Source organism: Curtobacterium sp. MCSS17_006 (genome assembly GCF_003234215.1).
GTDB classification, from domain to species: Bacteria; Actinomycetota; Actinomycetes; order Actinomycetales; family Microbacteriaceae; genus Curtobacterium; species Curtobacterium flaccumfaciens.
This window is the reverse complement of the sequence record NZ_QKSO01000010.1, coordinates 112,813-161,935: the sequence shown is the minus strand read 5'-3', so window position 1 is coordinate 161,935 and position 49,123 is coordinate 112,813. Positions and strand designations below refer to the sequence as shown.

Here is a 49,123-nt window from a genome sequence, read left to right as displayed (position 1 = left end):
GTCGAGGCTACGCCCGCTCCGCGGTGGACGGGAGGCCCGACCCGCGTCGCGTCACTCGCCGTCGGTCCGCCAGGTGGGCGCGAGGGCGCGCAGCCGGAACGTCTCCCGAGGCCGACGCGCACGACGCCGGCACGTCCTGGTCGTACGAGGGAGCAGGTGCCCCGCAGCACTGGGGTGCTCTCACCGACGAGTACGGCACGTGCGGCACCGGCGAACAGCAGTCCCCGATCGACCTCCCGGCAGCCCGCGGAGGCGCCGATCTCGACCTCGTTGGCTCGGGCGCTGTCCGGGGTCTGACGGCGGACAACGGGCACACCGTGCAGTTCACCGCCGGTGACGGTGCCTCGACGACCATCGCCGGCACGGACCTCGACCTGGTGCAGATGCACTTCCACGCGGGGTCGGAGCACACCGTCGAGGGCGACCCGGCCGACGCGGAGTTCCACTTCGTGCACGCTGACGACCGCGGAGCCCTGACCGTCATCGGTGTCCTCGCCGAGCGGGGCGCGCACAACCCCGCCTACGAGAGCTACCTCGCCGGTGCGACGGCAGGGGCGGGTCGCGAGAGCACCGTGGACATCGAGTCGATGCTGCCCGCATCGCGGTCGTTCGCTACCTACGAGGGGTCACTCACCACCCCACCCTGCACCGAGGGGGTGCGGTGGATCGTGCTCGAGGACCCGATCGAGCTCGGCGCCGACCAGCTCGCCGACCTCGAGGCGGCGCACGTCGAGAACGCGCGTCCGGTCCAGCAGCTCGGTGACCGGACCGTCCGTCACGCGCTCTGACGTCAGTCGGCTCTGACGTCAGCGGGCTCCGACGGTCAGGCGTGCCGGGCCGACCGGCGGCGGGACCCCTCGGCGCGGTCGTGCCGCCGGAGCCGCTCGGCCAGTCCGAGCCGGACGGCCGGCCACTCCGACGCGATCACCGAGAACACCACGGTGTCGCGCAGCGTGCCGTCGCGGCCGATCGCGTGGTTCCGGAGCACGCCGTCCTGCTTGGCGCCGAGGCCCGCGATGGCCGCCCGGGACTGCAGGTTGTGCCAGTGGGTGCGGAACTCGACCGCGATGCACTGCCAGGCCTCGAACGCGTGCGACAGCATGAGCAGCTTCGACTCGGTGTTGATCCCCGAGCGCTGCGCGGACCGGGCCAGGAACGTGCTGCCGATCTCGACGTGACGGTTGCCCGGGTCGATGTTCATGAAGGTCGTCGCACCCACGACCCGGCCGGTCGGGCGGTCCCGCACGGCGAAGGGCACCATGCGTCCGGCCTCGTGCTCGGCGAGCCGCCGGTCGATCTCGGCCTCGACCTGTGCCGGGGCGGGTACGGAGGTGTACCAGGTGCGCCACAGATCGCCGTCCGCGACCGCCGCCCGCAGGTCTTCCGCGTGCTCCTGCCCGAGGGGCTCGAGCGTCACACGGTCGCCGGTCAGGGTGGGCACGGGGGCGATCTCCATGACCATGCATCCTAGGGTCGCCGACCCTGGTGGAACCCGGTCGGACAGCGACCCTGTGGAGAGGGACAGCATCGCCCGGGCGGCTATCGTGACGGACGTGGCAGAACGCACCCAGGAGAAGTACCAGGTCCGGTTCGCGTGGGGTCCCGGAGGTGCGGCACGGATCGCCCACGGCACCCACCTGCTCGTCTGGGTCGACGCCCTGCCGCCGACCCCCGACGCCGCAGCACAGCGGCGCGCGCTGCGGAACGTGACGGCCCATCTGCCGCAGGGTCCGGAGGTCGTGCTCGGCCACCTCGGCAACGCGGCGGCGGTCGCGGAACGGGTGACGGGCCTCCAGGCCGCACGCGGTGACCGGTGCGTCGTCGCGATCGTGGCCGCCGGGCTGCACCACACCGCAGCCCTCGACGACGCGGCCGAGGCGGCGGGGGAGTCCGTCGACGTCGCCGACGCACCCGACTTCGCCGTCGAGGACCTGCTCGCCGCCGGAGCCGTCGTCGACGCGCTCACCGAGGTCGGCATCGACCACACCTCACCCGAAGCCGCTGCGGCCTGCGCGGCGTACACGGGGCTGCGCCGTGCCGTGCGGCACCTGGTCAGCGCGTCCGAGGGCGCTGCCGTCCTGAGCCGCGACGACGTGCACGCGGCGCTCGCCGCGGGGCCGGACCTGCCCGTCCTGCGGGAATCGGGGGAGCGCGCGTAGCGTTCGCCCCGTCACGGAACCAGCGAGCGAAGGAGCAACGCCATGAAGGCAGTCGTCGGCGACACGGTGATCGCGGAGGCCCCCGAAGAGGACCTCATCAAGATCGAGGGCAACTGGTACTTCCCGCCGTCGAGCGTGAAGACCGAGCTCTTCAGCGAGAGCCCCACCCAGTACCACTGCCCGTGGAAGGGCGACACCCAGTACTTCACGGTGAACGTCGACGGACAGGCGCTGCAGGACCGCGCGTGGTCGTACCCGACGCCGATCCCGTCGTCGTTCGACCGCGTCGGCAAGGACTACTCGGGCTACGTCGCGTTCTGGAAGGACGTCCAGGTCGTCGAGTGACGACCGCCCGTCACCCTGATCGGCTGGGACTCAGCCGGTCAGGGTGAGCACGACCAGCGCGACGTTGAGCGCCACGATGACCGCCGCGATCACCCACGCCACCACGCGGGTGGGCGCGGCGTTCACGTCGGTCCCCATCACGCTCCGTCGCGAGGTGTAGACCACCAGGGGCACGATCGCGAAGGCGATCCCGAAGCTCAGCACCACCTGGCTGACGACGAGCAGCATCGTCGCGTCGATGTTCAGCGCGAGCAGCACGATCGCGGGCACCAGGGTGATCGCGCGCCGGGCCACGAGCGGGATCCGCACGTGCAGCAGGCCCTTCATGATCTCCGCGCCGGCCATGCAGCCCACCGAGGTCGAGGCCAGGCCGGACGCGAGCAGGCCCACGGCGAAGAGCACCCCGACGACCGGGCCGACGTTCTCGGCGATGGCGCGCTGCGCACCGGGGATGGAGTCGGTGCCCTCGACGCCCGGCAGGGTGGCCGCGGCGAGGACGAGCATCGCGATGTTCACCCCGCCCGCGACGATCAGCGCGAGGCCGACGTCCCACCGGGTCGCGACGAGCACTCGGCGACGCTCCGGCCCGGCGGGGACGTCCCCGTGGCGGTCCCGGGCGAGCGCCGAGTGCAGGTACACCGCGTGCGGCATCACGGTCGCGCCGAGCATCGAGGCCGCCAGCAGCACCGACCCGGAGCCCTCGAACCGCGGCACGAGCCCGGCGACCAGGTCGGCCGGTGTGACCCGGGCGAACAGCAGCCCGGCACAGAAGCCCACCGTCAGGATCGCGAGCATCGCCGTCACCACGGTCTCGAACAGGCGCGTGCCCCGGCGGCTGTGCAGGGTCAGCAGGAGCATCGAGACGAGCCCGGTGATGATCCCGCCGACCACGAGCGGCAAGCCGAAGAGCAGGTAGAGCGCCAGCGCGCCGCCGATGACCTCGGCGATGTCGGTCGCGGCGGCGACGATCTCGGCCTGACCCCAGAACAGCAGGCGCGGGGTGCGCCGCATCCGCAGGCCGAGGTGCTCGGGCAGCGACTTGCCCGTCACCACCCCGAGCTTGGCGGACAGGTACTGCACCACCACGGCGCTGGCGTTCGCGGCCACGAGCACCCAGAGCAGCAGGTACCCGTACTCGGCGCCGGCGGTCAGGTTGGCGGCGACGTTGCCCGGGTCGACGTACGCGATGGCCGCGACGAACGCCGGTCCGAGCAGGGAGAGCCCGGCTGCGCGGCGACGCGGGGCACCGGATGGGTGCTCGTCGAGCCGGGGGCTGGCAGTGTCGGTCATGCACCGATCCTGCCAGAGAATTCGGCCCACCGAATCTTCTTCTTCGTCTTGTCGTGGTGCTCGCCGGTTGCCACTCGTGCGTGCGTGTTTCGGGTGGTCGCGATCGGTCGGCTGGGACGCCGCCAGCCGACGGTTGGTGACCGCTCGGCGGAGGTGGGCGGGGTGTCCTGACCGCTCGCGGAAGGCGGACGGGAGGCCCGTGGCGGCGCCGCCCCGCGCCTCCCGGCCGGTGGCTGGTCGCGACTCGTCGCTTGCGTTGTGTCGGGTGGTCACGACCCGTCGGCTGGGAGGCCGCCAGCCGACGGTTGGTGACCGCTCGGCGGAGGTGGGCGGGGTGTCGTGGCCGCTCGCGGAGGGCCGACGTACGGCCCGTCGGCGCGGCCACGGACAGTGGTCACCCCGTGCTCAGCTCGTGGTCACTCCGCGGCGCGGCGGGCGCGGTGCGCCCGGACCTTCGCCCGGTTGCCGCACCGTTGCATCGAGCACCAGCGTCGGGTCCCACCGCGCGACGAGTCGTAGAACACCAGGCCGCAGTCCTCGGCCGAGCACCGGCTCAGCCGGGTCGGCCGGCCGTCGGCCTCGACGTCGTCGAAGCCGACCTCGGTGAAGAGCGCGACGGCGTCGCGCGCGACGCTCGACAGGGCCTGCGCCAGGCGGACCCGGTTGGCTCCGGCACGGCGTCGGCCACCCGGGAGGCTCGGGGGCACGTCCGGCAGGGCGGCGAACAGGTTGACGGTGTCGATGTCGTCGGGCGCGGGGCGCGTGCGGCCGGCGCCGGCACGCAGGCCCGCCGCCACGGCGGTGCGTTCCGCGGCGGTGCTCGTCGGCGCGGGGGCGGCGGCCACGGCGAGTCGGGCGATCGCGGCACGCAGGGCCCGGGCGTCCTGCAGCTCGCGGGCGCTGGCACCGACGTCGATCGGCTCGGTGTGCTCGCTGAGCCACTCGTCCAGGTCGGCCGGGCTCGCGAGCAGCTCCCCGAGCTGCGACCGCGGTCGGCGTCCGGTGGGGTCGTCGGCGAAGCCACCCGTGTGCGCGAAGTCGAGCGCGATCCGTCCGGCGTCGAAGAACCAGGAGGAACCGGCGTCCGTGCGGATGTGCTGCCCCGTGTGCATCCGCCCAGGCTAACGGGTTACCGGCGCGCCTCCGTGCGTCGGGACCCTCATGCGGTAGTCGATGCCATCGTGGCCGCGTCGTCGTCCGCGGTTCGGCGCCGCCAGGTGATGACGTTCCGGGCATCGAACCGCCGGGAACAACGGGCGCAGGCCAGGGGACGGGTGGGCGTGCGGTACCGGAAGTGCTCGTGCCCCGCGGGGCAGGTGCCGATCCAGGGGGCGAGCTCGCTGGCGATCGGCCCGTCGTGCAGCCGGGAGCCGGTGTACCCGATCCCCGCAGCCGTGCGCTTCCACTTCGGTCCGTGTGCCGCCCGGGCGCCGGCGAGTGCGTGCGCGACCTCGTGCAGCAGGACCTGCTCGACGTCGTCGTCGGAGAAACGTGTGGCCAGGTGCCGGCTCACCGTGATCCGCTTCCGTGCGAAGTCGCACTGGCCGGCACGGGTCTTGGCGTGGTCGAACCCGAACGCCCAGGTCCCGGCGCCGAGGTGTTCGGCGATGAGCGCTTCGGCACGGAGCCGGACGGTCTCGAGCGCGGTCACTGCTCGGCGCGCGGGTCGGCCTGGCCCTTCTTCGCTGCCCGGGCCGCGATCCGGCCCCAGATGTCGTCGGCCTCGGTCCGTGCGGCGTCGGGCGCACCGAGCACGCGGCGGCGGATCGGCGGGACCTGCTTCACCGGCTCGGCGACGCGGGTGGTGGGTTCCTCGTCCTCGGCACGGCGGGCGGCGACCTCGCGGGCGGTCCGTGGCTTGTCGGACGGTTCCGCCGGGTTCGTGATCGAGGCCCGCATGGCGGCCTCGACCGCGGTGCGCAACGCGTCGGTGCGCTCGGACGGCGCGCCGGCCTGTCGGAAGGCCTGGTACGCCCGCGACAGTGCTGCGCGGGCCTCGTCGAAGCGGTCGTTCTCGAACAGCGACCAGCCCTCGATCTCGGCTGCGGCGCCCTCGAGTTCGGGCCACTCCTCGGTGGCGGCGGTGTCGCGGGCCATGGCGGCCTCGGTGGCGGCGCGGTCGTGCCGCCCGAGGTCGTGCAGCACGTGCGCACGACGGATCCGCGCGGCGACCTTGTCCTGGCGCTCCCCGGTGAACATCGCGAGGCGGAACACCTCTTCCGCGATGACGAGCGACTCGTCCAGTCGACCGAGCAGGCGGAGGAGTTCGGCCCGTTCGGCGAGGGCGTCGGTGCTGCGGCTCTGACCGAGGTCACGGAGCCGCTGGTGCACGGCGTCGACGTCGACCGCGGGTCGCAGGCTGATGGGCGCGAAGGTGCTGCCCGGGCTGACTCCGGCCGTCACGGGAGCCGCGTGGCGCGGTTCGCGGGAACGGTCGGACAGGTCGGGCTGCTGGCGGTCGTCGGGCGGGAGGGACATCGGTTCGAGGGTAGCCGCGGTCTCCCGGGAGCGGTCGGTGCGACGCGCTCAGGTTGCGCGGGTGCGGCCGGGACGACGAACGGCCCGCCGTGCCGGAGCACGACGGGCCGTTCCGAGTGGTCGATCAGGAGTTGGCGGCCACCGCGGCGGCAGCTGCCACGCCGACGTAGGTGACCAGCGTCGCGATCGTGGCCACGACGGCCAGGATGATCGCGAAGATGCCCCAGCCGCGACCACGCTTGGTCACGGCGGCGATGATGCCCTGCACGAGCGCCCAGAGCCCGAGGATCGCGGCGACGCCGGCGATCACCGCACCGACACCGATCTGCGAGATGACGGCCGGGTCGTTCATGAGCTGACGCTGCAGCTCCTGCTGGTCCGGGGTGGCACCGCTGCTCGGTACGAGGTTGTTGATCGCGTCGCTGTTGGCGAGCGCCGACCCCATCACGTACCCGCCGATGACGCCGATGACGAGCGCGGCGAGTCCGAGGAAGAACGCCACGACACCGAGGGTCTTCTTCTTGGGCTTCGGCTCGTCGTGGCTCTGCCAGGCCGGGGCACCGGCGTGCGCGGGCGCGGCGGCGTACGGCTGCTGGTCGTGGTGCTGGTCATGGCGCTGCTGGTCGTTCCAGCTCGGCGTGCTCGACGGCTGGCCGTACTGCTGCTCGCCGTTCGGCTGGCCGTACTGCTGACCCTGCCCGGACTGCTGCCCGTACTGCTGCTGCTGGCCCTGCCGGTACTGCTCGCCGTACTGCGGGGTCGAGGTCGGCGCCGGGTCCACCCGCTCGCCGTACCGCGGGGCCTCGGCGTCGGGCTGCTGCTGCGGGGCGTCGCCCCAGCGCGGCGCCTGGCCGTCGCCCGTCCGGTCCTGGTCGTTCCGGTCGTCGTTCGTCATCAGGGTTCCCATCGCTCGGTCGCGCACCTGCGCGGTCGTTCAGACCATCCTGACAGCCGGACCCGCCGAGTGTCCGAAGTCCGTCCCCGGGGGTGCCGTGCGGGCATCAGCCCCCGAACACGCTCCGGTTCGGCTCCGGCGACGCGACCGCCGTCTGGTCGGTGACGATCGGCGCCCCGGCGATGAACGCCTTGAGCTCCGCACCGTGCACGACCTTCGCCGGCATCGGGTCGGACGAGTACCGCCTCGGCATGTCCGCCACCGGCAGGTCGGTCGGCGACCCGAGCAGCACGATGTTCCCGAACCGCCGGCCCTTGAGCATGCCGGTGTCCGCGACCGCGGCGACCGACGGCAGCACCGACTGCAGCGTCGACGCCTGCCCGCGGGCGAAGGCCAACCCGGCGCCGTCGGCCACGTTCACCGCGACGATGCCCGTCGGCGACAGGAACGCGGCGACCTCGCGGTAGAACTCGACGCTCGTCACGTGGGCGGGGATCTGCGAACCACCGAAGACGTCCACCACCGCCAAGTCCACGGTGCCGCGGAGTCCGGCGGGCAGCTTGCCGAGGACCTCCCGGGCGTCGCCGTACCGCACCCGGATCGAGGCGCCGCGGGGGAACGGCAGGGCCTCGCGCACGTGCTCGACCAGGTCGCGCTCGAGCTCGATCACCTGCTGCCGCGAACCCGGACGGGTCACCGCGACGTAGCGGGGGAGGGTGAGGGCGCCGGCGCCCAGGTGCAGTGCCGTGATCGGGCCGTCCGGCAGCAGGTCGATCGCGTGCCCGATCCGCCGGATGTACTCGAACGCCAGGTGGGTCGGGTCCTCGAGGTCCACGTGCGACTGCGGGGTGCCGTCCACCACCAGGGTGAAGGACCCCGGTCGGTGCCGGTCCGGCTCCACCACCGAGTACCCCGCACCGATCCGGAACCCGTCGAACGCATCAGCCATGCCGTCAATGGAACACCACCGCGATCACCACCCGCGTCCCCACCCCTGGTTGGTGTGCCCGCGGAGCGCCCGGAACGAGGCTGATGTCACCGGTCGGAACACTCCGCCGGACCACCTCGAAAGGCACACCATGTCGGTCCAGCTCCTCGCGAACGTGCTCATCGGCCTCGCCCTCGTCGGCCTCCTGGCGTACCGGCAGGCGACCTGGCGGTCCCTCGACCCGGCGCGCATCTGGCGGGGACCGCTCGTGATGGCGATCGTCGGCGTGGTCGTCCTCGCACAGACCACGGCGACCGTCACCACCACCGACGTCGTGTTCCTCGGCCTCGAGGCCCTGCTCACCGTCGGCGTCGGCCTCGCGATGGGGGCCATGACGCGGTTCCGCACCGTCACGACGCCGGACGACAAGGGCCGCACGCTGCAGTCCCGCACCGGGTGGCTCGGCGCCGCGCTCTGGATCGTCCTGATCGCCGCCCGCATCGGACTCGACGTCCTCGGCGGCCACCTCGGCGCGCACCTGCTCACCTCGACCGGCACGATCCTGCTCGTGCTCGCCCTGAACCGTGCAGCCCGTGCCCTGGTCGTCGACCAGCGCATCCCCGGCGGCGGCGACCGGTCGGAGGCCGCCCGCCGCGGCATGATGGTCCGGTGAGCCTGCCCACCGACCCGGACCCGACCGACCCCGCCGGGGTCCGGTCCCGCTCGGTGCTCTCCTGGGGACTCAACGCCGTCGGGATCGCCGTGGTCGCCTTCTGGTTCGTCCGGAACGGCCTCCTGCTCCACCACCCCGCGTGGGTCTGGGTCCTCGGGGCCGTGGCGCTCGCCGCCTGGGCCGTCCGCGAAGGGGCACGCACGCCCCGGGTGCTCGTCGTCGCCGCCGGCGTGATGATCGCCGCCGGATCCCTCGCCGTTGTGCCGACCGACTCGCTCCTGGTGGTCCCGGTGATCGTCGGGCTCGTCATCCTCGGAGCAGACCTGCGTCTGCCGGTCTGGACGGCCGTGGTCGCCGCGCTCGCCGCCGTCGTGGTGGTGGCCGTCACCGCGACGCTCGAGCAGACGTCGGTGCAGTTCGTCCTCGGCGTGAGCGGCGGGCTGCTGCTCGGCGTGCTCGTCGGCTTCAGCCGTCGGCAGGTCCGGATCACGACGGCGCAGGCCCGCGAGACCGAGCGGCAGCAGCAGCGCGCACGGCTCCTCGCCGACCGGTCGCGGGCGTCCCGGGACATCCACGACGTCCTCGCCCACTCGCTCGGCGGTCTGGTCCTGCAGCTCGACGCGGTCGAGGCCCTGCTCGAGGCCGGCCGCGTCGACGAGGCCACCCGCCGAGCCGGCGAGGCACGCGCGCTGGCCGCGGACGGCCTGGCCGAGGCTCGGCGCGCGGTGCACGCGCTCCGCGACGAACCGCAGCCCGGCCAGCCGGAGCCGACCCGTGCCTCCAGTCCGTCCGCCGACCACACGTCGGGCCTGACGGCCCTGCTCGACGCGCACCGATCGTTCGGCGGCGAGGTCGTCGTGCAGGGAGACGCGACCCTCGCCGTCCTCGACGACGCCCACCGTGCCGCCGTGGTCCAGGTCGTCCGGGAGGCCCTCAGCAACGCCCGCAGGCACGCTCCCGGCCGCCCCGTGTCCCTGTCCGTGATCCGGGACGGCGACGCCGTGGACGTCGTCGTGGCCAACCCGCTGCCGAGCGGCGGGCAGGGGGTGCTCGGGATGCGCGAGCGGTTCGCGGAACTCGGCAGCGAGGCCACGGTGGAGGCCGAGCGTTCCGACGACGAGTTCGTCGTCGCCATGCACCTGCCCGTCGACGGCACGCGTGACGCGAACACTGCGGACGCTGCGGTCGCCGCCGAGGACGACCGCTCGTGACCATTCGGGTGCTCGTGGTCGACGACCAGGCCATCGTCCGCGACGGCCTGGTGACGGTGCTGTCGCTCGTGCCCGACGTGCAGGTCGTCGGGCAGGCTGCCGACGGTGCCGAGGCGATCGCCGCCGTCGACCGGCACGTGCCCGACGTCGTCCTGATGGACCTGCGGATGCCGGGTGTCGACGGGCCGACCGCCACCGCGCGGATCGTCGCCGAGCACCCCGGGGTCGCGGTCCTGGTGCTGACGACCTACGCCGACGACGACTCCATCACCACCGCGCTGCGAGCGGGGGCCCGCGGCTACCTGACGAAGGACGCCGGGCGCGCGGAGATCGCGACCGCGGTGCGTGCGGTGGCCGCCGGGCAGTCGACCTTCGACGCGACCGTGGGGGCGCGGCTGGTGGCGCGCCTCGCCGGTGGTGCCGGTGCAGGCAACGGTGTCGCTGCTGGTTCCGCGGCGCCTGCGCCTGCGTCGCCCGATCCCGATCCCGGTCCGTCGCTCGGTGCGCGGTTCCCGGAGCTCACCCCGCGCGAAGTGGACGTCCTCGAGCGGATCGCGGACGGCCGGACGAATCCGCAGATCGCCGCCGAGCTGTTCCTGACGGTGCCCACCGTGAAGTCGTACGTGAACCAGGTGTTCGCGAAGCTCGGGGTCCGGACCCGCGCCGAGGCCGTCGCCCGCGTCCTGCGCTGACCGTCCGCACCCCGTCGTCCCCGGGCGACGCACTGCGGACACGTGAATGCGTACACATGGACGACCAGCGGACGCCAAGACTCGTTGCGTACCGTTGACGCCTGTCGTCACGACGCCAGAGCGTCGATGCGTGTGTGCCCCACACACCACGCGTCCGCCCGGACACCGTGACCACGACGTGCCCGCGAGCGCCCCCACCGCTCGAGCGTGCGCGCCGTCGGCGTGCTGCTGCGCGCCACCCCTCCGGTCACCCGCGCGCGCTGGCCGTCGAACGCACCGCACCCGATGACGAGTGCACCACTGCTGATCCGCCGCAGGAGACCTCCGTCATGACCGCCGACACCATGAGCGTGCCCACCGCACGCCTCACCACCCCGGACACCCACCGGTCCGGGACCCGACCCACCCGGGTGATCCGGGCCTCCCGGCCGTCCCGTGCCGCCCATCCGTCCCGCGCCGCCCTGCCGTTCCACGCCGACCGCGAGACGGCACCGACCTGGATGCGGGTCGTCGGCACGGCGCTGCTCCTCGGCGGTGCCGGGCTGTCCGCCGCCGTGCTCGGCTGGCCCGGGGACGCGCCGGAGGTCGCCCTGCTGGTGCCGGCCCTGCTCGCCGTCGCCCTCGGGTCGCTGCTCCTGCTCGCCCGGGCCGGGTTCACCGTCACCGAGCGGCACGTGACCCTGCACTTCCGTCCGCTCCCGCCGCGGCGCATCCCGCGCCGGCGGATCACCGACGTCCGCTTGGTCGAGGCGGACGCGGCCACCTACGGCGGTGTCGGCCTGCGGATCCGTCGCGGCGAGCGTGCGCTCATCCTGACGCCGGGACTCGGGATCGAGCTCACGGACGACCGGGGCCGGGTCACGTTCGTCCGCACGCGCCACCCGGAGGACGCGTTCCGTGCGCTGGCCGGACTGCCGGGCGGGCCGGGAGGCGCGGATCGCGTCGAGCGCGAGCGGCTGGGTTGATCAGAGCCCGGCTGAGCAGGGGAATGGAAGCGGCGTGTGGCGGCTTATACACGCCACTGCCGAATCCGGTCAAGCCGGGACTGGACAGCGCGCCACGGAGCGAACTATGATGACAGTTCGCGCTCCCTGGCATCCGTGTCGTCATATTGCGGTCGACGCAGAGTTCTGAGACAGAAACTCATCTCGCCCTGGTGCAGCCGGACCCGTATATGGCGGCGGGTACCGCTCACGGAGATCATCCCACACGTGCACCGACGTTCCGCGTCAAGGCACGCGTCGGCGTGGTCGCAGGGCTTGCATCTCAGGGTTCGCCGAGCGATCAATCCACTCACCTACACACTGCTCGTCAGTGTCGGCCCGACGGGGCCTACCGGAGGTCACACCCTTGGCTGCTGCGCCCAACGCATCCACCAACCCCAAGAACGGTCGCAACCACTCGCGACTCTCGTTCGCCAAGATCACGGACACCCTCACGGTTCCTGATCTGCTCGCACTCCAGACGGAGAGCTTCGACTGGCTCGTCGGCAACGACGTCTGGAAGGCCCGCCTCGCCGAAGGGCAGGAGCAGGGTCGTACCGACCTCGCGCTGCACTCGGGGCTCGAGGAGATCTTCGAGGAGATCTCCCCGATCGAGGACCTCGGCGAGACCATGCAGCTCTCGTTCACCGCGCCGGAGCTCGAAGACCCGAAGTACTCGATCGACGACTGCAAGGAGCGCGGCAAGACCTACGCCGCTCCGCTGTACGTCAACGCCGAGTTCATGAACCACATGACGGGTGAGATCAAGACGCAGACGGTCTTCATGGGCGACTTCCCGCTCATGACCGAACGCGGCACGTTCATCATCAACGGCACCGAGCGCGTCGTCGTGTCGCAGCTCGTCCGTTCGCCCGGCGTGTACTTCGAGCGCCAGCAGGAGAAGACCTCCGACAAGGACATCTACTCGGCGCGGATCATCCCGTCGCGTGGTGCCTGGCTCGAGTTCGAGATCGACAAGCGCGACCAGGTGGGCGTGCGCATCGACCGCAAGCGCAAGCAGTCCGTGACCGTCTTCCTCAAGGCCCTCGGCCTGACGAGCGAAGAGATCATGGACGAGTTCCAGGGCTTCGCGTCGATCGAGTCGACCCTCGAGAAGGACGCCGTCCTCACGAAGGAAGAGGCGCTCAAGGACATCTACCGCAAGCTCCGTCCCGGCGAGCAGGTCGCTGCCGAGGCCGCGCGTGCGCTCCTCGACAACTTCTACTTCAACCCGAAGCGCTACGACCTGGCGAAGGTCGGCCGCTACAAGGTCAACCGCAAGCTCGGCATGGACGCCCCGCTGTCCGACTCGGTGCTCACCGTCAAGGACATCGTCGCGACGATCAAGTACCTGGTGTCGCTGCACGCTGAGCGCACCACGATCGACGGCGTCCGTGACGGCGAGCCGGTGCAGCTGCGCCTCGACGTGGACGACATCGACCACTTCGGCAACCGTCGCATCCGCGCCGTCGGCGAGCTCATCCAGAACCAGGTCCGCACGGGTCTGTCCCGCATGGAGCGCGTCGTCCGCGAGCGCATGACCACGCAGGACATCGAGGCGATCACGCCCCAGACGCTCATCAACGTGCGTCCGGTCGTCGCCGCGATCAAGGAGTTCTTCGGAACGTCCCAGCTGTCGCAGTTCATGGACCAGAACAACCCGCTCGCGGGCCTGACGCACAAGCGTCGTCTCTCGGCCCTCGGCCCGGGTGGTCTGTCCCGTGAGCGTGCCGGCGTCGAGGTCCGTGACGTCCACCCGTCGCACTACGGCCGCATGTGCCCGATCGAGACCCCGGAAGGCCCGAACATCGGCCTGATCGGTTCGCTCGCGTCCTTCGGTCGGATCAACTCCTTCGGCTTCATCGAGACCCCGTACCGTCGCGTCGTCGACGGCGAGGTCACGAAGACCATCGACTACCTCACCGCTTCGGAAGAGGACGAGTTCGTCGTCGCGCAGGCCAACGCCCCGCTGACGAACGACTTCCACTTCGCCGACGACAAGGTGCTCGTCCGCAAGAAGGGTGGCGAGGTCGAGCTCGTCGCCAAGGACGAGGTCGACTACATGGACGTCTCCCCGCGCCAGATGGTGTCGGTCGCGACGTCGCTCATCCCGTTCCTCGAGCACGACGACGCGAACCGCGCCCTGATGGGTGCGAACATGCAGCGTCAGGCCGTCCCGCTGCTCCGCTCCGAGTCGCCGCTCGTCGGCACCGGTATGGAGGGCTACACGGCCATCGACGCCGGCGACGTCGTCACCGCCGACAAGGCCGGTGTCGTCTCCGAGGTCTCGGCCGACGCCGTCACCCTGCAGCTCGACGAGGGCGGCACGCAGACCTACTACCTGCGCAAGTTCGACCGCTCCAACCAGGGCACGAGCTACAACCACCGCGTCATCGTCTCCGCAGGCGAGCGCGTGGAGCAGGGCGAGGTCATCGCCGACGGTCCCGCGACGGAGAACGGCGAGCTCGCGCTCGGCAAGAACCTCCTCGTCGCGTTCATGCCGTGGGAGGGCTACAACTACGAGGACGCGATGATCCTGTCGCAGAACCTCATCAAGGACGACACGCTCTCCTCGATCCACATCGAGGAGTACGAGGTCGACGCCCGCGACACCAAGCTCGGCAAGGAGGAGATCACCCGTGACCTCCCCAACGTCAGCCCGGACCTGCTGGCCGACCTCGACGAGCGCGGCATCATCCGCATCGGTGCCGAGGTCCGCCCCGGCGACATCCTCGTCGGCAAGGTCACGCCGAAGGGCGAGACCGAGCTGAGCGCCGAGGAGCGTCTGCTCCGTGCCATCTTCAACGAGAAGTCGCGCGAAGTCCGCGACACCTCGCTCAAGGTGCCCCACGGTGAAGAGGGCACGATCATCGGCGTCAAGGTGTTCGACTCGCAGGACGGTGACGACGAACTCGGCTCTGGTGTCAACCAGCGCGTGGTCGTCTACATCGCCCAGAAGCGCAAGATCACCGCGGGTGACAAGCTCGCCGGTCGTCACGGCAACAAGGGCGTCATCTCGACCATCCTCCCGGTCGAGGACATGCCGTTCCTCGCCGACGGCACCCCCGTCGACATCGTCCTCAACCCGCTCGGCGTCCCCGGCCGCATGAACTTCGGCCAGGTGCTCGAGATCCACCTCGGGTGGCTCGCCAAGCAGGGCTGGAACGTCGAGGGCATCCAGGAATGGGCCGAGAACCTGCCGGAGGCAGCGCACAGCGCCGAGCCCGGCACCAAGGTCGCCACCCCGGTGTTCGACGGTGCGTACGAGCGCGAGATCGAGGGCCTCCTCGACTCGACCCTCCCGAACCGCGACGGCGAGCGACTGATCGGCTCGTCCGGCAAGGCGCAGCTCTTCGACGGCCGCTCCGGCGAGCCGTTCCCGGAGCCCGTCTCGGTCGGCTACATGTACATCCTCAAGCTGCACCACCTGGTCGACGACAAGATCCACGCGCGTTCGACCGGTCCGTACTCGATGATCACGCAGCAGCCGCTGGGTGGTAAGGCGCAGTTCGGTGGACAGCGATTCGGTGAGATGGAGGTGTGGGCGCTCGAAGCGTACGGTGCCGCCTACGCCCTCCAGGAGCTCCTGACGATCAAGTCCGACGACATCCTCGGCCGCGTGAAGGTCTACGAGGCGATCGTCAAGGGCGAGAACATCCAGGAACCCGGCATCCCCGAGTCCTTCAAGGTCCTCATGAAGGAGATGCAGTCGCTCTGCCTGAACGTCGAGGTCCTCTCGGCCGACGGCCAGGCGGTCAGCCTGCGCGACAACGATGACGAGGTCTTCCGCGCTGCGGAGGAGCTGGGCATCAACATCTCCTCGCGGTTCGAGTCGTCCTCCGTCGACGACATCTGATCCCGCCCGTACATCGAAGCCTGAATCAGCAAGAGAGAAGAACATTGCTCGAAGCAACTTCCTTTGACGCCATTCGGATCGGCCTCGCGACCGCCGAGGACATCCGTCAGTGGTCGTACGGCGAGGTCAAGAAGCCGGAGACCATCAACTACCGCACCCTGAAGCCCGAGAAGGACGGTCTGTTCGGCGAGCAGATCTTCGGTCCTTCCCGCGACTGGGAGTGCGCCTGCGGCAAGTACAAGCGTGTCCGGTTCAAGGGCATCGTCTGCGAGCGCTGCGGCGTCGAGGTCACCAAGTCCTCGGTCCGTCGTGAGCGCATGGGCCACATCGAGCTCGCTGCCCCCGTCACGCACATCTGGTACTTCAAGGGCGTCCCGTCGCGCCTCGGGTACCTCCTCGACATGGCGCCGAAGGACCTCGAGAAGGTCATCTACTTCGCGGCGTACATGATCATCGACATCGATGAAGAGGGCCGTCACGCGGACATGCCGGGTCTCGAGAACGAGATGCGTCTCGAGATCAAGACCCTCGAGGGCCAGCGCGACTCGATCATCGCCGACCGCCTCAAGAAGCTCGAGGACGACCTCGCAGCCCTTGAGGAAGAGGGTGCGAAGGCCGACGTCAAGCGCCGCACCAAGGACACCGCCGAGAAGGAGATGTCCCAGGTCCGCAAGTCGTTCGACGAGGACATCACCCGTCTCGAGCGTGTGTGGGAGGACTTCCGCAACCTCAAGGTGGGCGACCTCAAGCCCGAGGACGCCGTCTTCCACGAGCTCCAGGACCGGTTCGGGATCTACTTCGACGCCTACATGGGCGCCGAGGCGATCAAGCTCCGGCTCGAGGCGTTCGACCTGGCCGCCGAGGCCGAGGCGCTGCGTCTGCAGATCGCCGAGGGCAAGGGCCAGAAGAAGATCCGCGCGATCAAGCGTCTGCGCGTCGTCAGCTCCTTCCTCGCCACCGGCAACTCGCCGGCCGCGATGGTGCTCGGCGTCGTGCCGGTCATCCCGCCGGAGCTGCGCCCGATGGTGCAGCTCGACGGTGGCCGTTTCGCCACGTCGGACCTCAACGACCTCTACCGTCGTGTGATCAACCGCAACAACCGTCTCCGCCGCCTGCTCGACCTCGGTGCCCCCGAGATCATCGTGAACAACGAGAAGCGCATGCTGCAGGAAGCCGTCGACGCGCTGTTCGACAACGGTCGTCGTGGACGTCCGGTCACGGGTACCGGCAACCGCGCCCTGAAGTCCCTGAGCGACATGCTCAAGGGCAAGCAGGGTCGTTTCCGCCAGAACCTGCTCGGCAAGCGCGTCGACTACTCGGGCCGTTCGGTCATCATCGTCGGCCCGCAGCTGAAGCTGCACCAGTGCGGTCTGCCCAAGCAGATGGCGCTCGAGCTCTTCAAGCCGTTCGTGATCAAGCGCCTGATCGACCTGTCGCACGCGCAGAACATCAAGTCGGCCAAGCGCATGGTCGAGCGTTCGCGTCCGCAGGTGTGGGACGTGCTCGAGGAGATCATCCGCGAGCGCCCCGTGCTGCTGAACCGTGCGCCGACGCTGCACCGTCTGGGCATCCAGGCGTTCGAGCCGCAGCTCGTCGAGGGCAAGGCCATCCAGCTCCACCCGCTCGTGTGTGCTGCGTTCAACGCGGACTTCGACGGCGACCAGATGGCCGTGCACCTCCCGCTGTCGGTCGAGGCCCAGGCCGAGGCCCGCATCCTGATGCTCGCCTCGAACAACATCCTGAAGCCGTCCGACGGCCGTCCGGTGACCCTGCCCGCACAGGACATGATCATCGGTCTGCACCACCTGACGACCGTCCGCGAGGGCGCCGTCGGTGAGGGCCGTGCGTTCTCCTCGGTCGCCGAGGCGATCCTGGCCAACGACCAGCACACGCTGCACCTCAACGCGATGGCGAAGATCCGCATGACGGGTGTCCACTTCGCCGAGGGTGAAGCTCCCGAGGGCTACGAGCAGGGCGACACCGTGCTGCTCGAGACGACCCTGGGCCGTGCGCTCTTCAACGAGACCCTCCCGGCGAACTACCCGTTCGTCCAGAAGGTCACCGACAAGGGTGTGCTGTCCGCGATCGTCAACGACCTCGCCGAGCGCTACTCCAAGACCGAGACGGCCGCTGCGCTGGACCGGATCAAGGACGCCGGCTTCTACTGGGGCACCCGCTCCGGTGTGACCGTCGCCCTGTCGGACGTCGTGACGCCTCCTCGCAAGAAGGAGATCATCGCGGGCTACGAGATCCAGGCCGCCAAGGTGCAGGGCGAGTTCGACAAGGGTCTGATCACCGACTCCGAGCGTCGCGCCGACCTGATCAAGATCTGGACCGAGGCCACGAACGAGATCGCGCAGGAGATGCGCGACAACTTCCCGGTCGACAACACCATCAACCGCATGGTGTCGTCCGGTGCTCGTGGTAACTGGCTCCAGGTCCGCAACATCGCCGGTATGCGTGGTCTGGTGAACAACCCGAAGGGCGAGATCATCGCCCGCCCGATCATCAACTCGTACCGCGAGGGCCTGACCGTGGCGGAGTACTTCATCGCCACCCACGGTGCTCGCAAGGGTCTTGCCGACACCGCGCTCCGTACCGCGGACTCCGGGTACCTCACCCGTCGTCTCGTGGACGTCTCGCAGGACGTCATCATCCGCGAGGACGACTGCGGCACGACGCGTGGCCTCGAGCTGCCGATCGCGACCGTGGACGCCGACGGCAAGCTCGTCCGCGACCCGCGCGTCGAGAACACCGTGTACTCCCGCACCCTGGCCACCGAGGCCGTGGACGCACAGGGCACGGTCGTGGCAGAGGCTCGCGAGGACGTCGGTGACGTGCTCCTCGAGAAGCTGCTGGCAGCCGGTGTCGAGAGCATCAAGGTGCGCTCGGTCCTGACCTGCGAGTCGGCCGTCGGTGTCTGCGCGAAGTGCTACGGCCGTTCGCTCGCCACCGGCAACCTGGTCGACATCGGTGAGGCAGTCGGCATCATCGCCGCGCAGTCCATCGGTGAGCCCGGTACCCAGCTGACGATGCGTACCTTCCACACGGGTGGTTCGGCCTCGGCCGACGACATCACCCAGGGTCTGCCGCGTGTCACGGAGCTCTTCGAGGCGCGTACCCCCAAGGGCGCGTCCCCGATCGCCGAGGCCCCCGGCCGCGTCGTGGTCGAGGACACGGACAAGGGTCGTCGGATCATCCTCACGCCGGACAACGGCGACGAGCCGTTCATCTACCCGGTGCTCAAGCGTGCGACGCTCCTCATCGAGGACAACCAGCACGTCGAGCTCGGCGAGCAGTTCATCGCCGGCACCGTCGACCCGAAGGAAGTCCTCCGGGTCAAGGGTGTCCGAGAGGTCCAGAAGCACCTGGTCAACGGTGTGCAGGACGTCTACGGCTCGCAGGGTGTGCCGATCCACGACAAGCACATCGAGGTCATCGTCCGCCAGATGCTCCGCAAGGTCACCGTCGTCGACCACGGCGACACCGACCTGCTGCCGGGTGAGCTCGTCGACCGGTCGCGCTACAACGCGCTGAACCGTGCGGCGCTGCAGGAGGGTCGCAAGACCGCCTCGGCTCGCCAGGAGGTCATGGGCATCACGAAGGCGTCCCTCGCGACCGAGTCGTGGCTGTCCGCCGCTTCCTTCCAGGAGACCACCCGCGTGCTCACGCAGGCGGCCATGGAGGGCAAGCAGGACCACCTCGTCGGCCTCAAGGAGAACGTCATCATCGGTAAGCTCATCCCCGCCGGGACGGGCCTCAGCCGGTACCGTGACGTGGACGTGAACGCGACCGAAGAGGCGAAGGCGGAGCGGTACCCCAACCGCATCTTCGCTGACGACTCGTCGTTCTCGGACGCCGACCTGAGCTTCGTCGACTTCGACAGCTTCTCGTCGGACGACTTCACGCCGGGCACGTACAACTGAGCCTGATGTGATCCCACGAAGGCCCCGTCTCCGCAAGGAGGCGGGGCCTTCGTCGTGTCGTCACCACGTGACGGCCTGGAGGCGCGGTGCGGGGCCGCCACGGGCCTCCCGTCCGCCGTGGGGTCGCGGCTAGAGCGCGCGGCCCGCGCCGTTGTCGCGGCCGGAACCGCGTCCGGTCTCGTCGACCAGCGAGAACAGGCTCAGCACGTTGCCGTCGGGGTCGCGGACGTCGAACCAGTCGACCGCCCCGTCGACGCACTCGACGGGGCCGATGTCGATGCCGAGCGCGCCGATGCGTGCGTGCTGCGCGGCGACGTCGTCGACGCCGAAGCGGACGCTGACCGGGTTCTCCTCGGCCTGTTCGTCGACGTAGAGCTGGATCCAGATGCCGCCGACCTCGTACTCGGCGACGCCGTCCTCGGGCTCGAGGTCCGGCTCGGTGCGCTCGAAGACCGCGCCGTACCAGAGGCAGGACGCCTCGATGTCGCTGACGGGCAACCCCACGGTCACGCTCGTGATGTCCATGTCTCATCATGTGCCCGGGTGGGGGCGCGCGTCGAGAGGGATTCCGCGGCGCCGCGCTGTCCGGCCCGTGTCGGACGGCGGCCTCGTTCCTCCACACCCCCGTGCGACGCCGACGTTCTCCACGGACTGCTCGCCATGGCTCCGGGAGCAGTGCGGGGTCCGGGAGGCTGGCGGACATGCACCCTCCGACGACCACCGCGAACCGGCCGAAGCGTCCCCCGGACCGGGGCCGAACCGGTCGTGGACCCCAGTTCTGGGTGCAGCCGGACCCCCTCCGCCCCCTCTTTCTGGGACTGCGGTCGGCGAGGGCCCCAGAAGTAGCGTGGTCGGGCGCCACATCCCTGGTGGCGCATCACCCGACGACGTCTCGCCGTGCGCGAGTCCAAGGAGGCACGGGACTCATGGCGACCCTGTCCGAGATCCTCATCCTGAACGGCGCCCTGCCCATCGAGCACCTCGATGCGATGACGGGTGACGAGGACCTCGACGAGCGCGCCATCCGCGGCCTGGTCGACCAGGGCGTCGTGAGCGAGGCCCAGTTCATCACCGCCCGGGCCGCGTCGAACAACTCACGCACCGTCCCGCTGAGCGACTACCCCGTCGACGGCACCGCGGTGTCGATCCTGCCGGCGGCCCTGTGCCGGCGCCACGGTGTGCTCGGCGTCGGGTTCGAGGGCGACCTGCTCATCCTCGCGATGGTGAACCCCACGAACGTGCTCGCCATCGACGACGCCCGGACGGCATCCGGTCGCGCGATCAAGCCGCTGCAGGTCGAGGAGCGTGACCTCGTCGCTGCGCTCGACCGGTACCTGCGCGCCGACGACGAGCTCAACGACCTGACGTCGTCGCTCGAAGAAGAAGCGTCGACGACCTCGAAGGCGCAGGTCGACATCGCCGACGGCGCCCTCGACGACGTCCCGATCGTCCGGTTCGTGAACCTGCTCGTGTCGCAGGCCATCCAGGACCACGCGTCCGACATCCACATCGAGCCCGGCGAGCACGAGGTCCGGATCCGGTACCGCATCGACGGCGTGCTGCACGAGATGGCGCCGGCGCCGAAGAACATCCAGAACGGCGTGATCAGCCGCCTGAAGATCATGAGCGACATCGACATCGCCGAGCGTCGCAAGCCGCAGGACGGCCGCATGTCCGTGCGGCACGGCGGCCGGCAGATCGACCTCCGCGTCGCGACGCTGCCCACCGTGTGGGGCGAGAAGGTCGTCATGCGGATCCTCGACAACACGAACACCTCGCTGACCCTCAAGGACCTCAACCTCCTCGAGCAGAACTTCCAGGCGTACCAGCGGTCCTACTCGAAGCCGTACGGCATGATCCTGGTCACCGGTCCCACCGGTTCGGGCAAGTCGACGACGCTGTACACCACCCTCAACGCCGTGGCGAAGCCCGAGATCAACGTCATCACGGTGGAGGACCCGGTCGAGTACCGGATGGCCGGCATCAACCAGGTGCAGGTCAACCCGAAGGCCGGCCTGACGTTCGCCTCCGCACTCCGCTCGATCCTCCGGTCCGACCCCGACGTCGTGCTCCTCGGTGAGATCCGCGACCACGAGACCGCGCAGATCGCGATCGAGGCGTCGCTGACCGGGCACCTCGTGCTCTCGACCCTGCACACCAACGACGCCCCGTCGGCCGTGACCCGTCTGACCGAGATGGACATCGAGCCGTTCCTGGTCGGGTCCGCCCTCGACTCCGTCGTCGCCCAGCGACTCGCACGCCGGCTGTGCGACCGGTGCAAGGCGCCCGCCGTGTACGAGATCGAGCAGCTCCGGGCGCTCGGGTTCCTGGCCCCCGGCGACGAGATGCCCGCGTTCTTCGCCCCGGTCGGCTGCGCCGTCTGCTCGAACACCGGCTACCGCGGCCGCATCGCCCTGCACGAGGTGATGACCGTGACCGAGGAGATCGAGCGGCTCGCCGTCGGTCGTGCCTCGAGCGCGGAGATCAGCCGCGTCGCCCAGCAGCAGGGCATGCTCACGCTCCGCCAGGACGGCTTCGAGAAGGTCAAGCTCGGCATGACGAGCGTCGACGAGATCCTGCGCGTCGTCGCGTGACCGGGGAACAGGACGAGCAGATGACCGACTCCGTGTACGACATCACCATGCCCGGCGACGAGCCCGTCGCCGGGTGGCACCCCGGCACCCCGGGCGCCGAGGTCGGCTCGCGCCGTGCCGCGCGTCTGGCCGCAGCCGCGGCCGCCTCGCCCGAGCAGGTCTACGACCTGACGGACGACTCGGCGGTGTGGCCCGCGCCCACCGGCACGGCCGTGGCGAGCCCGGTTGCCGGGCCCGTGGGTGGTCCGGTCGCTGCGCCCGTGGCGCAGTCCGCCACCGCTCCGGCGACGCCGCCTGCCGCGGTGCCGTCGTCGACGGCCACCTACGGGTACGCCGAGCCGGCGACCCAGCAGCTGCCGGCCATCGCCTACAGCGGCGCGCACCACGCCGCACCGCCGGTACCTGCTCCGGCACCCGCCGCGGCCTCGGCCGGTGACATCGACTTCGCCCGGCACGCACGCGAGGTCGCCGACCCCGACCTCATCACCGCACTCGCACAGGTCGTCTACCAGGGGGCCTCCGACCTGCACGTCACGGCCGACGCCCCGCCCACGGTCCGCGTCGACGGCTCGCTCCGGCCGGCCGTGCCCGGAGGCGCGTGGTCGCGTGGCAAGGTCATCGCGGCACTCAAGACGCTGCTGTCCGTCGAACAGGCCGGGCAGTTCGACCACGACCAGGAGCTCGACTTCGCGTACTCGCTGTCGCCGGAGTACCGCTTCCGTGTGAACTACTACCAGCAGCGCGGCAACTGGGGTGCGGCGTTCCGCATCATCCCCACCAGGATCAAGACGCTCAAGCAGCTCGGCATCCCCGCGCACGTCGGCGACTTCGCCGGCCTGCCCCGTGGCCTGGTCCTCGTCACCGGCCCGACCGGTTCGGGCAAGTCGACCACCCTCGCGGCGCTCATCGACCTGGTCAACGAGAGCCGTGCCGACCACATCGTCACGGTCGAGGACCCGATCGAGTTCATGCACGACCACAAGCGGTCGATCATCAACCAGCGCGAGGTCGGCGCCGACACCCACTCCTTCGCCTCGGCGCTCAAGCACGTGCTGCGGCAGGACCCCGACGTCATCCTGATCGGTGAGCTCCGCGACCTCGAGACCATCTCCGTCGCGCTCACCGCCGCCGAGACCGGTCACCTGGTGTTCGCCACCCTGCACACGCAGAGCGCCCCCGGCACGATCGACCGCGTCATCGACGTCTTCCCGCCGCACCAGCAGGGGCAGATCCGCACCCAGCTCGCGGCCACCCTGCAGGGCGTCGTCTGCCAGACCCTCGTGCCGAAGGCCAACGGCGTCGGCCGGGTCGTCGCCACCGAGATCATGACGATCACCCCGGCCATCGGCAACCTCATCCGCGAGGGCAAGACCTACCAGATCACCTCCGCCATGCAGGCCGGCCGTGACCTCGGCATGCACACCATGGACCAGGACCTCGCTGAGCTGGTCAACGTCGGCACGATCTCGCGCAAGGCCGCGATGGAGAAGGTGCACGACGAAGAGGGCTTCGACCGGCTCGTCCAGCGCGTCGAGTCCCCGTCCGACTCCTCGGCCGCCGCGATCGCCGCCAGCGGCATCGACTTCGGCGACAAGTTCTCCGGAGGCTACTGATGTCACTCGCGTTCGACTACCGTGGGCGTGACGGCGCCGGCAAGCTCGTCAAGGGTCGCCTCGACGCCGCGTCCGAGGGGGCCGTCGTCCAGCGTCTCCGGGGGATGGGCGTCTCACCGATCGCCATCACCGAGGCGAAGGCCGGCACCGGGCTCCAGACCGAGATCAAGATCCCCGGGTTCGAGAAGGGCGTCGGCCTCAAGGACCTCGCGATCATGTCGCGGCAGGCCTCGACGATGCTCACCTCGGGGCTCTCGCTCCTGCGGACCCTGACGATCCTGTCCGACCAGACCGAGAACAAGAAGCTCAAGGACATCCTCGGCAAGGTCCGCGACGACGTCGAGCGCGGCGTCTCCTTCTCCGACGCCGTCGCGAAGTACCCGGTCGACTTCCCGCCGATCATGATCAACATGATCCGTGCGGGGGAGACCGGCGGCTTCCTCGACCAGGCCATGGACTCCATCGCGACGAACTTCGAGAAGGAGCACAAGCTCCGCTCGACGATCAAGTCGGCGATGACCTACCCGGTGGTCGTGCTCGTGATGTCGCTGGTGGCGGTCGCCATCATGCTCATCTTCATCGTCCCGATCTTCCAGGACATGTTCTCGTCGCTCGGCGGCACGCTCCCGCTGCCGACGCAGATCCTCGTGACGCTGTCACACGCCATGCGGTACGTCGCGATCCCGCTCGCGATCGTCGTCGTGCTGGCGTGGCTCTGGTGGCGAGCGAACAAGAACACCGAACGCGTCCGAGCGTTCATCGATCCGATCACCCTGAAACTCCCGGTGTTCGGCCCGCTGCAGAAGAAGATCGTCATTGCTCGGTTCGCTCGCAACTTCTCGAACATGATCGGCGCCGGCGTTCCCATTCTGCAGGCATTGCGGATCGTCGGGGAAGTGTCGAACAACTTCGTCGTGAAGCGCGCGCTCGACAATGTCGCAGAGGCCGTGCGGAAAGGTGAATCAATCGCGGTGCCGCTCGCCGCACAATCGGTTTTCCCGGCAATGGTGACGCAGATGGTCGCGGTCGGTGAAGACGCCGGTTCCCTCGAGATCATGCTCGAGAAGATCGCGGTGTTCTACGACGCCGAAGTCGAGGCGACCACCGATGCCCTCACCTCGCTGATCGAGCCGCTGCTCATCGCGTTCCTGGGGGTGGTGGTGGGCGGGATGATCATCGCGCTGTACATGCCGATCTTCCAGATCACCAACGTCGTGCAGAACGCTTCCTAGTCATTCCACCCCCATGCGGGGGCATTGTCGATATCGACCCTCCCCCGCACTGGGGGTGTTTTGTGCCCAGCATGGCCCCCGTTCTCGGGATTGGCCGCTCGATGTGCCCCCAATACGCTGATCTGCGGCGGCCGAGCAAGCCCCGAAACCATTTCCCCGACATTCCCCGCAGAATGGAAACAACCATGTACTTCGCTCTCATGGGCAAGCTCGACGCTCGCCGCAAGGGTCTCCTGAAGGACGGCGAGAAGGGCTTCACGCTCATCGAGCTCCTCGTCGTCGTCATCATCATCGGCATCCTCGCCGCGATCGCCATCCCGGTGTACATCAGCGTGCAGAACAACGCGAAGAACTCGGCCGTCAAGTCCGACATCACGAACGCGAAGACCGCGGTCGTGACCGTTGTCACGCAGTCGGACTCGGGAACGCTTCCCGCAAGCATCAGCACGGCGGAACTGGCCGCTGACCCGTACAAGGCCGCGGGCAGTACTTCTGGTACGGACACGACCCTGACCTACACGGTCAACGCGGACAAGACTGCCTTCTGCATCGCGGGCAAGAGCACCGCGACTGGTAAGACGTTCGGCGCGACCGACGCTTCCGGCGTAGCCGAGGGTTCCTGTTCCGCCGGCGTCTTCACCAAGAAGTAGTACTGAGGAGTGCCCGTGCGGTCGAACGACCGCACGGGCTATGCCATCTCTCCACGAGGAAGGAACGCCATGATCTCGCGCATCGCCGAGCGACTGCGTTCCGCACGTGAGAGCGAGGACGGCTTCACGATCATCGAGGTGATGGTCGCGATGACGATCTTCGCCCTGATCGCCGCCGGGATCGCCGCGGGCATCGCCGCCTCACTGGTGCTGTCGAAGGACACCCGTGCTCGAGAGGTCGCGTCGACGATCGCGATGGAGGACATCGACGACCTCCGGGACACCCCGAGCATCTTCAACGTGAAGAGCGGGACCGCCACCAAGCAGGTCGGCAACCAGGTCTTCGACCTGACCCGGAAGGTGTCGTGGACCCGGTCGTCCGGCGCGGCCACCGCCTGCGGCACGGGCGACGGCAGCCTGTCGTACAAGGCCGTGACGGTCACGGTGCGGTGGAAGACCAGTGCTGCAGCGTCCGGGAACCAGCAGGTCGAGATGTCGAGCGCCATCGCTCCACTCACGAACATCAACTCGGACACCACGGGTTCGATCCTCGTCGGCGTGACGAACGCGAACGGGATCGGCGTCTCCGGGGTCGTGCCGACCGTGAGCGGTGGCCCCGCCGGGGTCACGTTCCCGGCGACGGACGCGGAGGGCTGCACCTACGTGGCCGGCGTCGCGCCCGGGACCTACAAGGTGTCGGTCGCCCGCACCGGGTACATCGACTCGACCCAACAGCTGAGTCCGTCATCGCAGTCGGTGACGGTGTCGGTCGGGAGCTCCGGTGCCGCCGCCTTCACCTTCGACAAGGTGACGACCTACTCGTTCAAGTACGTGACCTCGCCGGCATCGTCCGCGATCCTGCCGACGAACCTGCCCTTGTCGATCACCAACGGGACGTCGGGTACGACCGTGTTGAACCCCGCCCCGACGAGCGCGGCCCTGTTCCCGTTCCCCTCGGGGTACCAGGCGGTGGCCGGTCTGTACTCCGCAGACGTGTCGTCCGACGCCGCAGCGACCTGCCTGGGCCCGGAACCAGGTGCCTGGACGACCGCCAACAAGGCCGGCAAGAAGGGGACGGCGACGGAGTTCAAGGACGCGACCGGGCCGATCCCGATCAGCATGGGCGCGATCACGCTCGCCAAGCCGGACAAGGCGCTCTTCATCACCGCGAAGACCACGACAGCCGTGAACGGCGATCCCGGCTGCGCGAAGGGGATGACCCTGAGCTTCCCGAAGCCGACGTCCGACAGCATGACGATCGCCCTGCCGTGGGGAACCTGGAAGCTGTTCACGGGCGGCACCGCGGGCGCGGCGACGACGCCGCTCACGGTCACCGCCACCAACACCGCGATGGTCAGCAACGGAGCCGTCACCGATGGCGTCGTGCTCGTCGACCCGAGGCCGGCCGGCTGATGCGCGCCCTCCTCCGTCGTCTGCGTAGCGATCAACGCGGGATCACGCTCGTGGAGCTCCTCGTCGCCATGCTCGTGACGTCGCTGCTGCTCACCCTGGTCGGGAGCTTCTTCGTGTCGATCTCGAAGGCGCAGCGCACGGTGTCCTCGGTCAACGACAGCACCCGACAGGGCACCACGTCGATGACGCAGCTCAGCCGGTACCTGCGTGAGGCCTCGCGGTGGCAGGTGAGCAAGACGGTCAGTGCGCCCGCGTTCGTGAGCGCCACTGGCAGGAGCGTGCAGTTCTACTCGGGTGTCGACCTGTCGAGCGCACGGGCCGGGCTCACCAAGGTGACGGTCGACGTCGTGTCGAACCGGCTGCGCATGCAGCTGCAGCGGGGCGACTGCCCGGCCGGCGGGTACTGCACGTTCACCGGCGCCACCCGGACGCTGTGGCTCGCCGACGTGGTCCGGGCAGGCACGCTCTTCTCGTACGTCAACGCGGACGACGGTCCCGTGTCCGCGCCGGCGAATGCCACCTACGACACGATCCGGTCCGTCCGCGTGGCGCTGACCGTGGGGTCGACGGGCGGCGTGACCGTCAACGACAGCACGTTCCAGGCCACCATCAACCTGCGCAACCTCGACTACGGCGCAGCCACGGAGTCATGATGCTCATCCGGATCCTCCGAGGCCTGCGTGCCCGAGACGACGAACGCGGGGTCGCCCTCGCGGCCGTCATCGGGATCGGTGCGGTGCTCATGATCGTGCTGTCCCTCGTCGTCGCCACCGCGACGAGCGGTGCGACGAAAGCGACGACCGACACGAACTACAACAAGGCGATCGCGGCCGCGTACGCGGGTCTCTCCGACTACCAGGGCCGCCTGGCAGCCGACAACGCCTACGTCAAGTACGGCGTGCGCACCGCGTTCTCGTCGACGAGCACGTACACGGCAGATCCGGCGAACAAGGCCTTCGGCACCGCGAAGGACGGCTCGTGGGCGAACGTGGTCGGGAGCACCGACCAGTCCTACCGGTACGAGGTCGACAACTCCGACTACTCGACGACCGGCAAGGTCCGCCTGCGCGTGACGGGGAAGGCCGGTGCCACGACGAGGACCATCGTCGTGGACCTCCGCGGCGACGGCTTCGTCAACTACCTGTACTTCACGAACTACGAGTCCCAGGACCCGAGCCTGACGAACGCCGGCTGCGTCTCGAACCACCGCAACGACGACGACTGGAGCTCCAGCAGCAGCTGTGAAGCCGTCACGTTCGCCAGCGGTGACGTCCTCGACGGGCCGGTCCGGTCGAACGACGTCATCACCGCCTGCGGAGCGACGTTCAACTCGAGCGTGCAGGACACGGGGCCCGCCGACTTCTTCTACACGAGCAAGGCGACGACCATCGACTCCGCCTGCCGCTCGTCCACGAAGTTCATCAGCGGGAGGATCAAGAACGTCGGGACGCTCCCCATGCCGAGCACCAACGCGAACATGAAGCAGGAGGCACGGACCGACATCCCCGAGAAGGTGGCGAAGCCCGGGTGCCTGTACACCGGTCCGACGTCCATCACGTTCCTCGCCGGGGGCAAGATGCGCGTGGTCTCACCGTGGACCATCTCCACACAGGTCAAGGGCAACGCCAACGGCAGCGCCATCGCACCGGGCCCGGGGAACGACGCCCTGTGCGGCTCAGTCGCTGCTCTCCGGGGAACCGGTGCCGTCGTCCCCACGCTGCCCGCGAACCTGGTCTACGTGCAGAGCGTGCCGTCGACGGTCGGTGACCCGAACTACTGGGCGTCCAGCGCCACACCGTCCGGCACGGTCAACGGGACCGTGAACGCGGGTTCGCCGGTCTACTGCCAGCAGACGGTCAAGTCGGGGACCTCGACGAGTTCGGACTACGGCAACGGCCTGGGGTACCCGCTCAACGGCGAGTTCACCGGAACGCGCGGGGATGCCGGGTACTACGGGTGCCGAAGCGGTGATGCCTTCGTTTCCGGGTCCTTCGGCGGACAGATGACCCTCGCCGCGGAGAACTTCCTGTACGTGACCGGGAACATCGTCTACCAGAACGGCCGGACCTCCGACGACATGCTCGGGCTCGTCGGGCAGAAGGCGGTCTCCGTCTACAACCCCGTGTCGTGCTCGAGCTACTCCGGCTGGTCGAACACGGTCTGCAACACGGGCAGCAGCTCCTACTCGACGAACACGGCGCCGACCAAGAACATCGAGATCGACGCGGCCATCGCCAGCAACCTCGGCACGTTCAACGTCCAGAACAGCCAGTACGGGTCGAACCTCGGCATCCTCACGATCTACGGATCGATCGCCCAGCAGTTCCGCGGCTCGGTCCGCACCTCGTACGGCAACGGCCTGCTGACGGGGTACGCGAAGGCGTACTCGTACGACAGCAGACTCAAGTCCTCGGCCCCGCCCAAGTTCCTGCAGCCGGTCTCGACCACCTACGGTGTGACGACCGAGACCGAGTCGGCCACGGCCTTCCGCGCCGACGGCACCCCGACGGGGAAGTGACCGTGGCTTCCTTCGCCTCGGTGGCGCCCCTCGTCGCCGCGCTGGTCGGTGTGCTCGGTCTCGCGATCGGGTCGTTCCTGAACGTCGTCGTGTACCGGGTGCCCGCGAGCATGTCCGTCGTCGCGCCGGCCAGCTCCTGCCCCGGATGCAGTCACGCGATCCGAGGTCGCGACAACGTGCCCGTGATCTCATGGCTCGTCCTGCGCGCCCGGTGCCGCGACTGCGGCGCGCCCATCTCGGCCCGGTACCCGCTCGTCGAAGCCGCCACGGGCCTCCTGTTCGTCGCGGTGACGCTGCTCTCGGTACTCGCACCGTGGTCGCCGCTGGCGGCGCCGGACGGCGTTCCCGGAACGATCCACGCTGCGATCCTGCTCGTCGCACTCCTCTACCTGATGGCGATCAGCATCTCGTTGACGCTCATCGACCTCGACACCCACACGTTGCCGAACCGGATCGTGCTGCCGGCCTACGTCGTGCTGCCCCTGCTCCTGCTGGCGGCGTCGGCGGCGTCCGGGGACTGGGGCGCCGCGCTCCGGGGCCTCATCGGCCTGGTCGTCCTCGGCGGCGTCTACCTCGTGCTCGCGCTGGCGGTGCCCGGCGGGATGGGGCTCGGTGACGTGAAGCTCGCCGGCGTGCTCGGCCTCGTGCTGGCGTACCTCGGATGGGGACCCCTCGCAGTGGGTTCTTTCGCGGCGTTCCTGCTCGGAGGTAGCTTCGCAGTCGTCCTCCTGGTCGTGCGCCGGGCGGGCCGTCGCAGCGGGATCCCGTTCGGCCCCTGGATGCTCGCGGGTGCCTGGCTCGGCATCGCCGTCGGTGCCCCCGCATGGGACGGCTACCTGCGCCTCCTCGGACTCGCCTGACGCCTCGTCGCGCGCTGACCCACCAGACCGACCCGAAGACGGTCACGGAAGGACCACCCATGTCGAAGAGCATCGTGGGCGTCGACATCGGCGCCGCCGCGATACGTGCTGTCGAGGTCCAGGACGCCGACAAGCCGAGACCGACGATCCTGCGGTTCGCCGAGGTGCCCGTGCCCCCGGGCGCGACGAAGCAGGGGGAGGTGCTCGAGCCGAACACCGTCGCGGGTGCGCTCCGACAGCTCTGGTCGCTCGGGCGCTTCCGCTCGAAGGACGTCGTGCTCGGCATGGGCAACCAGCGAGTGCTGTCGCGCGACCTGACGGTCCCGAAGGCCCCCATCGCGCAGATCCGTGAATCGTTGCCCTTCCAGGTGCAGGACATGCTCCCGGTGCCCGTGGGCGACGCCATCCTCGACTTCTACCCGACGAGCGAGGAGACGGGGGAGAACGGCCCCACCGTGAGCGGTCTCCTCGTCGCCGCGGTGAAGGACGCCGTGCTCGCCAACGTCCGCGCGGTCCAGAACGCCGGGCTCAAGCCGGTCGGTGTCGACCTCATCCCGTTCGCCCTGGCACGTGTCCTCGCGCCGGTGAGCCGGTCGGGCACCGTGGCCATCGTCGAGTGTGGCGGCAACACGACGACCGTCGTCATCGTCACCGACGGCGTCCCGAAGTTCGTCCGCATCGTGCCGACCGGCGGCGACGACATCACGCGGCTCCTCGCCGGTCGGCTGACGATCGACGAGGGAGCGGCCGAAGCCGTCAAGCGCCACCTGGGCATGGATCCCGAGCGGGCGCGGACCGGCGACGACGCGCTCGCGGTCGCGGCGGTCCGCGAGACGATGGGCGAACTGCTCTCGAGTCTCCGCAACACCGTCAACTACTTCGTCAACACCCACCCTGCCGAGCCCGTCGGCGAGATCCTGCTCTGCGGTGCTGCAGCTGCGCTCCCCGGTTTCGCCGCGGCGCTCTCGGAGTTCACCCGGACGCCCGTCCGGTTCGGGGCACCGTTCGCGAACGTCGCGCTCGCGAAGTCCATCCGGGTCGAGGACCTGCACGCCCACGGCGCATCGATCGCGGTGGCATGGGGACTCGCCGCGGGAGGGAAGGCAGCATGAGCCAGTCGACCAAGTCGAAGCCCTCGCGCTCTGGGCGGAGTCGCCGTCGAGGAGCAGCGCCCGACCCGGCCCTGCGTGTCGCCGCCGAGACCGCGGAGCGCGTCAAGCGTCAGCGTCGGACCACGCCCAGCGAGATCGTCGTCGGGGGCCGCCCCAGTGTCGACCTGCTGCCCACCGAGGTCCTCGCCGATCGACGCAGCAGCCGTGTCGTCCGTCGGATGTGGGCGGGCGTCGTCCTCGTGGCGATCGTGGTCGGGATCGCGACCGCCGGAGCCAGCCTCCTGTCCAGCCAGGCGCACGACGACCTGACCCACGCGCAGGACGAGACCCTGTCACTCCTGCAGCAGCAGGCGAACTACCGCGAGGTCCGGGACACGGAGGCCGGTACCGCGCTGCGTGAAGCCGCGCAGTCGGTCGGCGGGGCCACGGAGATCGCCTGGCAGCCGTACCTCGCTTCGCTGAAGGCATCGCTCCCGGCGGGAGTCGAGATCACCGGCGTCGCGATCGACTCGGCCACGCCGCTGGAGACTTACGCGCAGGCCGACACCCCGCTCCAGGGGCAGCGTGTCGCGACCCTGACCATCGACGCGCAGAGCCCGACGCTGCCGTCCGTTCCGTCGTGGCTCGATGCCGTCAAGGGGCTCAAGGGCTTCGTCGACGCGACCGCGAACTCGGTCACGCTCGACCCGACGACCGGGACGTACACGGTGAACATGACGATCCACGTCGACCAGGCCGCCTTCGACGGCAAGTACCAGGACAAGGGCGAGTGAGATGACCCGCAACCGACTCAACATGCTCCTCGCCGTCGTGGCGATGGTCGTGGTGGCACTCGCGGGGTTCTTCCTCGGCGTGCAGCCACATCTCGCACAGGCCGCGAGCGACCGTACCGACCAGGTGTCGGTGGACGCGACGAACCGGACGACGGCGGCGGAACTCGCCCGGCTCAAGGACCGCGCGAAGTCCCTGCCGGCGATGAAGGCGGAACTCGCGGAGCTCACCACCTCGGTGCCGTCGAGTGCGAACATGTCCGCCTTCTACGGTGCTGTCGACAGCGTCGCGGCCCGGGCGGGTGTGAAGGTGTCCGCGATCACGACGTCGGACGCTGTGGCGTACACCGCCCCCGTCGCAGCCTCGACTGCCGCGGGCACCGAGGACTCGTCGGCCTCCGCGACGGACGAGGCGACGCCCGAGCCGACCGCGGCATCCACCGGCGCCGCGACGGCGCCGGTGACCGACCCGGCGATCTCGGCCGCGAACTTCTCGGCCATCCCCGTCTCCGTGTCGGTCGACGGGTCGTTCGACCAGGCCCTGTCCTTCGTCGGCGGCATGCAGGACGGCGCTCGACTCTTCCTCGTCACCACGGTGTCGTCCTCCATCTCGCAGGAGTCGACCGACCCGGCCGCGGCGGCTGCGACGACGTGGACGTTCGGTGGCTACGTGTACGTCCTGGCCGCCGACTCGGACACGGCCGCGAAGGGCTGACCCGACCCCCACGGACTGGGGTCGTCCGCGCCACGCCGACCCCACTTCCGCGACACCCGTCGTTGTGATTACGATGCACCAGACGCCGTGATCGCGGCTGCTCATCCCCTCTCGAACGGTCGGCTCGAACCGGCCGTTCCTCGTCGTGCCCGGAGTCGCGCGTGTTGGTCGGAATCGTGGAATTCCTGGGTTGGTTCGGCGCAGTAACCGTTCTAGCCGGTTACATCTTGTTCTCCACCGGCAAGATCCCGAACGGCCCGCTCTACCAGCTGTTCAACCTCGTCGGCGGCCTCGCGGTGGCCATCAACGTCGCCGCGCACCACGCCGTCCCCTCGACCATCGTCAACGGGATCTGGGCGATCGTCGCCGTCGTCGTCCTGGTGAAGATGGGCCGAGCGCGTCGCGCGGCGAAGCGCGACGGATCCGTGTCCAGCGAGCCGCCGGTCCTGCACGCCGAGCCGGCCGCGACCACCGGGGTGCTGCCGGTCATCGGCCCGGCGCTGCGCGACCACGAGCCGGAGGACACCGCCGAGGCGGACGCCGCCACGGGCCTCCAGTCCGACGACCCGACGGACCCGACGGACGAGACGGCCGCGACGATGCCGGATTCCGCGCCCGCCCCCATGACGGAGACCGTCCCGATCATCACGGCGACGATCGCGCTCGCCCTGGTCGCCGCAGCGCAGGAGCAGTCCGACCGGGCGGACCGTCGCGAGCACGCCGACGACACGGACCACGCCGAACCCGCTCGCTGACCAGCTGGTCGGCGATACGATCGGCCCATGTCCCGGTGGTTGATCGCGACGATGACGTCCGTCCTCTTCATCGCGCTCGTGATCGCCGTCACGGGCTTCGAAGCGCTGCTCGCCGACGTCGAGGTCATCTCGCAGCCCGACGCCACCCCGTACCTCGGGCCCGCGATGGTGGTCGGTGGCGCGGTGGTGGTCTTCCTCGCGACCGCGGCCGGCGTGCGCGACGGCAACCCCGGGGTCACGGCGCTGGTGGCCGCGGCGACGGTCTACCTGGTCATGCTCGGCGTCGGAGCCGTGGGCTACGCGCTCGTCCGCTCGGACGCGACGGAGCTCCTCGTCTTCCCCGCGGGCTACGCCCTCGGGCCGTTCGTGGTCGGGTCCGTCGTGGTGGCGCTCCTGTCGGTGCTCGGCGGGATCACGATGGCTCGCCACCAGGCACGGACCGGGGGCGGCTCTGGCGCGGCCGGGACGGCGCGTCCGGACAGGCCTGACGAGCGCTCCGGGCCGAACCGGACGAACGCGGGCGAGGAACCCGCCGGACGGTAGTGTTCGCAGGGCACGACGCACACGCAACGGGGGAACGATGAGCGACCAGCACGCGCAGGATCCGGACCAGCAGGGCGGCTGGGGCGCCGTCCCGCCGGTGGCCTCGATCCGTGGGACCGACGGAACGTCCGGGGCAACGGCCCAGAGTCCAAGTCCCGGTGCAGGAGCCCCCGGATTCACCGGGATGCCCGGGGTGCCCGGACCGGTGACGCAGCGTCCTCGCCGGAAGCTCCGTCGCGGCCAGCTCATCGGCATCATCTCGGGCGGCACGGCGGTCGTCCTGCTGCTCGTGGCCGGTGTCGTCGGGTACTCGGTCGGTTCCTCCTCGCACTCGGCGGACCGCCCGGTGCGGGCGTTCCTCGACGACCTGACGGCCGGACGCGTGGCCGATGCCCTCGACGACGCGGGCATCGAACGCGAGAAGACCGACGTGCTGCTCGGCGAAGCCGCCTACGCGAAGGCATCGGACAAGGTCACGGGCTACCGCGTCGCCGCGACGCGCACGGACGGCGACACCGCGACGGTCCGCGCGTACCTGCGCCAGGGCGGGCAGGACGTCGCTGCGACCTTCACGCTGGACAAGACCGGGACGGACTGGGGTGTGTTCCCGATCTGGGAGCTGCAGGCCCCCGAGCTCGGATCGGTCGCCGTCGCCGTGCGGGGGCCGTCCGGTGCGGCGGTCACCGTCGCCGGCCGGAACGTGGAGACCGCGAAGGACGGCACGGTGAGCCTCCGTGCACTGCCCGGCACGTACGACGTCGCCTTCGACGGCGGCAAGTGGACCACGGCCCGTGGGGGATCGGCGAGCGTCAGCGGGTTCGGTCGGTCGACCTCGACCCCGGTGCAGATGACCACGACCCTGACCACCGCCGGGCAGCAGGCTGCCAAGCGAGCGGTGGACGACTGGGTGGACGGCTGCATCGCCTCCGCCGACGCCGCCCCCGCCGGGTGCAGCTTCTACGCGTACGGGCAGAACCCCGCGTACACGTACTCGAACCAGAAGTGGACGCTCGAGACGCGGCCGACGGTCCGGGTCGGCAGCTGGACGACGAACGGCTGGTTGATCACGACGACGGCGCCCGGCCGGGCGAAGTACACGGCCGACATCTCGGGCGCTGCCGGCACCGGAACGGCGTCCGCGGGGCCGCTCAACGTGAACGCGAGCGGGTACGTCACCGGCTTCTCGAGCGACGGCGCGACGTTCCGCTCGGCGGTGGGCAACGGGTCGTCCGACACCGGCTCATGACGGTGTCGGTTCCCGGGGCGACCCGGATTGATTTCGTCCCGTTACGCGGGTAGTCTCTACCGGGTGTGCGCCCTCGGGCGCGCCCGAAAAGTCCGGCGAGCGGGATCGCCCAGCCGGACCACTCCGTCCCCCACTCGAACACCCGCCGTCCGGCGGTGCTCAGCGTGGGACGAGGAAGCCGGCGGAACGCGCCGGCCAGAGAGCACGAGCGAAGAACCAGGAGAACAGTTGCCTACTATTCAGCAGCTGGTTCGCAAGGGTCGTACGCCGAAGGTCACCAAGACCAAGGCGCCCGCCCTGAAGGCGAACCCCCAGCAGCGTGGTGTGTGCACCCGCGTCTACACCACCACCCCCAAGAAGCCGAACTCGGCACTGCGCAAGGTCGCTCGTGTCAAGCTCTCGAACGGCACCGAGGTCACGGCCTACATCCCCGGTGAGGGCCACAACCTCCAGGAGCACTCGATGGTGCTCGTCCGCGGCGGTCGTGTGAAGGACCTCCCGGGTGTGCGGTACAAGATCATCCGTGGCGCCCTGGACACCCAGGCAGTCAAGAACCGTAAGCAGGCTCGTAGCCGCTACGGCGCGAAGAAGGGTTGAGTTAGATGCCTCGTAAGGGTCCCGCCCCCAAGCGTCCCGTCGTCGCCGACCCGGTCTACGGTGCGCCGATCGTCAGCCAGCTCGTCAACAAGATCCTGCTCGACGGCAAGAAGGGCCTCGCCGAGCGCATCGTCTACGGTGCACTCGAGGGCGTTTCCGCCAAGAACCAGCAGGACGCCGTCGTGACGCTGAAGAAGGCGCTCGACAACGTCCGTCCGACCCTCGAGGTCCGTAGCCGCCGCGTCGGTGGCTCGACCTACCAGGTCCCGGTCGAGGTCAAGCCGCACCGCGCGAACACCCTCGCGCTCCGTTGGCTCACCTCGTACGCCAAGGCCCGTCGCGAGAAGACGATGACCGAGCGGCTCATGAACGAGATCCTCGACGCGTCGAACGGTCTCGGTGCCGCGGTCAAGCGCCGCGAGGACACGCACAAGATGGCCGAGTCGAACAAGGCCTTCGCCCACTACCGCTGGTAGTCCCGGCACCGTCCGGGTGCCGGTGGTCAAGAACCCCGGCGCCCGGACGGCCGCCAACCTCTCCTACAACTCTTCCGGAGGAACCCTGTGGCACAGGACGTGCTCACCGACCTGAACAAGGTCCGCAACATCGGCATCATGGCGCACATCGATGCCGGCAAGACCACGACGACCGAGCGCATCCTGTTCTACACGGGCATCACGCACAAGATCGGTGAGGTCCACGACGGCGCTGCCACGATGGACTGGATGGCGCAGGAGCAGGAGCGCGGCATCACGATCACGTCGGCCGCGACGACCTGCTTCTGGGACAACAACCAGATCAACATCATCGACACCCCCGGTCACGTGGACTTCACGGTCGAGGTGGAGCGCTCGCTCCGCGTCCTCGACGGTGCGGTCGCCGTCTTCGACGGCAAGGAGGGCGTCGAGCCCCAGTCCGAGACCGTCTGGCGTCAGGCCGACAAGTACGACGTCCCGCGTATCTGCTTCGTCAACAAGATGGACAAGCTGGGCGCCGACTTCTACTACACCGTCGACACCATCGTGAACCGCCTCGGCGCGGAGCCCCTCGTGCTCCAGCTGCCGATCGGCTCCGAGAGCTCGTTCGAAGGCGTCGTCGACCTCGTCCAGATGCGTGCACTCACCTGGCGCGGCGACGCCAAGGGTGACGTCGCGATGGGCGCGAAGTACGAGATCGAAGAGATCCCGGCCGACCTGCAGGACCGCGCCGCCGAGTACCGCGAGAAGCTCATCGAGCGCGTGGCCGAGGCAGACGACGTCCTCATGGAGCGCTACCTCGAGGGCGACACCGACTTCTCGGTCGCCGAGATCAAGGCAGCCATCCGTGCCCTCACGGTGAGCAGCACGCTCTACCCGGTCCTCTGCGGTTCCGCGTTCAAGAACCGCGGTGTCCAGCCGATGCTCGACGCCGTCATCGACTACCTCCCGTCCCCGCTCGACGTGCCGCCGATGATCGGCCACGACGTCAAGGACGAGGAGAAGGAGATCATCCGCAAGCCCGACGCGTCGGAGCCGTTCTCGGCCCTCGCGTTCAAGGTCGCGGTGCACCCGTTCTTCGGTCGTCTGACCTACGTGCGCGTCTACTCCGGCTCGATCGAGTCCGGTGCCCAGGTCATCAACTCGACCAAGGGCAAGAAGGAGCGCATCGGCAAGATCTTCCAGATGCACTCCAACAAGGAGAACCCGGTCGCCAACGTGACCGCAGGCCACATCTACGCGGTCATCGGCCTCAAGGACACCACCACCGGTGACACCCTGTGCGACCCGACCAACCAGGTCGTCCTCGAGTCGATGACGTTCCCGGAGCCGGTCATCGAGGTCGCCATCGAGCCGAACACGAAGGCCGACCAGGAGAAGCTCTCCACGGCCATCCAGAAGCTCGCCGAAGAGGACCCGACGTTCCGCGTCGAGCTCAACGCCGAGACCGGTCAGACGACGATCAAGGGCATGGGCGAGCTCCACCTCGACATCCTCGTCGACCGCATGAAGCGCGAGTTCCACGTCGAGGCGAGCGTCGGCAAGCCCCAGGTGGCCTACCGCGAGACGCTCACCAAGATCGTCGAGCGCTACGACTACACCCACAAGAAGCAGACCGGTGGTTCCGGCCAGTTCGCGAAGGTGCAGATCGCGCTCGAGCCGATGGAGGTCACGAGCGAGAAGGTCTACGAGTTCGTCAACGCGACCTCCGGTGGCCGTGTCCCGCGCGAGTACATCCCGTCGGTCGACGCCGGTATCCAGGACGCCATGCAGGTCGGCATCCTCGCTGGCTACCCGACGGTCGGCGTGAAGGCCATCCTCAAGGATGGCGCGGCGCACGACGTCGACTCGTCCGAGATGGCGTTCAAGATCGCCGGTTCGATCGCCTACAAGGAAGCGGCTCGCAAGGCCGGCCCGGCGATCCTCGAGCCGATCATGGCCGTCGAGGTCCGTACTCCTGAGGAGTACATGGGCGACGTCATCGGTGACCTGAACTCCCGTCGTGGCCAGATCGCCTCGATGGAGGACGCCTCGGGCGTCAAGGTGGTCCGCGCGAGCGTGCCGCTGTCCGAGATGTTCGGCTACGTCGGCGACCTGCGGTCGAAGACCTCTGGTCGTGCGGTCTACTCGATGACCTTCGAGACCTACAGCCAGGTCCCGGCCAAGGTCGCCGAGGAGATCATCGCGAAGAACGCGGGGGAGTAGCGCTCAGCGCTTCTCCACAGGCGGGGGCGCCCGGCGACGGGCCCCTCGCCACCAAGTAAAGTACAGACACACACCGCGCACCAACGGTCCCGAGCCCATCCAGGGCCGGCCGGGGGTGACGCTTCCGAGTCCTGAGGAGGACCCACAGTGGCCAAGGCCAAGTTCGAGCGCACCAAGCCGCACGTCAACATCGGAACCATCGGTCACGTCGACCACGGCAAGACCACGCTCACGGCGGCGATCACCAAGGTTCTGCACGACCAGTACCCGGACCTCAACGAGGCCCGCGACTTCGCGCAGATCGACAACGCTCCCGAGGAGCGCCAGCGCGGCATCACGATCAACATCTCGCACGTCGAGTACCAGACCGAGAAGCGTCACTACGCGCACGTCGACGCCCCCGGTCACGCCGACTACGTGAAGAACATGATCACGGGTGCGGCACAGATGGACGGCGCGATCCTCGTGGTCGCCGCCACCGACGGCCCGATGCCCCAGACGCGTGAGCACGTCCTGCTCGCCCGCCAGGTCGGCGTCCCCTACATCGTCGTCGCACTGAACAAGTCCGACATGGTGGACGACGAGGAGATCCTGGAGCTCGTCGAGCTCGAGGTCCGCGAGCTCCTCGGCTCGCAGCAGTTCGACGAGGACGCCCCCGTCGTGCAGGTCTCGGCGCTCAAGGCGCTCGAGGGCGACGAGAAGTGGGTCAAGTCGGTCCAGGACCTCATGGCCCAGGTCGACGAGCACGTGCCGGACCCGGTGCGCGCCACCGACCAGCCGTTCCTGATGCCGATCGAGGACGTCTTCACGATCACCGGTCGTGGCACGGTCGTCACCGGTCGCGTCGAGCGTGGCACGCTCAACCTGAACGCCGAGGTCGAGATCGTCGGCATCCGTGCGACGCAGAAGACCACCGTCACGGGCATCGAGATGTTCCGCAAGCTGCTCGACCAGGCGGTCGCCGGTGACAACACCGGTCTGCTCATCCGTGGCCTCAAGCGCGAGGACGTGGAGCGCGGCCAGGTCGTCGTGAAGCCGGGTTCGGTCACGCCGCACACCGAGTTCCAGGCGAACGCGTACATCCTGACCAAGGACGAGGGTGGGCGTCACAACCCGTTCTACGCGAACTACCGCCCGCAGTTCTACTTCCGCACCACGGACGTCACCGGCGTCATCACGCTGCCCGAGGGCACCGAGATGGTCATGCCCGGTGACACCGTCGCCATGACGGTCGAGCTGATCCAGCCGATCGCCATGGAAGAGGGCCTCCGTTTCGCCATCCGTGAGGGTGGTCGTACGGTCGGTGCCGGTACGGTCGAGAAGATCATCAAGTAACTCCGGTTCCTTGCGACAGCGGGGTCGGGCCTTCGGGCCCGGCCCCGCTTCGTCGTACCCGGCCACTGGCGGGCCGTACGGGGCACCAGACAGGAGGACCGGGGCAGGGCCCGCCACGGGCCTCCTGTCCGCCCCGTGACCCGTCACAGGCGTCACGGAGTTGGCTCGATCGCGTGACCCGCCTCCGCAGATCCGCGACCTCCGGTCGCGGCTACCACCGCGTCCGTTCCGGACGCGGTTTCTCGTTCCGCGATCCCGACGGCAACACCGTGACGGACCCGGACGAACGCCGTCGGCTCGAGGAGTTCGTGATCCCGCCGGCGTGGGACGACGTCTGGATCTCCCCGTACGCGAACGGCCACATCCTGGCCACCGGCACGGACGGTGCGGGGCGCCGCCAGTACATGTACCACCCGTCCTGGCGTGAACGGATGGACCGGATCAAGTACGACCGTGCGCTGGCACTGGCGGAGTCCCTACCGGTCGCCCGCCGCGGCGTCACGCAGGACCTCCGTCGCCCCGAGCCGGACCGCCGCCGTGCGCTGGCCGCAGCGTTCCGCATGCTCGACCAGGGGTCGCTCCGGGTCGGGTCCGAGCGGTACGCCACCGAGCACGGCAGCCGGGGGCTGTCCACGCTGCTGTGCGCGCACGCCCACGTGTCGGGCGACGACATCGAGCTCGACTTCCCCGGCAAGAGCGGGCAGGAGTGGTCGTCGTCGATCCACGACCACGACCTGGCGCGGGTCATCGCCGGGATGAAGCGTCGCGGGCCGAACGCGCGGTTGCTCTCGTTCCGCGAGCGTCGCGGTGCGGAGTGGGAGCCGCTCTCCGCCGAGGACATCAACGCCTACGTCAAGGAACGTGCGGGCGACGAGTTCACCGCGAAGGACTTCCGGACCCTGCACGGCACGGTCGCGGCCGCGGTCGACCTGGCGAAGACCGGACCGCAGTCGTCCCAGGCCAAGCGGAAGAAGGCCGTCTCGCACGCGGTGAAGGCCGCCAGTGACGAGCTCGGCAACACCCCGACGGTGTGCCGGCAGAGCTACATCGACCCCCGGTTGCTCGACGCGTACGACCACGGCGAGACCATCGATCCGAACCGCCTGGCTTCTGCAGAGGCCGAGGTCCGGGCACTGCTCTACCGACAATGACCCGGGGGCCGTCCGGATGACGTAGCGTTGGTCGACGTGCCGGACCACCCCCACACGGCACGGAAGGACCCACAACAGTCGTGACCGACGAGTGCATCCACGGATTCCCCACCGAGCTCTGCGACATCTGCGCACCCCGGCAGCGCGAGGCGTCGGAGATCCCAGCCACCCCGGCACCCCGCCGGACCCGCATCACCACCAACCTGCGCGTCGACCCGCCGGCCTCCGGGCCCGGGACGTCGCTCCGGTCGCCGACGTCGCTCCGTTCGTCGTCCGCCGACCTGCCCGAAGCACGTGAGTTCGCAGCGCTCCGCGCCCACCACGTCACCCACATCGACAACCTCGACGGCATCGTCGGTGCCGGTGCGATCCTGGCGTCCGACCAGGCCGAGCCGGTCGTGGACGTCAGTTCCGCCGGCACCCGCGCCGCCCGCGCCGAGGCCGAGGCGCCCGACGGCTCCTCGATCGCCGGCCACGTGCCGTTCACGCTGTCGCCCGACGCCACCCGCTGGGACGAGCTCCGCACGGGCGCCGAGGGCGAGCGCTGGTCGGACGCCGCCCGCCGCACCCGCGCCATCGACTACGTCGTGCTCGTCGTGCCGGTCTCCGCGTTCGGTGCCTCGGTGATCGTCGCCGACCAGGACGCCGACGCCGACGACGTCCGGTTCGCCGTCGGTCCCGACGCCGGCACGAACCTGATCCGTCGCACCGACTTCACGGACCCGGAGATGCACGGCCTCGAGCTGCTCGCCGGACCGAGCGTGCCGTTCACGTCGGTCGCGGTCATCGGCGTGCCGAACGACAAGGCCCGGCAGACCGTCCGCGCCGTGCTCGCCGACCACGGTGGACACGCTCCTCGGGTGGCCGTGTTCCCGCCGTGGTTCGTGCCCCCGGTGACCGCCGAGTGACGGTCTCCTGACCCGTGTCGACGCACCCTCCGGACCCCGTCCGGAGGGTGCTCCGCGTTGCGGGGCCGAGCCGGGCCTCCAGGCCGTCCGATCCGCGTGGATCCGGGCAAGCGAGCCGGCGGGACACGCCCGGCAATTCGCGACACGCCCGGGTTGCACGTGGGCCGGGGCTATGCGAGACTTGTCCGGTTCCGAATTCCCCGTGGGTGTACGCCCACAGGATCACTGCTCTGGCAGTGCACAACCCCCTTGTTCAGCAGGGCTGGGTTGGGCCGCAGGCAGCAGAACACGACTCCCCGAAGGGTGACGGACGCGGTGTACCACTGCTGCGCCCGGAGCGCGAGGCAGTCGATTGCCCACGCTGGACGGCCACGGTCGCCCGCGAGGTTGACAGGTGAACAGCGGTCATCCCCAGTGGATGCGGCCGGTTGGTTCAGGAAAACAGCACGGTCCGCAGGAATGCGGAACCGAGCGGCGTCAGGCGGCCAGAGGGTGCGCGGCGCAGAGAGGACAAGAGACACATGGCGGGACAGAAGATCCGCATCCGGCTCAAGTCGTATGACCACGAGGTCATCGACACGTCGGCCCGGAAGATCGTCGACACGGTGACCCGTGCCGGTGCAACCGTGGTCGGCCCGGTGCCGCTCCCCACCGAGAAGAACGTGATCGCAGTGATCCGTTCCCCTCACAAGTACAAGGACTCGCGCGAGCACTTCGAGAAGCGCACGCACAAGCGGGTCATCGACATCGTCGACCCGACGCCGAAGGCCGTGGACTCGCTCATGCGACTCGACCTGCCGGCCGACGTCAACATCGAGATCAAGCTGTAAGGGGGCTGACCAATGGCGAACTCAACCAAGACCGTCAAGGGCCTCCTCGGCAAGAAGCTCGGGATGACCCAGGTGTGGGACGAGAACAACAAGTTCATCCCCGTCACCGTGATCGAGGTCGGCCCGAACGTGGTCACCCAGATCCGCAACGCTGAGCGCGACGGCTACGAGGCGATCCAGATCGCCGCCGGTGCCATCGACCCGCGCAAGGTCAACAAGCCGGCCGCTGGCCACTTCGAGGCCGCTGGCGTGACCCCGCGTCGCACCCTCACCGAGATCCGTACCAACGACTCCGCTGAGTACACGCTCGGCCAGGAGCTCACCGTGGACGGCACGTTCACGGCGGGCCAGAAGGTCGACGTCGTCGGTACCTCCAAGGGCAAGGGCTTCGCCGGTGTCATGAAGCGCCACGGCTTCCACGGCGTCGGCGCCTCGCACGGTGCGCACCGCAACCACCGCAAGCCCGGCTCGATCGGTGCTTCCTCGACCCCGTCGCGCGTCTTCAAGGGCATGCGCATGGCTGGTCGTATGGGTGGCGACCGCGTGACCGTCCTCAACCTCACGGTGCACGCCGTCGACGCCGAGAAGGGTCTGCTGCTCGTCAAGGGCGCCGTCCCCGGTGCTCGTGGCCGCTCCGTCTTCGTCCGCACCGCCGTGAAGGGTAAGTGATCATGGCCACCACGACCGCAACCACGATCGACGTCCTCGACGCATCGGGTGCCAAGTCCGGCACCGTCGAGCTCCCCGCAGCTCTCTTCGACGTCGAGACCAACGTCCCGCTGATCCACCAGGTCGTCACCGCGCAGCTCGCAGCCGCGCGTCAGGGCACCCACAAGACCAAGAACCGTGGCGAAGTCCGCGGTGCCGGTCGCAAGCCGTTCAAGCAGAAGGGCACCGGCCGCGCCCGTCAGGGTTCCGTCCGTGCTCCGGAGCACACCGGCGGTGGCGTCGTCCACGGACCGACCCCGCGCGACTACTCGCAGCGCACCCCGAAGAAGATGATCGCCGCTGCTCTGCTCGGCTCGCTCTCGGACCGCGCCCGCGGTGGCCGCATCTCCGCTGTGGAGGGCTTCGTCGCGGCTGAACTGCCGTCGACCAAGACCGCCCGCACGCTCCTCGAGAAGGTCGCGCCCGTCAAGAACGTGCTCGTCGTGCTCGAGACGGACGACGAGCTGACGCTCAAGTCGATCCGCAACCTGTCGAACGTCCACGCGCTCTCGTACGGCCAGCTCAACGCCTACGACGTGCTGCGTTCGGACGCCGTCGTCTTCAGCAAGAGCGCCCTCGACGCCTTCATCGCGTCGAAGACCGCGAAGGAGATCACCGCATGAGCGGCTTCAACAAGGACCCGCGCGACGTCATCATCTCGCCGGTCGTCTCGGAGAAGAGCTACGCGCTCATCGACCAGGGCAAGTACACGTTCATCGTGGACCCCCGCTCGAACAAGACCGAGATCAAGCTCGCCATCGAGAAGATCTTCGACGTCAAGGTCGCGAGCATCAACACGCTGAACCGCCCGGGCAAGACCCGTCGCACCAAGTTCGGTCTCGGCAAGCGCAAGGACACCAAGCGCGCCATCGTGACGCTCAAGTCCGGTTCGATCGACATCTTCACGGCTGTCGGCTGAGGACCAGAGGGATAAATCATGGCTATTCGTAACTACAAGCCGACGACCCCCGGTCGTCGCGGCTCGTCGGTCGCCGACTTCGCTGAGATCACCCGTTCGACTCCGGAGAAGTCACTGCTTCGTCCGCTGCCGAAGACCGGTGGTCGCAACAGCTCCGGCCGTATCACCACGCGTCACATCGGTGGTGGCCACAAGCGCCAGTACCGCGTGATCGACTTCCGTCGCTCCGACAAGGACGGCGTCGACGCCAAGGTCGCTCACATCGAGTACGACCCCAACCGCACTGCGCGCATCGCGCTCCTGCACTACGTGGACGGCACGAAGCGGTACATCATCGCGCCGAACAAGCTCAAGCAGGGCGACGTCATCGAGCAGGGCCCCGGCGCCGACATCAAGCCCGGCAACAACCTGCCGCTGCGCAACATCCCCGTGGGTACCGTCGTGCACGCCATCGAGCTCCGCCCCGGTGGCGGCGCCAAGATGGCTCGCTCCGCCGGCGCCTCGGTGCGTCTCGTCGCCAAGGACGGCCCCTACGCGCAGCTCCGTCTGCCGTCGGGCGAGGTCCGCAACGTCGACGCACGCTGCCGCGCCACCATCGGCGAGGTCGGCAACGCCGAGCAGTCGAACATCAACTGGGGCAAGGCCGGCCGCATGCGCTGGAAGGGCGTCCGCCCGACCGTCCGTGGTGTCGCGATGAACCCGGTCGACCACCCGCACGGTGGTGGTGAGGGCAAGACGTCCGGTGGTCGTCACCCGGTCAGCCCCTGGGGTCAGTCCGAGGGCCGTACGCGCAAGCCGAACAAGCCGAGCGACAAGCTCATCGTCCGTCGCCGTAACGCCGGCAAGAAGCGCAAGTAGGAGTTCAGAAGATGCCACGCAGTCTGAAGAAGGGCCCCTTCGTCGACGAGCACCTGCTCCGCAAGGTCGTCACGCAGAACGAGGCCAACACCAAGAACGTGATCCGTACGTGGTCGCGTCGGTCGATGATCGTCCCGAACATGCTCGGGCACACGATCGCCGTCCACGACGGCCGCAAGCACATCCCGGTGTTCGTCACCGAGTCGATGGTCGGTCACAAGCTCGGCGAGTTCGCGCCGACCCGCACCTTCCGTGGTCACGTGAAGGACGACAAGAAGGGCCGTCGCCGCTGAGGCGGCGACGCAGAGGAGGAACGAAATGGTGGAGTCGATCGCACGCGTGCGACACATCCGCGTCACGCCTCAGAAGGCCCGTCGCGTCATCGAGCTGATCCGCGGCAAGCAGGCCCACGAGGCCCTCGCCATCCTGAAGTTCGCCCCCCAGGGCGCTTCGGAGCCCGTGTACAAGCTGGTCGCCTCGGCGATCGCGAACGCACGGGTCAAGGCGGACTCGACGAACAGCTTCCTCGACGAGCGCGACCTCTACGTGAGCCGCGTCTTCGTCGACGAGGGCACGACCCTGAAGCGGTTCCAGCCGCGCGCCCAGGGCCGCGCCTTCCGCATCAACAAGCGCACCAGCCACATCACGGTCGTCCTCGCGACGCCCGACGAGGCCGAGGTTGCCGCGACGAGCAAGAAGGCGAGCAAGTAATGGGCCAGAAGGTCAACCCGTACGGCTTCCGTCTCGGGATCACGACGGACCACGTCTCGCACTGGTTCACCGACAGCAAGAAGGCCGGTCAGCGCTACGCCGACTACGTGGCCGAGGACATCAAGGTGCGCGAGTACCTGAAGAAGACCCTCGACCGCGCCGGCGTCGCACGCATCGAGCTCGAGCGCACCCGTGACCGTGTCCGCGTGGACATCCACACGGCTCGTCCGGGCATCGTCATCGGCCGCCGCGGCGCCGAGGCGGAGCGCGTTCGCGGTGAGCTCGAGAAGCTCACCAAGAAGCAGATCCAGCTGAACATCCTCGAGGTCAAGAACCCCGAGACCGAGGCCCAGCTCGTCGCGCAGGGCATCGCCGAGCAGCTCTCCGCTCGTGTCGCGTTCCGTCGCGCCATGCGCAAGGGCCTGCAGGGTGCACAGCGCGCCGGCGCCAAGGGTGTCCGCATCCAGGTGTCGGGTCGTCTCGGCGGCGCCGAGATGTCGCGTTCGGAGTTCTACCGCGAAGGCCGTGTGCCGCTGCACACCCTGCGCGCGAACATCGACTACGGCTTCTACGAGGCCCGGACCACGTTCGGCCGCATCGGCGTGAAGGTCTGGATCTACAAGGGCGACATCACGAACAAGGAGCTCGCTCGCGAGCAGGCGAACCAGCGTTCGTCGCGCCCGGAGCGTCGTGGCGGCCCGCGCGGTGAGCGTGGCGACCGTGGCGGCGACCGTCGTGGCGGCGACCGCGGTGACCGTCGTCCGCAGCAGGCCCCGCAGGACGCGCCGGCCGGCGCAGGAGTTGAGGCGTAACCATGCTTATTCCCCGTCGAGTCAAGCACCGCAAGCAGCACCACCCGAAGCGTTCGGGTCAGGCCACCGGTGGTACCAAGGTCAGCTTCGGCGACTACGGCATCCAGGCCCTCACCCCGGCGTACGTGACCAACCGTCAGATCGAGTCCGCTCGTATCGCCATGACGCGTCACATCAAGCGTGGTGGCAAGGTCTGGATCAACATCTACCCGGACCGTCCGCTGACCAAGAAGCCCGCCGAGACCCGCATGGGTTCCGGTAAGGGTTCGCCCGAGTGGTGGGTCGCGAACGTGAAGCCGGGCCGGGTGCTCTTCGAGCTCTCCGGCGTCAGCGAGGAGATCGCCCGTGAGGCGTTGACTCGTGCAATCCACAAGCTGCCCCTCAAGGCACGCATCATCAAGCGCGAGGAGGGCGACGCATAATGGCGATCGGTTCCAAGGAGCTCCGTCCGACGGAGCTCGACACGTTCGAGAACGAGCGTCTCGCTGACGAGCTGAAGAAGGCCAAGGAGGAACTCTTCAACCTCCGCTTCCAGTCGGCCACCGGCCAGCTGGAGAGCCACGGTCGTCTCCGTGCCGTCAAGCGCGACATCGCCCGCATCTACACCGTCCTCCGCGAGCGCGAGCTCGGCATCCGTGCCACTCCCGCGCCCGTCGAGACCGCCCCCAAGGCCAAGAAGACGACGAAGAAGGCTGACAAGCCGGCCGAGTCGACCGAGGCCGAGACCGCCGAGGAGAAGTAATGGCGAACGAAGAGAAGAACTCCGCCGCCCTCACTCGCGGCTACCGCAAGACGCGTCGCGGCTACGTGACGAGCGACAAGATGGACAAGACCATCGTGGTCGAGGTCGAGGACCGCGTGAAGCACGCGCTCTACGGCAAGATCATCCGTCGTACGTCCAAGGTGAAGGCCCACGACGAGCTCGGCACCGCTGGTGTCGGCGACCTCGTCGTGATCAGCGAGACCCGTCCCCTCAGCGCCTCCAAGCGCTGGCGCCTGGTCGAGATCCTCGAGAAGGCCAAGTAGGCCTCGGCCTGCTTCGGAATAGGAGACAGCAGTGATTCAGCAGGAATCCCGCCTGAAGGTCGCCGACAACACGGGTGCCAAGGAGATCTTGACCATCCGCGTGCTCGGTGGCTCGGGTCGTCGCTACGCCGGCCTCGGTGACGTCATCGTCGCCACGGTGAAGGACGCCATCCCCGGCGGCAACGTGAAGAAGGGTGACGTCGTCAAGGCAGTCATCGTTCGCACCAAGAAGGAGACCCGTCGTCAGGACGGCTCCTACATCAAGTTCGACGAGAACGCGGCAGTGATCCTCAAGGCCGACGGCGACCCGCGCGGTACGCGCATCTTCGGTCCGGTCGGTCGCGAGCTCCGTGACAAGAAGTTCATGAAGATCATCTCGCTCGCGCCGGAGGTGCTGTAAGCCATGGCGAACATCAAGAAGGGTGACCTCGTCCAGGTCATCACGGGCGCGACGCAGGAGCGTGGCGGCGACCGTGGCAAGCAGGGCAAGGTCATCGAGGTCCTCAAGGACAAGAACCGCGTCGTCGTCGAGGGCGTGAACTTCGTCACGAAGCACGTCCGCGTCGGTCAGACGCAGCGTGGTTCGAAGACCGGTGGCATCGAGCAGCACGAAGCCTCGATCCACGTCTCGAACGTCGCACTCGTCGACCCGAAGACGAAGAAGCCGACGCGTGTCGGCTTCCGCACCGAAGAGGTGGAGAAGGACGGCGTCAAGAAGACCGTCCGTGTCCGCTACGCGAAGAAGTCTGGTGAGAAGCTCTGATGACTGACACGACTGCTGCGCCCGCTGGCAAGATCCAGCCGCGCCTCAAGCAGAAGTACCTGGCCGAGATCAAGACGGCCCTCACCGAGCAGTTCGGTTACGCGAACGTCAACCAGGTCCCCGGCCTGGTCAAGGTCGTCGTGAACACCGGTGTCGGCGAGGCCGCTCGTGACTCCAAGATCATCGAGGGGGCCATCAAGGACCTCACGGCGATCACGGGTCAGAAGCCCCAGGTCAACATCGCCCGCAAGTCCATCGCACAGTTCAAGCTGCGCGAGGGTCAGGCCATCGGCGCGCACGTCACCCTCCGTGGTGACCGCGCGTGGGAGTTCCTGGACCGCCTGGTGACGCTCGCACTGCCCCGCAT

51 protein-coding genes (1 of these 51 cut by a window edge) are annotated in these 49,123 nt (G+C 69.1%); 43 read left to right on the top strand and 8 right to left on the bottom strand.

Features of this window, described 5'->3' with window-relative positions:
• Window positions 1-788 (top strand): carbonic anhydrase (locus DEJ21_RS11550; protein ID WP_146247758.1); only part of this gene is annotated, 788 nt, incomplete at its 5' end.
• Window positions 789-823: 35 nt separating this feature from the next.
• Here the strand turns inward: DEJ21_RS11550 and DEJ21_RS11545 are convergent.
• On the bottom strand, window positions 824-1,462 hold the full coding sequence (locus DEJ21_RS11545; protein WP_111023265.1) for a GNAT family N-acetyltransferase: 639 nt from the start codon (window positions 1,460-1,462) through the stop codon (window positions 824-826).
• Window positions 1,463-1,553: 91 nt separating this feature from the next.
• Between DEJ21_RS11545 and DEJ21_RS11540 the strand changes: the two genes are divergently transcribed.
• Window positions 1,554-2,159, top strand: a complete 606-nt coding sequence (locus DEJ21_RS11540) for a hypothetical protein (RefSeq protein WP_258375019.1) — start codon at window positions 1,554-1,556, stop codon at window positions 2,157-2,159.
• Window positions 2,160-2,201: 42 nt separating this feature from the next.
• A complete protein-coding gene (locus DEJ21_RS11535; protein ID WP_111224657.1) occupies window positions 2,202-2,504 on the top strand; it encodes a DUF427 domain-containing protein in 303 nt (100 codons plus the stop codon).
• Window positions 2,505-2,534: 30 nt separating this feature from the next.
• On the opposite strand, the gene DEJ21_RS11530 is transcribed toward DEJ21_RS11535, so the two are convergent.
• The 6 genes from DEJ21_RS11530 to DEJ21_RS11505 all read right to left on the bottom strand — a co-directional run bounded on the left by DEJ21_RS11530 (window position 2,535) and on the right by DEJ21_RS11505 (window position 8,116).
• Window positions 2,535-3,794, bottom strand: a complete 1,260-nt coding sequence (locus DEJ21_RS11530; RefSeq protein ID WP_111224656.1) for an Nramp family divalent metal transporter — start codon at window positions 3,792-3,794, stop codon at window positions 2,535-2,537.
• 416 nt (window positions 3,795-4,210) lie between these two features.
• Entirely contained in the window at window positions 4,211-4,906 is a 696-nt protein-coding gene (locus tag DEJ21_RS11525) for a CGNR zinc finger domain-containing protein (protein ID WP_111224655.1), read from the bottom strand.
• A 47-nt stretch (window positions 4,907-4,953) separates the two neighbouring features.
• Window positions 4,954-5,445, bottom strand: coding sequence for a SprT-like domain-containing protein (locus tag DEJ21_RS11520; RefSeq protein ID WP_111087728.1), 492 nt, complete (start codon window positions 5,443-5,445; stop codon window positions 4,954-4,956).
• A complete protein-coding gene (locus DEJ21_RS11515) occupies window positions 5,442-6,272 on the bottom strand; it encodes a hypothetical protein (protein ID WP_071406181.1) in 831 nt (276 codons plus the stop codon). The genes DEJ21_RS11520 and DEJ21_RS11515 overlap by 4 nt, the downstream gene beginning before the upstream one ends.
• 124 nt (window positions 6,273-6,396) lie before the next feature.
• Complete coding sequence (locus tag DEJ21_RS11510) at window positions 6,397-7,167, bottom strand: DUF308 domain-containing protein (RefSeq protein WP_146247757.1); 771 nt, start codon at window positions 7,165-7,167, stop codon at window positions 6,397-6,399.
• Window positions 7,168-7,273: 106 nt separating this feature from the next.
• On the bottom strand, window positions 7,274-8,116 hold the full coding sequence (locus tag DEJ21_RS11505) for a spermidine synthase (RefSeq protein WP_110863235.1): 843 nt from the start codon (window positions 8,114-8,116) through the stop codon (window positions 7,274-7,276).
• A 130-nt stretch (window positions 8,117-8,246) separates the two neighbouring features.
• Here DEJ21_RS11505 and DEJ21_RS11500 point away from each other — a divergent pair, with 130 nt between their 5' ends.
• From DEJ21_RS11500 to rpoC, 6 genes are all read left to right on the top strand, one after another.
• Entirely contained in the window at window positions 8,247-8,768 is a 522-nt protein-coding gene (locus DEJ21_RS11500; protein ID WP_111224653.1) for a hypothetical protein, read from the top strand.
• Window positions 8,765-9,979 (top strand): sensor histidine kinase, encoded by a 1,215-nt coding sequence (locus DEJ21_RS11495; protein WP_111224652.1) that lies wholly within the window; start codon window positions 8,765-8,767, stop codon window positions 9,977-9,979. The genes DEJ21_RS11500 and DEJ21_RS11495 overlap by 4 nt, the downstream gene beginning before the upstream one ends.
• Window positions 9,976-10,671, top strand: a complete 696-nt coding sequence (locus tag DEJ21_RS11490; RefSeq protein WP_111224651.1) for a response regulator transcription factor — start codon at window positions 9,976-9,978, stop codon at window positions 10,669-10,671. The genes DEJ21_RS11495 and DEJ21_RS11490 overlap by 4 nt, the downstream gene beginning before the upstream one ends.
• Window positions 10,672-11,000: 329 nt before the next feature.
• Window positions 11,001-11,636, top strand: coding sequence for a hypothetical protein (locus tag DEJ21_RS11480; RefSeq protein ID WP_181435856.1), 636 nt, complete (start codon window positions 11,001-11,003; stop codon window positions 11,634-11,636).
• A 385-nt stretch (window positions 11,637-12,021) separates the two neighbouring features.
• Complete coding sequence (rpoB, locus tag DEJ21_RS11475; RefSeq protein ID WP_111224648.1) at window positions 12,022-15,510, top strand: DNA-directed RNA polymerase subunit beta; 3,489 nt, start codon at window positions 12,022-12,024, stop codon at window positions 15,508-15,510.
• Window positions 15,511-15,554: 44 nt separating this feature from the next.
• The gene (gene rpoC, locus DEJ21_RS11470) at window positions 15,555-19,436 is read left to right on the top strand and encodes a DNA-directed RNA polymerase subunit beta' (RefSeq protein WP_110863230.1); all 3,882 of its coding nucleotides are present in this window, start codon (window positions 15,555-15,557) and stop codon (window positions 19,434-19,436) included.
• A 129-nt stretch (window positions 19,437-19,565) separates the two neighbouring features.
• Here the strand turns inward: rpoC and DEJ21_RS11465 are convergent, their stop codons facing one another.
• Window positions 19,566-19,961, bottom strand: coding sequence for a VOC family protein (locus tag DEJ21_RS11465; protein ID WP_071245506.1), 396 nt, complete (start codon window positions 19,959-19,961; stop codon window positions 19,566-19,568).
• Window positions 19,962-20,362: 401 nt separating this feature from the next.
• Here DEJ21_RS11465 and DEJ21_RS11460 point away from each other — a divergent pair, with 401 nt between their 5' ends.
• The 34 genes from DEJ21_RS11460 to rplE all read left to right on the top strand — a co-directional run.
• Window positions 20,363-22,030 carry a GspE/PulE family protein gene (locus DEJ21_RS11460; protein WP_027466747.1) on the top strand — a complete coding sequence of 556 codons (1,668 nt, stop codon included), beginning with the start codon at window positions 20,363-20,365 and terminating at the stop codon, window positions 22,028-22,030.
• Window positions 22,027-23,643, top strand: a complete 1,617-nt coding sequence (locus DEJ21_RS11455) for a type IV pilus twitching motility protein PilT (protein WP_309146990.1) — start codon at window positions 22,027-22,029, stop codon at window positions 23,641-23,643. The genes DEJ21_RS11460 and DEJ21_RS11455 overlap by 4 nt, the downstream gene beginning before the upstream one ends.
• Entirely contained in the window at window positions 23,643-24,875 is a 1,233-nt protein-coding gene (locus DEJ21_RS11450; RefSeq protein WP_111023277.1) for a type II secretion system F family protein, read from the top strand. The genes DEJ21_RS11455 and DEJ21_RS11450 overlap by 1 nt, the downstream gene beginning before the upstream one ends.
• Before the next feature lie 185 nt (window positions 24,876-25,060).
• Window positions 25,061-25,525 carry a type II secretion system protein gene (locus DEJ21_RS18680; RefSeq protein ID WP_111099579.1) on the top strand — a complete coding sequence of 155 codons (465 nt, stop codon included), beginning with the start codon at window positions 25,061-25,063 and terminating at the stop codon, window positions 25,523-25,525.
• Window positions 25,526-25,594: 69 nt separating this feature from the next.
• Window positions 25,595-26,938: a carboxypeptidase-like regulatory domain-containing protein gene (locus DEJ21_RS11440; RefSeq protein WP_111224647.1), complete on the top strand. Its 1,344-nt coding sequence runs from the start codon at window positions 25,595-25,597 to the stop codon at window positions 26,936-26,938.
• Complete coding sequence (locus DEJ21_RS11435; RefSeq protein ID WP_111224646.1) at window positions 26,938-27,591, top strand: PilW family protein; 654 nt, start codon at window positions 26,938-26,940, stop codon at window positions 27,589-27,591. Before DEJ21_RS11440 ends, DEJ21_RS11435 begins: the two co-directional genes overlap by 1 nt.
• Entirely contained in the window at window positions 27,588-29,456 is a 1,869-nt protein-coding gene (locus DEJ21_RS11430) for a hypothetical protein (RefSeq protein WP_111038483.1), read from the top strand. The genes DEJ21_RS11435 and DEJ21_RS11430 overlap by 4 nt, the downstream gene beginning before the upstream one ends.
• Window positions 29,453-30,316, top strand: a complete 864-nt coding sequence (locus tag DEJ21_RS11425; protein ID WP_375342399.1) for a prepilin peptidase — start codon at window positions 29,453-29,455, stop codon at window positions 30,314-30,316. The genes DEJ21_RS11430 and DEJ21_RS11425 overlap by 4 nt, the downstream gene beginning before the upstream one ends.
• A 59-nt stretch (window positions 30,317-30,375) precedes the next feature.
• The gene (gene pilM, locus DEJ21_RS11420) at window positions 30,376-31,428 is read left to right on the top strand and encodes a type IV pilus assembly protein PilM (protein WP_111224645.1); all 1,053 of its coding nucleotides are present in this window, start codon (window positions 30,376-30,378) and stop codon (window positions 31,426-31,428) included.
• Window positions 31,425-32,201: a hypothetical protein gene (locus DEJ21_RS11415; RefSeq protein WP_111038485.1), complete on the top strand. Its 777-nt coding sequence runs from the start codon at window positions 31,425-31,427 to the stop codon at window positions 32,199-32,201. The genes pilM and DEJ21_RS11415 overlap by 4 nt, the downstream gene beginning before the upstream one ends.
• Before the next feature lies 1 nt (window position 32,202).
• Window positions 32,203-32,913 (top strand): hypothetical protein, encoded by a 711-nt coding sequence (locus DEJ21_RS11410; RefSeq protein ID WP_111028966.1) that lies wholly within the window; start codon window positions 32,203-32,205, stop codon window positions 32,911-32,913.
• 227 nt (window positions 32,914-33,140) lie between these two features.
• Window positions 33,141-33,668 carry a hypothetical protein gene (locus tag DEJ21_RS11405; RefSeq protein ID WP_111224644.1) on the top strand — a complete coding sequence of 176 codons (528 nt, stop codon included), beginning with the start codon at window positions 33,141-33,143 and terminating at the stop codon, window positions 33,666-33,668.
• Window positions 33,669-33,695: 27 nt separating this feature from the next.
• Window positions 33,696-34,211 (top strand): DUF6121 family protein, encoded by a 516-nt coding sequence (locus DEJ21_RS11400; protein ID WP_111224643.1) that lies wholly within the window; start codon window positions 33,696-33,698, stop codon window positions 34,209-34,211.
• 37 nt (window positions 34,212-34,248) lie between these two features.
• Window positions 34,249-35,457, top strand: a complete 1,209-nt coding sequence (locus DEJ21_RS11395; protein ID WP_146247756.1) for a hypothetical protein — start codon at window positions 34,249-34,251, stop codon at window positions 35,455-35,457.
• 228 nt (window positions 35,458-35,685) lie between these two features.
• Window positions 35,686-36,054 (top strand): 30S ribosomal protein S12, encoded by a 369-nt coding sequence (gene rpsL / locus DEJ21_RS11390; protein ID WP_017885540.1) that lies wholly within the window; start codon window positions 35,686-35,688, stop codon window positions 36,052-36,054.
• 5 nt (window positions 36,055-36,059) lie between these two features.
• A complete protein-coding gene (gene rpsG / locus DEJ21_RS11385) occupies window positions 36,060-36,530 on the top strand; it encodes a 30S ribosomal protein S7 (RefSeq protein ID WP_017885539.1) in 471 nt (156 codons plus the stop codon).
• 87 nt (window positions 36,531-36,617) lie between these two features.
• A complete protein-coding gene (gene fusA, locus DEJ21_RS11380) occupies window positions 36,618-38,735 on the top strand; it encodes an elongation factor G (protein ID WP_027466735.1) in 2,118 nt (705 codons plus the stop codon).
• Between the two features lie 147 nt (window positions 38,736-38,882).
• Window positions 38,883-40,070, top strand: a complete 1,188-nt coding sequence (gene tuf / locus DEJ21_RS11375; RefSeq protein WP_027466734.1) for an elongation factor Tu — start codon at window positions 38,883-38,885, stop codon at window positions 40,068-40,070.
• A 173-nt stretch (window positions 40,071-40,243) separates the two neighbouring features.
• Window positions 40,244-41,221, top strand: coding sequence for a DNA topoisomerase IB (locus DEJ21_RS11370; protein ID WP_111023287.1), 978 nt, complete (start codon window positions 40,244-40,246; stop codon window positions 41,219-41,221).
• Window positions 41,222-41,301: 80 nt separating this feature from the next.
• Window positions 41,302-42,129 (top strand): DarT ssDNA thymidine ADP-ribosyltransferase family protein, encoded by an 828-nt coding sequence (locus DEJ21_RS11365; RefSeq protein WP_111224641.1) that lies wholly within the window; start codon window positions 41,302-41,304, stop codon window positions 42,127-42,129.
• Between the two features lie 521 nt (window positions 42,130-42,650).
• Window positions 42,651-42,959 (top strand): 30S ribosomal protein S10, encoded by a 309-nt coding sequence (gene rpsJ, locus DEJ21_RS11360; protein WP_017885534.1) that lies wholly within the window; start codon window positions 42,651-42,653, stop codon window positions 42,957-42,959.
• Between the two features lie 12 nt (window positions 42,960-42,971).
• Complete coding sequence (rplC, locus tag DEJ21_RS11355) at window positions 42,972-43,628, top strand: 50S ribosomal protein L3 (protein WP_027466731.1); 657 nt, start codon at window positions 42,972-42,974, stop codon at window positions 43,626-43,628.
• A 2-nt stretch (window positions 43,629-43,630) separates the two neighbouring features.
• On the top strand, window positions 43,631-44,290 hold the full coding sequence (rplD, locus tag DEJ21_RS11350) for a 50S ribosomal protein L4 (RefSeq protein WP_027466730.1): 660 nt from the start codon (window positions 43,631-43,633) through the stop codon (window positions 44,288-44,290).
• Complete coding sequence (rplW, locus tag DEJ21_RS11345) at window positions 44,287-44,586, top strand: 50S ribosomal protein L23 (RefSeq protein WP_027466729.1); 300 nt, start codon at window positions 44,287-44,289, stop codon at window positions 44,584-44,586. Before rplD ends, rplW begins: the two co-directional genes overlap by 4 nt.
• Before the next feature lie 18 nt (window positions 44,587-44,604).
• The gene (rplB, locus tag DEJ21_RS11340; protein ID WP_027466728.1) at window positions 44,605-45,444 is read left to right on the top strand and encodes a 50S ribosomal protein L2; all 840 of its coding nucleotides are present in this window, start codon (window positions 44,605-44,607) and stop codon (window positions 45,442-45,444) included.
• A gap of 11 nt (window positions 45,445-45,455) precedes the next feature.
• On the top strand, window positions 45,456-45,737 hold the full coding sequence (gene rpsS, locus DEJ21_RS11335) for a 30S ribosomal protein S19 (RefSeq protein ID WP_017885529.1): 282 nt from the start codon (window positions 45,456-45,458) through the stop codon (window positions 45,735-45,737).
• 25 nt (window positions 45,738-45,762) lie between these two features.
• Window positions 45,763-46,155, top strand: coding sequence for a 50S ribosomal protein L22 (gene rplV, locus DEJ21_RS11330; RefSeq protein ID WP_035809257.1), 393 nt, complete (start codon window positions 45,763-45,765; stop codon window positions 46,153-46,155).
• A complete protein-coding gene (rpsC, locus tag DEJ21_RS11325) occupies window positions 46,155-46,967 on the top strand; it encodes a 30S ribosomal protein S3 (RefSeq protein WP_017885527.1) in 813 nt (270 codons plus the stop codon). Before rplV ends, rpsC begins: the two co-directional genes overlap by 1 nt.
• A gap of 2 nt (window positions 46,968-46,969) precedes the next feature.
• Window positions 46,970-47,389 (top strand): 50S ribosomal protein L16, encoded by a 420-nt coding sequence (gene rplP, locus DEJ21_RS11320; RefSeq protein WP_017885526.1) that lies wholly within the window; start codon window positions 46,970-46,972, stop codon window positions 47,387-47,389.
• Complete coding sequence (rpmC, locus tag DEJ21_RS11315) at window positions 47,389-47,709, top strand: 50S ribosomal protein L29 (RefSeq protein ID WP_017885525.1); 321 nt, start codon at window positions 47,389-47,391, stop codon at window positions 47,707-47,709. The genes rplP and rpmC overlap by 1 nt, the downstream gene beginning before the upstream one ends.
• Complete coding sequence (gene rpsQ / locus DEJ21_RS11310) at window positions 47,709-47,993, top strand: 30S ribosomal protein S17 (protein WP_017885524.1); 285 nt, start codon at window positions 47,709-47,711, stop codon at window positions 47,991-47,993. Before rpmC ends, rpsQ begins: the two co-directional genes overlap by 1 nt.
• A 31-nt stretch (window positions 47,994-48,024) precedes the next feature.
• Window positions 48,025-48,393 carry a 50S ribosomal protein L14 gene (gene rplN, locus DEJ21_RS11305; RefSeq protein WP_017885523.1) on the top strand — a complete coding sequence of 123 codons (369 nt, stop codon included), beginning with the start codon at window positions 48,025-48,027 and terminating at the stop codon, window positions 48,391-48,393.
• A gap of 3 nt (window positions 48,394-48,396) precedes the next feature.
• Complete coding sequence (gene rplX, locus DEJ21_RS11300) at window positions 48,397-48,756, top strand: 50S ribosomal protein L24 (RefSeq protein ID WP_017885522.1); 360 nt, start codon at window positions 48,397-48,399, stop codon at window positions 48,754-48,756.
• Window positions 48,756-49,123 carry the 5' portion of a 50S ribosomal protein L5 gene (rplE, locus tag DEJ21_RS11295; RefSeq protein ID WP_042537502.1) on the top strand. 223 nt of this gene lie beyond the right edge of the window, so the window shows 368 of its 591 coding nt (coding positions 1-368); its start codon is at window positions 48,756-48,758; the stop codon falls past the right edge of the window. Before rplX ends, rplE begins: the two co-directional genes overlap by 1 nt.

Excerpts from the sequence above, each read along its gene's own strand:
- DEJ21_RS11545 (WP_111023265.1), bottom strand. The coding sequence starts at position 1,462 with ATGGTCATGGAGATCGCCCCCGTGCCCACCCTGACCGGCGACCGTGTG.
- DEJ21_RS11535 (WP_111224657.1), top strand. The coding sequence starts at position 2,202 with ATGAAGGCAGTCGTCGGCGACACGGTGATCGCGGAGGCCCCCGAAGAG.
- DEJ21_RS11530 (WP_111224656.1), bottom strand. The coding sequence starts at position 3,794 with ATGACCGACACTGCCAGCCCCCGGCTCGACGAGCACCCATCCGGTGCC.
- DEJ21_RS11525 (WP_111224655.1), bottom strand. The coding sequence starts at position 4,906 with ATGCACACGGGGCAGCACATCCGCACGGACGCCGGTTCCTCCTGGTTC.
- DEJ21_RS11515 (WP_071406181.1), bottom strand. The coding sequence starts at position 6,272 with ATGTCCCTCCCGCCCGACGACCGCCAGCAGCCCGACCTGTCCGACCGT.
- DEJ21_RS11510 (WP_146247757.1), bottom strand. The coding sequence starts at position 7,167 with ATGACGAACGACGACCGGAACGACCAGGACCGGACGGGCGACGGCCAG.
- DEJ21_RS11505 (WP_110863235.1), bottom strand. The coding sequence starts at position 8,116 with ATGGCTGATGCGTTCGACGGGTTCCGGATCGGTGCGGGGTACTCGGTG.
- DEJ21_RS11500 (WP_111224653.1), top strand. The coding sequence starts at position 8,247 with ATGTCGGTCCAGCTCCTCGCGAACGTGCTCATCGGCCTCGCCCTCGTC.
- DEJ21_RS11480 (WP_181435856.1), top strand. The coding sequence starts at position 11,001 with ATGACCGCCGACACCATGAGCGTGCCCACCGCACGCCTCACCACCCCG.
- DEJ21_RS11465 (WP_071245506.1), bottom strand. The coding sequence starts at position 19,961 with ATGGACATCACGAGCGTGACCGTGGGGTTGCCCGTCAGCGACATCGAG.
- DEJ21_RS11460 (WP_027466747.1), top strand. The coding sequence starts at position 20,363 with ATGGCGACCCTGTCCGAGATCCTCATCCTGAACGGCGCCCTGCCCATC.
- DEJ21_RS11450 (WP_111023277.1), top strand. The coding sequence starts at position 23,643 with ATGTCACTCGCGTTCGACTACCGTGGGCGTGACGGCGCCGGCAAGCTC.
- DEJ21_RS18680 (WP_111099579.1), top strand. The coding sequence starts at position 25,061 with ATGTACTTCGCTCTCATGGGCAAGCTCGACGCTCGCCGCAAGGGTCTC.
- DEJ21_RS11440 (WP_111224647.1), top strand. The coding sequence starts at position 25,595 with ATGATCTCGCGCATCGCCGAGCGACTGCGTTCCGCACGTGAGAGCGAG.
- DEJ21_RS11435 (WP_111224646.1), top strand. The coding sequence starts at position 26,938 with ATGCGCGCCCTCCTCCGTCGTCTGCGTAGCGATCAACGCGGGATCACG.
- DEJ21_RS11430 (WP_111038483.1), top strand. The coding sequence starts at position 27,588 with ATGATGCTCATCCGGATCCTCCGAGGCCTGCGTGCCCGAGACGACGAA.
- pilM (WP_111224645.1), top strand. The coding sequence starts at position 30,376 with ATGTCGAAGAGCATCGTGGGCGTCGACATCGGCGCCGCCGCGATACGT.
- DEJ21_RS11415 (WP_111038485.1), top strand. The coding sequence starts at position 31,425 with ATGAGCCAGTCGACCAAGTCGAAGCCCTCGCGCTCTGGGCGGAGTCGC.
- DEJ21_RS11410 (WP_111028966.1), top strand. The coding sequence starts at position 32,203 with ATGACCCGCAACCGACTCAACATGCTCCTCGCCGTCGTGGCGATGGTC.
- DEJ21_RS11400 (WP_111224643.1), top strand. The coding sequence starts at position 33,696 with ATGTCCCGGTGGTTGATCGCGACGATGACGTCCGTCCTCTTCATCGCG.
- DEJ21_RS11395 (WP_146247756.1), top strand. The coding sequence starts at position 34,249 with ATGAGCGACCAGCACGCGCAGGATCCGGACCAGCAGGGCGGCTGGGGC.
- rpsG (WP_017885539.1), top strand. The coding sequence starts at position 36,060 with ATGCCTCGTAAGGGTCCCGCCCCCAAGCGTCCCGTCGTCGCCGACCCG.
- rpsJ (WP_017885534.1), top strand. The coding sequence starts at position 42,651 with ATGGCGGGACAGAAGATCCGCATCCGGCTCAAGTCGTATGACCACGAG.
- rplC (WP_027466731.1), top strand. The coding sequence starts at position 42,972 with ATGGCGAACTCAACCAAGACCGTCAAGGGCCTCCTCGGCAAGAAGCTC.
- rplD (WP_027466730.1), top strand. The coding sequence starts at position 43,631 with ATGGCCACCACGACCGCAACCACGATCGACGTCCTCGACGCATCGGGT.
- rplW (WP_027466729.1), top strand. The coding sequence starts at position 44,287 with ATGAGCGGCTTCAACAAGGACCCGCGCGACGTCATCATCTCGCCGGTC.
- rplB (WP_027466728.1), top strand. The coding sequence starts at position 44,605 with ATGGCTATTCGTAACTACAAGCCGACGACCCCCGGTCGTCGCGGCTCG.
- rpsS (WP_017885529.1), top strand. The coding sequence starts at position 45,456 with ATGCCACGCAGTCTGAAGAAGGGCCCCTTCGTCGACGAGCACCTGCTC.
- rplV (WP_035809257.1), top strand. The coding sequence starts at position 45,763 with ATGGTGGAGTCGATCGCACGCGTGCGACACATCCGCGTCACGCCTCAG.
- rpsC (WP_017885527.1), top strand. The coding sequence starts at position 46,155 with ATGGGCCAGAAGGTCAACCCGTACGGCTTCCGTCTCGGGATCACGACG.
- rplP (WP_017885526.1), top strand. The coding sequence starts at position 46,970 with ATGCTTATTCCCCGTCGAGTCAAGCACCGCAAGCAGCACCACCCGAAG.
- rpmC (WP_017885525.1), top strand. The coding sequence starts at position 47,389 with ATGGCGATCGGTTCCAAGGAGCTCCGTCCGACGGAGCTCGACACGTTC.
- rpsQ (WP_017885524.1), top strand. The coding sequence starts at position 47,709 with ATGGCGAACGAAGAGAAGAACTCCGCCGCCCTCACTCGCGGCTACCGC.
- rplX (WP_017885522.1), top strand. The coding sequence starts at position 48,397 with ATGGCGAACATCAAGAAGGGTGACCTCGTCCAGGTCATCACGGGCGCG.